The organism is Cyclonatronum sp. (assembly GCF_022565315.1).
In the GTDB taxonomy this organism is placed as follows: domain Bacteria; phylum Bacteroidota; class Rhodothermia; order Balneolales; family Cyclonatronaceae; genus Cyclonatronum.
Window position 1 is genome coordinate 57,672 of sequence record NZ_JAIUMX010000002.1, and the last position, 57,671, is coordinate 115,342.

48 protein-coding genes and 1 tRNA gene (2 of these 49 cut by a window edge) are annotated in these 57,671 nt (G+C 50.8%); 29 read left to right on the top strand and 20 right to left on the bottom strand.

All coding sequences use genetic code 11. The features are described 5' to 3' along the window. Together LAT75_RS00840 and LAT75_RS00845 are read right to left on the bottom strand one after the other, a co-directional pair. On the bottom strand, positions 1 to 690 hold the 5' portion of the coding sequence (locus LAT75_RS00840; RefSeq protein WP_291480716.1) for a glucose-1-phosphate adenylyltransferase. Its footprint begins 579 nt before the window's first position; 690 of the gene's 1,269 nt are visible here — the first part of the coding sequence; the start codon lies at positions 688 to 690; its stop codon lies beyond the left edge, outside the window. 30 nt (positions 691 to 720) lie between these two features. After that, positions 721 to 2,157 (bottom strand): glycogen/starch synthase, encoded by a 1,437-nt coding sequence (locus LAT75_RS00845; RefSeq protein WP_291480717.1) that lies wholly within the window; start codon positions 2,155 to 2,157, stop codon positions 721 to 723. 343 nt (positions 2,158 to 2,500) lie between these two features. Between LAT75_RS00845 and LAT75_RS00850 the strand changes: the two genes are divergently transcribed. Both LAT75_RS00850 and LAT75_RS00855 read left to right on the top strand, forming a co-directional pair. Next, positions 2,501 to 3,421 carry an ABC transporter ATP-binding protein gene (locus LAT75_RS00850; RefSeq protein ID WP_291480718.1) on the top strand — a complete coding sequence of 307 codons (921 nt, stop codon included), beginning with the start codon at positions 2,501 to 2,503 and terminating at the stop codon, positions 3,419 to 3,421. Between the two features lie 15 nt (positions 3,422 to 3,436). Then, complete coding sequence (locus tag LAT75_RS00855; RefSeq protein WP_291480719.1) at positions 3,437 to 4,741, top strand: ABC transporter permease; 1,305 nt, start codon at positions 3,437 to 3,439, stop codon at positions 4,739 to 4,741. A gap of 620 nt (positions 4,742 to 5,361) precedes the next feature. Here the strand turns inward: LAT75_RS00855 and LAT75_RS00860 are convergent. Both LAT75_RS00860 and hisN read right to left on the bottom strand, forming a co-directional pair. Then, the gene (locus LAT75_RS00860; protein WP_291480720.1) at positions 5,362 to 7,680 is read right to left on the bottom strand and encodes a HEAT repeat domain-containing protein; all 2,319 of its coding nucleotides are present in this window, start codon (positions 7,678 to 7,680) and stop codon (positions 5,362 to 5,364) included. Between the two features lie 8 nt (positions 7,681 to 7,688). Next, positions 7,689 to 8,465 carry a histidinol-phosphatase gene (hisN, locus tag LAT75_RS00865; RefSeq protein ID WP_291480721.1) on the bottom strand — a complete coding sequence of 259 codons (777 nt, stop codon included), beginning with the start codon at positions 8,463 to 8,465 and terminating at the stop codon, positions 7,689 to 7,691. Between the two features lie 385 nt (positions 8,466 to 8,850). Here hisN and LAT75_RS00870 point away from each other — a divergent pair, with 385 nt between their 5' ends. The 7 genes from LAT75_RS00870 to LAT75_RS00900 all read left to right on the top strand — a co-directional run bounded on the left by LAT75_RS00870 (position 8,851) and on the right by LAT75_RS00900 (position 15,997). Next, the gene (locus tag LAT75_RS00870; protein WP_291480722.1) at positions 8,851 to 9,375 is read left to right on the top strand and encodes a hypothetical protein; all 525 of its coding nucleotides are present in this window, start codon (positions 8,851 to 8,853) and stop codon (positions 9,373 to 9,375) included. A 322-nt stretch (positions 9,376 to 9,697) separates the two neighbouring features. Next, positions 9,698 to 11,521, top strand: a complete 1,824-nt coding sequence (gene secD / locus LAT75_RS00875) for a protein translocase subunit SecD (protein WP_291480723.1) — start codon at positions 9,698 to 9,700, stop codon at positions 11,519 to 11,521. A 50-nt stretch (positions 11,522 to 11,571) separates the two neighbouring features. Next, positions 11,572 to 12,480: a protein translocase subunit SecF gene (secF, locus tag LAT75_RS00880; protein ID WP_291480724.1), complete on the top strand. Its 909-nt coding sequence runs from the start codon at positions 11,572 to 11,574 to the stop codon at positions 12,478 to 12,480. A gap of 32 nt (positions 12,481 to 12,512) precedes the next feature. Beyond that, positions 12,513 to 12,854 carry an STAS domain-containing protein gene (locus tag LAT75_RS00885; RefSeq protein ID WP_291480725.1) on the top strand — a complete coding sequence of 114 codons (342 nt, stop codon included), beginning with the start codon at positions 12,513 to 12,515 and terminating at the stop codon, positions 12,852 to 12,854. 217 nt (positions 12,855 to 13,071) lie between these two features. Beyond that, positions 13,072 to 14,349 carry an adenylosuccinate synthase gene (locus LAT75_RS00890; protein ID WP_291480726.1) on the top strand — a complete coding sequence of 426 codons (1,278 nt, stop codon included), beginning with the start codon at positions 13,072 to 13,074 and terminating at the stop codon, positions 14,347 to 14,349. Between the two features lie 21 nt (positions 14,350 to 14,370). Further along, positions 14,371 to 15,507, top strand: coding sequence for a RuBisCO large subunit C-terminal-like domain-containing protein (locus tag LAT75_RS00895; RefSeq protein ID WP_291480727.1), 1,137 nt, complete (start codon positions 14,371 to 14,373; stop codon positions 15,505 to 15,507). 28 nt (positions 15,508 to 15,535) lie between these two features. Continuing rightward, a complete protein-coding gene (locus tag LAT75_RS00900; protein WP_291480728.1) occupies positions 15,536 to 15,997 on the top strand; it encodes a cupin domain-containing protein in 462 nt (153 codons plus the stop codon). On the opposite strand, the gene LAT75_RS00905 is transcribed toward LAT75_RS00900, so the two are convergent. Beyond that, positions 15,994 to 17,985, bottom strand: coding sequence for an AAA domain-containing protein (locus LAT75_RS00905; protein ID WP_291480729.1), 1,992 nt, complete (start codon positions 17,983 to 17,985; stop codon positions 15,994 to 15,996). The genes LAT75_RS00900 and LAT75_RS00905 overlap by 4 nt on opposite strands. 47 nt (positions 17,986 to 18,032) lie before the next feature. Next, complete coding sequence (locus LAT75_RS00910; RefSeq protein ID WP_291480730.1) at positions 18,033 to 21,158, bottom strand: AsmA-like C-terminal region-containing protein; 3,126 nt, start codon at positions 21,156 to 21,158, stop codon at positions 18,033 to 18,035. Between the two features lie 269 nt (positions 21,159 to 21,427). Between LAT75_RS00910 and LAT75_RS00915 the strand changes: the two genes are divergently transcribed. Both LAT75_RS00915 and LAT75_RS00920 read left to right on the top strand, forming a co-directional pair. Next, positions 21,428 to 21,640, top strand: a complete 213-nt coding sequence (locus tag LAT75_RS00915; protein WP_291480731.1) for a hypothetical protein — start codon at positions 21,428 to 21,430, stop codon at positions 21,638 to 21,640. Beyond that, complete coding sequence (locus LAT75_RS00920) at positions 21,630 to 21,959, top strand: type II toxin-antitoxin system RelE/ParE family toxin (protein WP_291480732.1); 330 nt, start codon at positions 21,630 to 21,632, stop codon at positions 21,957 to 21,959. Before LAT75_RS00915 ends, LAT75_RS00920 begins: the two co-directional genes overlap by 11 nt. A 125-nt stretch (positions 21,960 to 22,084) precedes the next feature. Here the strand turns inward: LAT75_RS00920 and LAT75_RS00925 are convergent, their stop codons facing one another. Further along, entirely contained in the window at positions 22,085 to 23,770 is a 1,686-nt protein-coding gene (locus LAT75_RS00925; protein ID WP_291480733.1) for a TlpA disulfide reductase family protein, read from the bottom strand. Between the two features lie 70 nt (positions 23,771 to 23,840). Here LAT75_RS00925 and LAT75_RS00930 point away from each other — a divergent pair, with 70 nt between their 5' ends. Further along, the gene (locus LAT75_RS00930) at positions 23,841 to 24,203 is read left to right on the top strand and encodes a hypothetical protein (protein ID WP_291480734.1); all 363 of its coding nucleotides are present in this window, start codon (positions 23,841 to 23,843) and stop codon (positions 24,201 to 24,203) included. 177 nt (positions 24,204 to 24,380) lie between these two features. Beyond that, positions 24,381 to 24,524 (top strand): hypothetical protein, encoded by a 144-nt coding sequence (locus LAT75_RS00935; protein ID WP_291480735.1) that lies wholly within the window; start codon positions 24,381 to 24,383, stop codon positions 24,522 to 24,524. A gap of 45 nt (positions 24,525 to 24,569) precedes the next feature. On the opposite strand, the gene LAT75_RS00940 is transcribed toward LAT75_RS00935, so the two are convergent. From LAT75_RS00940 to argB, 5 genes are all read right to left on the bottom strand, one after another. After that, positions 24,570 to 25,460 carry a GntR family transcriptional regulator gene (locus LAT75_RS00940; RefSeq protein WP_291480736.1) on the bottom strand — a complete coding sequence of 297 codons (891 nt, stop codon included), beginning with the start codon at positions 25,458 to 25,460 and terminating at the stop codon, positions 24,570 to 24,572. 491 nt (positions 25,461 to 25,951) lie between these two features. After that, the gene (argJ, locus tag LAT75_RS00945) at positions 25,952 to 27,154 is read right to left on the bottom strand and encodes a bifunctional glutamate N-acetyltransferase/amino-acid acetyltransferase ArgJ (RefSeq protein ID WP_291480737.1); all 1,203 of its coding nucleotides are present in this window, start codon (positions 27,152 to 27,154) and stop codon (positions 25,952 to 25,954) included. Between the two features lie 9 nt (positions 27,155 to 27,163). Then, the gene (gene argC / locus LAT75_RS00950) at positions 27,164 to 28,207 is read right to left on the bottom strand and encodes an N-acetyl-gamma-glutamyl-phosphate reductase (RefSeq protein ID WP_291480738.1); all 1,044 of its coding nucleotides are present in this window, start codon (positions 28,205 to 28,207) and stop codon (positions 27,164 to 27,166) included. Between the two features lie 63 nt (positions 28,208 to 28,270). After that, on the bottom strand, positions 28,271 to 29,491 hold the full coding sequence (locus tag LAT75_RS00955; RefSeq protein ID WP_291480739.1) for an aspartate aminotransferase family protein: 1,221 nt from the start codon (positions 29,489 to 29,491) through the stop codon (positions 28,271 to 28,273). Between the two features lie 9 nt (positions 29,492 to 29,500). Then, positions 29,501 to 30,322: an acetylglutamate kinase gene (argB, locus tag LAT75_RS00960; protein ID WP_291480740.1), complete on the bottom strand. Its 822-nt coding sequence runs from the start codon at positions 30,320 to 30,322 to the stop codon at positions 29,501 to 29,503. Between the two features lie 457 nt (positions 30,323 to 30,779). Between argB and LAT75_RS00965 the strand changes: the two genes are divergently transcribed. The 4 genes from LAT75_RS00965 to serA all read left to right on the top strand — a co-directional run bounded on the left by LAT75_RS00965 (position 30,780) and on the right by serA (position 34,855). Then, positions 30,780 to 30,852, top strand: a tRNA-Gly gene (locus tag LAT75_RS00965). A gap of 135 nt (positions 30,853 to 30,987) precedes the next feature. Then, entirely contained in the window at positions 30,988 to 32,487 is a 1,500-nt protein-coding gene (purF, locus tag LAT75_RS00970; protein ID WP_291480741.1) for an amidophosphoribosyltransferase, read from the top strand. 21 nt (positions 32,488 to 32,508) lie between these two features. Then, positions 32,509 to 33,159, top strand: coding sequence for a ribosome biogenesis GTP-binding protein YihA/YsxC (gene yihA / locus LAT75_RS00975; RefSeq protein ID WP_291480742.1), 651 nt, complete (start codon positions 32,509 to 32,511; stop codon positions 33,157 to 33,159). 103 nt (positions 33,160 to 33,262) lie between these two features. Next, on the top strand, positions 33,263 to 34,855 hold the full coding sequence (gene serA / locus LAT75_RS00980) for a phosphoglycerate dehydrogenase (protein WP_291480743.1): 1,593 nt from the start codon (positions 33,263 to 33,265) through the stop codon (positions 34,853 to 34,855). Between the two features lie 203 nt (positions 34,856 to 35,058). Here the strand turns inward: serA and LAT75_RS00985 are convergent, their stop codons facing one another. Further along, positions 35,059 to 36,333 carry an outer membrane beta-barrel protein gene (locus LAT75_RS00985; RefSeq protein ID WP_291480744.1) on the bottom strand — a complete coding sequence of 425 codons (1,275 nt, stop codon included), beginning with the start codon at positions 36,331 to 36,333 and terminating at the stop codon, positions 35,059 to 35,061. 124 nt (positions 36,334 to 36,457) lie between these two features. Between LAT75_RS00985 and LAT75_RS00990 the strand changes: the two genes are divergently transcribed. Both LAT75_RS00990 and LAT75_RS00995 read left to right on the top strand, forming a co-directional pair. Continuing rightward, positions 36,458 to 37,837, top strand: a complete 1,380-nt coding sequence (locus LAT75_RS00990; protein WP_291480745.1) for an aldehyde dehydrogenase family protein — start codon at positions 36,458 to 36,460, stop codon at positions 37,835 to 37,837. Between the two features lie 60 nt (positions 37,838 to 37,897). Then, complete coding sequence (locus tag LAT75_RS00995) at positions 37,898 to 38,461, top strand: hypothetical protein (protein ID WP_291480746.1); 564 nt, start codon at positions 37,898 to 37,900, stop codon at positions 38,459 to 38,461. Between the two features lie 61 nt (positions 38,462 to 38,522). Here the strand turns inward: LAT75_RS00995 and LAT75_RS01000 are convergent, their stop codons facing one another. From LAT75_RS01000 to greA, 7 genes are all read right to left on the bottom strand, one after another. Then, positions 38,523 to 39,578 carry an NAD-dependent epimerase gene (locus tag LAT75_RS01000; protein ID WP_291480747.1) on the bottom strand — a complete coding sequence of 352 codons (1,056 nt, stop codon included), beginning with the start codon at positions 39,576 to 39,578 and terminating at the stop codon, positions 38,523 to 38,525. Positions 39,579 to 39,607: 29 nt separating this feature from the next. Further along, positions 39,608 to 41,383, bottom strand: a complete 1,776-nt coding sequence (locus LAT75_RS01005; protein ID WP_291480748.1) for a nucleoside-diphosphate sugar epimerase/dehydratase — start codon at positions 41,381 to 41,383, stop codon at positions 39,608 to 39,610. A 374-nt stretch (positions 41,384 to 41,757) separates the two neighbouring features. After that, positions 41,758 to 43,038 carry a hypothetical protein gene (locus tag LAT75_RS01010; RefSeq protein ID WP_291480749.1) on the bottom strand — a complete coding sequence of 427 codons (1,281 nt, stop codon included), beginning with the start codon at positions 43,036 to 43,038 and terminating at the stop codon, positions 41,758 to 41,760. A 43-nt stretch (positions 43,039 to 43,081) separates the two neighbouring features. Then, positions 43,082 to 43,558 carry an NUDIX domain-containing protein gene (locus tag LAT75_RS01015; protein WP_291480750.1) on the bottom strand — a complete coding sequence of 159 codons (477 nt, stop codon included), beginning with the start codon at positions 43,556 to 43,558 and terminating at the stop codon, positions 43,082 to 43,084. 11 nt (positions 43,559 to 43,569) lie between these two features. Then, entirely contained in the window at positions 43,570 to 44,016 is a 447-nt protein-coding gene (locus LAT75_RS01020; RefSeq protein WP_291480751.1) for an SxtJ family membrane protein, read from the bottom strand. Next, positions 44,009 to 45,814 (bottom strand): carbamoyltransferase, encoded by a 1,806-nt coding sequence (locus LAT75_RS01025; RefSeq protein ID WP_291480752.1) that lies wholly within the window; start codon positions 45,812 to 45,814, stop codon positions 44,009 to 44,011. The genes LAT75_RS01020 and LAT75_RS01025 overlap by 8 nt, the downstream gene beginning before the upstream one ends. Positions 45,815 to 45,943: 129 nt before the next feature. Continuing rightward, the gene (gene greA, locus LAT75_RS01030) at positions 45,944 to 46,426 is read right to left on the bottom strand and encodes a transcription elongation factor GreA (protein ID WP_363320495.1); all 483 of its coding nucleotides are present in this window, start codon (positions 46,424 to 46,426) and stop codon (positions 45,944 to 45,946) included. A 267-nt stretch (positions 46,427 to 46,693) separates the two neighbouring features. Between greA and LAT75_RS01035 the strand changes: the two genes are divergently transcribed. From LAT75_RS01035 to guaA, 10 genes are all read left to right on the top strand, one after another. Next, positions 46,694 to 47,233, top strand: a complete 540-nt coding sequence (locus LAT75_RS01035; protein WP_291480754.1) for a TrmH family RNA methyltransferase — start codon at positions 46,694 to 46,696, stop codon at positions 47,231 to 47,233. Then, complete coding sequence (locus tag LAT75_RS01040; protein WP_291480755.1) at positions 47,230 to 47,538, top strand: hypothetical protein; 309 nt, start codon at positions 47,230 to 47,232, stop codon at positions 47,536 to 47,538. Before LAT75_RS01035 ends, LAT75_RS01040 begins: the two co-directional genes overlap by 4 nt. A gap of 35 nt (positions 47,539 to 47,573) precedes the next feature. Then, positions 47,574 to 49,619: a methionine--tRNA ligase gene (metG, locus tag LAT75_RS01045; protein ID WP_291480756.1), complete on the top strand. Its 2,046-nt coding sequence runs from the start codon at positions 47,574 to 47,576 to the stop codon at positions 49,617 to 49,619. Then, entirely contained in the window at positions 49,607 to 51,697 is a 2,091-nt protein-coding gene (locus LAT75_RS01050) for an alpha-amylase family glycosyl hydrolase (protein WP_291480757.1), read from the top strand. The genes metG and LAT75_RS01050 overlap by 13 nt, the downstream gene beginning before the upstream one ends. Positions 51,698 to 51,840: 143 nt before the next feature. Then, positions 51,841 to 53,202 (top strand): sodium-dependent transporter, encoded by a 1,362-nt coding sequence (locus LAT75_RS01055; protein ID WP_291480758.1) that lies wholly within the window; start codon positions 51,841 to 51,843, stop codon positions 53,200 to 53,202. 205 nt (positions 53,203 to 53,407) lie between these two features. After that, complete coding sequence (gene efp, locus LAT75_RS01060) at positions 53,408 to 53,980, top strand: elongation factor P (RefSeq protein WP_291480759.1); 573 nt, start codon at positions 53,408 to 53,410, stop codon at positions 53,978 to 53,980. Between the two features lie 23 nt (positions 53,981 to 54,003). Next, positions 54,004 to 54,489: an acetyl-CoA carboxylase biotin carboxyl carrier protein gene (gene accB, locus LAT75_RS01065; protein ID WP_291480760.1), complete on the top strand. Its 486-nt coding sequence runs from the start codon at positions 54,004 to 54,006 to the stop codon at positions 54,487 to 54,489. Positions 54,490 to 54,496: 7 nt separating this feature from the next. Further along, positions 54,497 to 55,846 (top strand): acetyl-CoA carboxylase biotin carboxylase subunit, encoded by a 1,350-nt coding sequence (gene accC, locus LAT75_RS01070; RefSeq protein ID WP_291480761.1) that lies wholly within the window; start codon positions 54,497 to 54,499, stop codon positions 55,844 to 55,846. Positions 55,847 to 55,858: 12 nt separating this feature from the next. Further along, complete coding sequence (gene gcvH, locus LAT75_RS01075) at positions 55,859 to 56,239, top strand: glycine cleavage system protein GcvH (RefSeq protein ID WP_291480762.1); 381 nt, start codon at positions 55,859 to 55,861, stop codon at positions 56,237 to 56,239. Positions 56,240 to 56,374: 135 nt separating this feature from the next. Beyond that, positions 56,375 to 57,671, top strand: partial view of a glutamine-hydrolyzing GMP synthase gene (guaA, locus tag LAT75_RS01080; RefSeq protein ID WP_291480763.1) — the 5' portion only. It continues 254 nt past the right edge of the window; only the first 1,297 of its 1,551 coding nucleotides appear in the window; the start codon lies at positions 56,375 to 56,377; its stop codon lies beyond the right edge, outside the window.

The following is a 57,671-nucleotide window of genomic DNA, read 5'->3' on the forward strand; positions in this document are numbered from 1 at the left end:
ACCGAAATCTTTGGCTTCAGGCTGCTCATCAAAAAGCTCCTTCATTACCGAGCGGTTGAAGATATAAATACCCATTGATGCCAGATAAACCTTGCCCTCATTGCGCAATTCATCCGAAACTTCAGAACTCCAATCGCCGAGTTCCTCTTTCGAAGGCTTCTCCACAAATGAATCAATAGAACCATTTTCTGCTACTTTCATGATGCCAAAACCGGTTGCATCATCGGCATTAACCGGAATTGTTGCGATGGAAACCTCTGCTCCCGAAGCTTTATGCGCCGCAAGCATGGTCTTAAAATCCATCTGATACAACTGATCGCCCGAGAGAATCATCATGTACTCAAAATCATGATTATCCATGTGATGTATCGACTGCCGCACCGCATCCGCAGTACCCTGAAACCAGTTTTGGCTGGTGATCGTCTGCTCGGCTGCAAGCACATCCACAAAACCCGGATTGAAGGGGTCGAAGCTGTAAGTATTTTTGATGTGCCGGTTCAGGGATGCTGAATTAAACTGCGTTAGCACATATATTTTCCGAATGTTATTATTCAGGCAGTTTGAAATCGGGATATCCACCAGGCGGTATTTGCCTCCAATGGGCACAGCCGGCTTCGAACGGCTTCTCGTGAGCGGATACAGCCGCGAACCCTGTCCGCCGCCTAAAATTACTGCAAGTACATTTTCCATAGTTCTGAAAGGGTTAGATGATTGATAGTTTCAGTTAATAAGCTCTTTGTAGAGATCCAGGTAGGTCTGTGCGGAACGGTTCCAGGTATAATCCAGGCCCATAATTTTCTTTCGGTTGGCTTTAAACGCTTTTTGATCTTCAAATAAATCAGTTGCCCGGTACAGAGCATGGATCGCGTCTTCGAGGGTAAAATGGCGGAAACGGATGCCGTAGCCGCCTTCCTCCCCGATATCACGAACCGAATCTTTCAGCCCGCCTACTTCCCGCACAATGGGGATGGTTCCGTAGCGCATGGCGTACATCTGGTTCAGTCCGCAGGGTTCAACCCGCGAAGGCATGAAGATGAAATCCGAACCCGCATAGATGCGGCGCGACAAGGTTTCATTATACTGTATGGATGAATCAAAAAAGCCGGTGTACTCAGCTGACATCATGCGCAGGCGCTCCTGCAGCCAGTGGTCGCCGGTTCCGAGCACAACAAAGGATGCGCGGCCGCCCTGCTCAATAAATTCTGAGATTACGGACGGCAGAAGATCAGCCCCTTTTTCTTTAACAAGCCTGCCGATAAATGCAATCAGCGGGTAGTTTGTATTCAGGTTGAAGTAATCACAGATCAGGCGCTTGCTCTTGTCCTTGCCGCTTTCAACCGTTCTGGCATTGTAGTGATACTCGAGCATATGGTCGGTTTTCGGGTTCCAGACCTCATCATCAATCCCGTTAATGATTCCCGTACACTTGCCCCTCTCTGCCCTTAGCAAGCCTTCAAGGCCACCGGCAGAGTCCTGAAGCTCATCCATATAAGTCTGAGAAACCGTAGTAACTTTCCAGGCTTTCCGGATGCCCGCTGATAGCGAATTAAAACGTCCGCCCCAGTCCAGAAAACCACGCTGACCCGGTTTTACCGAGGGGATAAGGTCCGCCTTGCCCATATCATAATTGCCGTGATACTCGCCGTTATGTATAGTTACAATGGTCGGGATTTTTTCCATGCCCGTAAAGGTGTCCGTAGCGGTAATTAAAAACGGAACCAGTGCGGTATGATGGTCGTGGCAGTGCAGCACATCCGGATAGGTAGAAAAGGTGCGAATCCACTCCAAAGCTGCAAGCTGAAAACTCAGATAGCGCTCAAACTCATCCCAAAAACCATAGCCTGAATCTGCATCCACATAAATGCCTTTGCGGTCGAGGCGGCCCGGTACATGCACCAGATACAGCGGGAACCCCAGCTCATCGCCCTCTACCTTATGGATTTCAAAATGAAACATCTGATTTCCCATCCACGTACTCGCCGCGTGCACAACCTGAATATTACGCTCATTTATCCACTCATTGTTGTATCTCGGCATCACCACCCATGCATCGGCCCCCAGGGCCTTCTGATATTTAGGCAGCGAACCTACCACATCTGCAAGCCCGCCGGTCTTGGCCACCGGATAACACTCAAAACTTAAATGTATTATGTTCATAAACTATTTTCTAACTATATATAAGGACTGATAAACGGCTTATAAGCGCCGTTCAAGGCGTGTTATTTTGCTTGTAGTATAAAGCTAAGCAACCTAATTATGAAATAGATTGTCTTATTTCATTTTAACATAATCAATTATGCTTTCCCCTTGCAGCGGCAAGGGTTAACTTCACGGCCGTTAGTCAGATTAAATGAACCCTACCGGTACAGCGTTCGTAAGCTGCCCGCCTATTCACCAGGCCTTCATTTTGAACAAAACAGCTTTTAATGAACTTTAAAGCCAGTTTGCTCAAGCATTCAACCCCAACGCCTCATTCATCACAACCCACATACAATCCCACATGTCAATTATTCAGGTCCAGCAGATTGTAAAACGTTACGGCTCTTTCACTGCCGTTGATGGCGTAAGCTTCAACGTTGAGAAAGGGCGTATTTTCGGGGTGCTCGGCCCCAACGGTGCCGGCAAAACCACCACCATCCGGATGATCAATTTCATCACCATACCCGACAGCGGGCAGGTGCTCATCAACGGGAAGCCGGCCAGCGCCGAAAGCCAGAAGCTGATCGGCTATCTGCCTGAAGAGCGCGGCCTCTACAAAAAAATGAAGGTCGGCGATCAGCTGCTCTACCTCGCCCGCCTGAAGGGCATGAGCGACCGCGACGCCCGCAAATCCCTCACGTACTGGCTCGAGCGTTTTAAAGCTACCGACTGGCTCAAAAAGCAGCTGGGCGAGCTCTCCAAAGGGCAGCAGCAGAAAATTCAGTTTATCTCCACCATCGCCCACGATCCGGAAATCTGCATCTTCGATGAGCCCTTCAGCGGGCTCGACCCCATCAACGCAGAACTGCTGCGCGAGGTCATTCTGGAGCTTAACCAGAAAGGCAAAACCATCCTCTTTGCCACCCACCGCATGGAACAGGTCGAGCAGATGTGCGACGATATCTGCCTGTTCAACGAAGGCAAGCTGCTGCTCACCGGCTCCCTTGCCGATGTTAAACGCTCTTTCGGCAACAATACCGTAAAGCTCTCCTTCATGGGCGACGGCGGCTTCATCGACCATCTCGAAAACGTGCGCATCAACAACCGCTCGGCCAACTTCGCCGAAATCCGCCTGCTCCACGGCACCACCGAGCAGGACGTCCTCCAGAACGCGGTAAAGCACGTACAGCTCACCCACTTCGAGTTCGTGCAGCCCAGCCTCAACGAGATTTTCATCTCTACCGTAAGCAACGCCACCGCCAACGCCACCTCAAAAGCCTAACCCCAACCGGCCTCCATGATTGACTTCAGCAAATTCCTGATCATTTTCAAACGCGAGTACATCACCCGCGTAACCAGCAAAGCCTACATCCTCACCACGCTGCTGGCGCCGCTCATCTTCCTGGCGTTTTTCATCATCCCCGTACTTGTGGTGCTGCTCACCCCCGACACGCAGCGCAGCGTAGCCATTGTTGATGAAACCGGCACCATCGCCCCCCGCATGATCGAAACCGATCCCGATAAATACCTCCACCTGCCCGAGCTCACCCTCGAAGAAGTGCGCGAGCGCGTAACCGACGGCCGCCTGCACGGCTTCGTTGTGGTAGATGAAGACGTAATCGCCGGCACCCGCACCGCCGAGCTCATCTATGCCGGCACTGGCGGGGTAGCCTTCATTACCGAAGTGCGCTCTGCCCTGCGCAACGCCATACGCGACGAAAAACTCGACCGGGCCGAAGTAAGCCCGGAAGTACGGCAAATCATGAACGAGCGCATCGCCCTCAGTACCCGCGTACTCACCGAAACCGGCGACGAAGAGCAGGATACCAGCGCCCTGTTCGTGGTAGGCCTGCTGCTCGGCTTTGTGATGTACATCTCCATGTTCGTGTACGGCGGCATCGTGATGCGCGGCGTAATCGAAGAAAAAACCAGCCGCATTGTAGAAGTCATCGTCTCCTCGGTGCGCCCCTTCGAGCTGCTCATGGGCAAAGTAATCGGCGTCGGTGCCCTGGCCGTAACGCAGTTCGTATTCTGGGCACTGGCCATCGGCGGCATTTCGCTGGCAGCAACGCCCATCATGCTGTACTTCTTCGGCAGCCGCGCCACCGAAGCCGCTGGCGGCGACACCGCAGCAGCCGTTCAGGCCATCGAAAGCGAGCTGCCCTTTACCATGCCCGAGATCGGCATCGGCCTCATAATCGGCTTCCTGGGCTTCTTCATCCTGGGCTACCTCATGTACAGCGCCCTCTTCGCCGCCGTAGGTTCCGCGCTCGAGTCAGAAACCGAAAACCAGCAGCTCACCACCGTAGTATCGCTGCCCATCATCATCCCGATACTGTTCATCAGCCCGGTATCCTCCGATCCGGATTCCACCCTGGCGCTCGTGCTGTCGCTCATCCCGCTGTTCAGCCCCATCATCATGCCCGTGCGCATGGCCGTGATGTCGGTGCCCGCCTGGGAAATCGGCCTCAGCTTCGTACTCATGACCCTCACCTTCCTCGGGCTCATCTGGCTGAGTGCCCGCATCTACCGCGTCGGCATCCTCATGTACGGCAAAAGCGCGAGTTTCAAAGAGCTCGCCAAATGGGTGCGCTACAGCTAAACCCAAAGGCCGTAAAACCGCGGGATTTTTTTTATCGGGTGAAAAGGAAAGTGCCGCGGTACAGCCGCCCGCCGTGGCCGGCTGCAGGCCACGGGGCATCCCTTAACTGCGGGGCGGATGGCACCCGCCTCATAAGCCTCACACCCTCCCTACAGGAAAAAAAGGCGCTTTCGGAAACCGGCTGCCGTGCCCAACACGGCTGCTGCTCCGAAAGCGCCTTTTTTGATGCGAAAAGCTCAGAAGGCCGCCGCACGAAACCCCACAAAATTACCGGGCAGCCTGACTCTTTTTGGGGTCCGGCTCACAAAAATCCAGAGACGATTTGATGTTCAAAATTGCTGAACTGCCTCCCAAAGGGGCGATCCCGATGGGGTCGGGGGTTTGGGAGCATTTTCAGAGGCTATAGGTATATCCCTTCATCGGGCGCGGGGATTGAGAGAACTCCCGGCAACAACTACCTATCGGGCTTTTGCCGGCAACCAGCAGAAAGCCCCAACTCCCGTGCATGGTAAGAGCCGGAGCCGGCGCAGCACAAAGCGGCCGCGCAGCTTTTACATCATAAGTCAGGCAATCTCACGCGCAGACCCAGGCAACAGAAGCACTAAATTGATTGCAGGCTGCTAAAACGCTTCGAGCACTACCCGGATTCGCGGATCGCGCTCTACGGCAAACCGTTGCTCGAGCAGATTGTTCATCTGCGCATCGTCGAGGGCACCGATGTAACGAAGCGCAAGCAGCCGCATGCGGGGGTCGGTATCAGCAATCAGAAGGGGCACAAGTTCCTGCAGCTCAGGGGCCCGGTTGTTCCGCGCCAAAGCACTCAGGGCCGTTGCCCGCATCTGATAGGGGAAAGACTCCATCAGCACAATTTCATAGCTCGTATCAACAGCTACCATACGATCAGAGAGTTCAAACAATTCTTCAACTACGGCAGCGCGAATTCCGGCCGGACCGCTGCCGCCGAGCAACGAGCTTGCCAGCTCGGTAAACTGCTCTTCTGAAGCCACCTCACGGAAAATCCGCACAGCGCGCACTGCGGCTTCTGAGTACTGTGCGCTCTGCGCCAACCTTCCTGCAGCCGAGACCACTGCCGGGTTACCGGGATAATTCCGCAGGGCATTGAGGGCTGCGAGGAGCTCCTCCCCTTCTGCCGTAGAAACCAAATCCAGGAATAGCTGCTGTGTGCCGGCTGCTCCGCGCACAATATCACCAATTGCTCCGATAAGTGCTACCCGAACAGCTGCTGAGCTTTCAGCGCGAAGCAAATCACGAACGGCCAGCTGAATATCGGGATCTTCCCGGAATCGTGGCAGGTTTTGCGCAGCTGCCACCCGCTGAGCAACAGACGGACTGTTTCTGAGCTGATGCAGCCACATGCTGAGATCTTTCATCTCCCTAAACAGAAAATCGGGTGCACCGTCGCCTGCAATCACATTTTGTGGCCGGGATTCAGCGGGCAGCACAAACTCCCCTCCTGCACGGAAAACGGTGAGGGTATCGCGGCGGAGCTCGCCACCGCGGAAAAACAGCTCAAGCGGCACGCGGATGCTGTCTTTCTGCACCGGCCCCTGCGGATCAACCGTAACTGAAATGCCGCGCTCGGCACTGTAGCCAAAAACAAGCTGTACCGGCAAGGGAGCATGTTCTTCGGGTACCGCCCGAAGCTGTTCGAAATCGGTTTCTGGCAGGGTTCTGCCTGAAGCCCGGTACCAAACGCGCTGAAAATCATGCCAGTTACCTACCGGATCTTCTCTGCGCAGCTGATTCCGCATCTGATCCTGTAAAATAAACTCTGAAAAGCCGTCCAGCTCATTAAGTGCCTGCTGCCAATAATGGAAATGCTGTACCAGCAAATGATCCCAATAGCTGAAATTATCGGTTTCAGGCCATGCCTGAACGTTTGCATGCGGGGCATCAGGTTCGAGCTGCTGCATTAGGGCCGCCTGATGCAGCAGATGCACGCCTGCACCCGCTACAGTTTCGGGTCTCAGTAAAGCGCCAAACCACTGTGCTGTCACAATTCGGTCGATCTGCACCTTAATAGGGGAAATAGCTGCTGAAACAATCCCTACTGAAGCCGCCGACAAACGAGGCTCCCACAAATGGTCTTCGAGCAAAACAAGCGTGAGCCCTTCAAAGGGGTACTCTACACGTAGTTTGCGGGTAAGGGCACTCAGGCTGCTGATGGTTTCACGCATCAGTTCTTCCCGAACCTGCTGAGAACCCGTGCGGGCTTCGCCATATACCCTGATGCCCGTAAGGCCCAGCAGATTTTCCACGTACTCAAGGTTTCCGGCAAAGAACACAAGATCGGTAGAAGGAACAGGCACCTCTGAGCGCCAGATAACCTGTTTCCGCCTCCCGTCGGCCGACCTGGAACGGAAGTAATAGCCGTTTGATACCACCTGCATTTCTTCAGGCACTTCAATCATCATACGTGTTGTGAAGGCCACCCGCGGATGCTCAAAAACCGGAATCCACTCGGCGCGCCGGTTTGGGGCAAGGCTGGTAAACAGGGTTCCGGCTGCCGTACGAAGTAACGCCTGCGGCTGTTCGGCCCGGTAAAAGATAATCAGCTCGAAAGGCCGGGTTGGTTCCGCAAGGTAGTCAGCCGGATTAAGGGTGATGCGGTCATTTTCATAGACAAAGGCCGCTTCCTGATCGTTAATGAGTACTGCGTCAATTTTAAGGCCGGCTGCATGAAGCGTGAGTGCTTCAGCGAAAGCATGCCGGGCATAAACCGTGTACGAAGCTGAACCACTCAGAGAACGCTCGGCCTCATCAAGGCTGAGAGCAGCTTCAAGATGGGAAAAATGATAATCAAGCACCGGATGCTCTTCGTAATCCAGAAAACCCGCCTGCCCCTTAACACCAGTGGGGATTACAGACAACAGCAAAAAGAACAATAAAAAAGGACTGGCCTTTTGTGCGAAATTCATAAGAATTTTTATTGATGGTTTTTAAAAATATGAAGCAGTTCGTTTTTCAGAGCGGGTGCGCAGGAGAATCCGTTTCCGCCGTCGATGCGGGCTGTACCGCTTAGATCGGTAAACGAACCCCCTGCCTGCTCTATTACAGGAAGCAAGGCCGCGGCATCCCAAAGGTTCAGCACCGGATCCATCATTATATCAGCGCGGCCGGTTGCAACCATTAAATGGCCGTATGCATCCCCATAAGTGCGGTGCGTGCCTACCTGATCGAGCAGGTGTTCGAATGAATTACGGTAACCGTAGGTGCGGAAATACTGAACATCGGAGGTCATCATCGATGCTTTACTCAAATCAGTGCAGTTTCTCACCTTAGTTGTTACCCCGTTGAGGTGTGCAGGTATCCCTTCAGCTCCGGCAACAAGTTCTTCCATAAATGGTGCATGAATGACCCCGACAGTCGGTTTACCGCCAATTGTTATGCCAATAAGATTGGTGTACAGGGGGATGCCGTGGATAAAGCCTACCGTACCATCAATAGGGTCGAGAATCCATTTTATTTCAGCATCCGGCTGATGCGTACCAAATTCTTCGCCGATAATACCATGTTCGGGAAACGTTTCCATGATGAACGCGCGCATGGCCTGCTCTGCCTCACGGTCTGCTATGGTAACCGGCGAATCATCATCTTTACTGATTACCTCTACATTTTTGCGAAAATATTTGAGCGTAACTTCACCTGCTATTTTAGCAGCCTTTATTGCAGCCTCATGTAATGAATCAACGATATAGCTCATCAAAACCTGTTTTTTAACTCCTGAATAGAAAAAAGACGGAACAGTGCTCATTGCAAACAAAGTGTTCAGCCTTATAAAATACCTAACTTACACGACTTATACCTTCATCACACTTTATATTCAGGCCAAAATTAAACCCACTTAATTAAAAGCGCTTTTTTACCCACTTCAACTTAAAAATAAAAGCCAATTAAACCCATAGTCATTAAAAATTATTGATTTGTGCCTGCAAATGATTAGTTTAGGTGAAGTTCATGATTATTTAAAGTTTTCGTGAACCTCTTATTGATATAACAGTCGAATCAAATAGAAAGGCACGTTCCCGGACCGGAGCGTGCCTTATTTTTTTGTTGTTGCATGGCCCAAGGCTTGCTATCTTTGCCGAATGCAAAAATTCTTCGGTATAAAACTCAGGCTTTCTGTTGTACTACTGGTACTGGGAGGCTTTATGCTTACCCATCTGCCGCAGCATCAGGCAGTAAAAGAGTACAACTCTTTCAGCAACTGGGTGATGCAGCACCTGAGTGAGAGAACATCGGATGCCGGAGCCGATACCCTTCGCAGTGAAAGCCTGCGAACCCTGCTCAACGAAATGATGTCCGGAAAATCGGGCACCGCCAGGGAAAAGCCTTCTCAGGAAGACCGCACGCGGATGATTCCTTTTTTATATCTGGCCTGGTCTCAGCATCACGACGCAAGCGATATGGCCGGCACCTTTTCAAATGACCGGCTGAGCTTTCAGCTTATTTTCAAGCATCATGCCGCAGTGCTTAGCGGCATACTTTTTAGTGCTTCAGGCCACGAAACCCATCCCCGTTTGCGGGCCTGTACCCTTCAGCTCCGCATTGCCGGGTTTCTGCCTTTTTCTATGCGTGCCCTCATAAGCGGGCAATTCGTAAACGCACCATAGCCCTCCTTTTGCCTCACTGCGGCCCCCAATCGGGTACTTTTTCAAAAAACCGCCGCACAGTAGCAGTTCCGAAGCAGTTCAGGCAGATGCTTCTAAATCTTGAGCACCTACTCTCCGCGAAAAGATCGTTTGACTGAACGTACAGTTCCGCAACCCTCTGATTCGGGACCTCCGTTAGTCCGCACAACTGCTGCCAATTCACCTCATTTACACCAAACCAAAAAAGCGGGTTCTCCGCGCCTGCCGGTTTTCAGCGGATTCAGACCCACTGTGAACAACCGGCCGGGTTTTCAACTAAACCACCAATAACCTTCCTATATCCATGAAACAAACAAGCTCTACCAAGATTTTATTTATTCTTGGCTTCCTTGTTCTAACAGGGTACTATCTTCAGTTCAGTGTTCGCCACTGGCTGGAAGAGCGCCATATCAACTCCCTTTCACCGGAAGAGCAGGTTGAATACCGCTTTGCAAATGCAGAACGGCTTACCAACCTCCGTACAAACGCCCTCAGCTTTGGTCTTGACCTTCAGGGTGGGATGTATGTAACCCTCGAGCTGGCTACCGGTCAGCTGATAGGGGAGCTTGCCCGTGAGCAGCGTGACGACTTGTTCGATGAAGTTCTGCAGGCTGCAACCCAGCGTTCGCAGGAAACCAACATCGATATTGTTGCTGAGTTCATAAATGAGTTTGAGCGTCGTGACCCTGGAGCCCGCCTCAGCCGTTACTTCCACATGAACACCGACGAGCTCACCCGCGCTTCTACCAACGACGAAGTCCGCACTTACCTCGAAGCACAGCGCAACCGCGCCGTTGACCGCGCTGTTGAGATTATCCGCAACCGGATTGACCGATTTGGTGTTACTGAGCCCTCTATCGTTCGTTCAGGTGCCAACCGGGTTGTTGTAGAGCTTCCGGGTGTTGATGATGATCAGGACCGTGTACGAAACCTGCTCCGTGGTACAGCCAGGCTTGAGTTCCGTACCATGGCCAACCCCAACGAACTTCGCAGCACCTTCGAACGTGTGGTTCAGATACTCACTGAAACAGAAGTTATTGAGGATGAAGACGGCGAGAGCCAAACCATCACCCGTAACCCGCTGGGCAACCTGCTGCTTGATATCGGCGGGCCTGATGTACGATTCGGCTATGCTACCGCTCAGGATACAGCCGCAATCAACGCACTGCTTGCCCGTGAGGCCGTTCAGCGCGTAATACCGGCTAACATTCAGCTGATGTGGGGAGCCCGCTCCGAGAATATCGGTACCGGCACTCCGATGCTGCCGCTGCTTGGTGTTCGCTCACAGGTTGAGCTTACCGGTGATGTAATCACCGATGCGCGCCCCGCATTCGACCCTACAACCAACGCTCCGGAAGTTTCCATGAGCATGAACCGTGAGGGTGCGCGTACCTGGAGCATGATTACCGCAGCCAATATCGGCCGGCCGGTAGCCATCATCCTTGACGGCATGGTGTACAGCTATCCGACCGTACGCACACAGATTGCTGACGGCCGTTCATCCATCAGCGGTCTCGGCGGCCTTGCCGAAGCGGAAGATTTGGTTAACATTCTGCTTTCCGGTGCGCTTCCTGCTCCACTGGAGATCATCGAAGAACGCACCGTTGGTGCTACGCTGGGTGAAGCTTCCATCCGTGCAGGCTTCAATTCAGCACTGTTCGGCCTTATGTTGGTTGCCATTTTCATGATCATGTACTACCGTACTGCCGGCGGTATTGCGAACATCGCCCTGATTCTGAACATCGTATTCATCCTCGGTATTCTCTCAGCCTTTCAGGCTACGCTAACCCTGCCCGGTATCGCTGGTATCGTACTTACCATCGGTATGGCGGTAGATGCCAACGTACTGATCTTCGACCGTATCCGTGAAGAGCAGCGTGCCGGAAAATCTCTGATTGCTTCCATTGAGAGCGGTTATGCAAACGCCATGAGCGCGATTCTCGATGCCAACATCACAACATTCCTGACCGCTGTAATTCTGTTCAGCTTCGGGATGGGGCCGATCAAAGGCTTCGCCGTAACCCTTATGGCGGGTATTGTAGCCTCCCTGTTCAGTGCCATTGTGATCACCCGCGTAGTTGTAGACTGGCTGGCTCGCGGCAAAGGTAATGCCATGAGTTTCGGTTAAGCCCGGCACTCCTCATTCATTAATCAAGCAATCAGAAATTCATACACATTATGAGAGTATTTGAAGACCCAAAATTTGAACTTATCCATAACCGTAAGATCGGATACATTATCTCGTCGGTTTTGGTAATCCTTTCCATAGGTGCCATCCTGGTGAAAGGCCTGCAGTTCGGTATCGACTTTCGCGGCGGTACTGAAATTGTTGTAGCTTTTGAAGGCAGCTCTCCCGCTGTTGAAGAAATCCGCAACATACTCACCGATCCGCTCGGCAGCGCACCTGAGGTAAGAACATTCGGCGCGGACATTAACATTCGTACCGATGTTGACCTGAGCAGCAATGAAATTCAGCGCATCATTGTGGAATCTTTGGCAGTAAGCTTTCCGGGTAACACCGCTGAAATCATCAAAACGGACCTTGTAGGACCCCGTTTTGCAGAAGATCTGAGAAATGCCGCGCTTCAGTCTGTATTGTTTGCGCTGGCTATTATCTTTATTTATATCCTCATCCGGTTCAAAAAATGGTACTACTCAGCCGGGGCAGTTGCTGCACTCGCGCACGACGTTATCATCACGCTTGGTTTATTCACCCTGCTTTACGACGTAGTGCCGTTCAGCCTCGACATCAACCAGGCCATCATTGCTGCTTTCCTCACCATTGTTGGGTATTCGCTTAACGATACGGTAGTTGTATTTGACCGTATCCGGGAGAATTCCCTCATCTTTAAAACAGAGGCGTACGATAATATGGTGAACAGAAGTGTAAACAATACGCTGAGCCGAACATTCGTAACTTCTGTTACGACCTTGATTGCTGTAAGTATTTTGTTTTTCTTTGGAGGAGAGGTGCTTAAAGGATTATCTTTCGCCTTGATTTTAGGGGTAATTCTTGGTACATATAGTTCGATCTTTATCGCAAGCGGCCTTGTTGTCGATCTTCAGCTAAAAAAGGCTAACTCCTAACATCATCCAACATACACTTTTAGAGGTAAACCATGAGTTTTAATCTTTCCGAGCGCTACAACTGCAGCGTAATAGAGTTTAAAGGCAATGTTATGGGTGGCCCAGATGCCACCAAGCTCAATGAAACCCTGCACGAGCTGATCGATAAGGGTCATAAAAATGTGGTCGTTGACCTAAAAAAAGTAGCTTTTATGAACTCTTCAGGTCTTGGGATGCTCATCGGTGGTCTTACCACTATGCGCAACGCAGGCGGAGATCTTCGTATAGCCAACGCAACTAATAAAATCGAAAGCCTGCTGATTGTTACAAAACTGATCACGGTTTTCAAGCATTTTAAATCAGTTGACCTGGCGGTTGAATCCTACGCTGAGTAGACAGGTTTGAGCTGTATTTAACTTTCAAAAAAGACCGGACCACGCTGGTCCGGTCTTTTTTATGGTAAACTGAAATACAATGATTTTTATGCTGCTGCCCTTTACGGGGTCGTTTTTTACTCCTTGATTTTATTAAGGTGTGCCTCGGTACACCTTTTTTTGTGGGTTTAAGCTCCGCAGTTGTTTACTGTACACTTCATTTAGTTTAATTCATATAATGGCTGTTCGTGTAATTATTGGCGCTCAATGGGGCGACGAAGGAAAAGGAAAAATTGTAGACCTGCTTGGGGAATCAACCAATTGGGTAGTAAGGTATCAGGGCGGGGCCAATGCCGGCCACACCATTAAGTTTGACGGAAAAACCTCTGTGCTTCATCTTATCCCGTCCGGGATATTTCACTCAGGCACCTGCTGCGTTATTGGCAACGGGGTAGTTATTGACCCTGCCAAACTGCTCGAAGAAATCCGTATGGTGCGTGAAAAAGGTGCTGTGCCTGAGAAGCAGCTCAAAATCAGCGCATCGGCGCACGTTATCCTGCCCTACCACAAGCAGATGGATATCGCCCGTGAAAAATCGAAGGGTGATGCGGCCATCGGTACAACCGGGCGCGGTATCGGGCCTGCTTACGTGCACAAAACAGCACGCACCGGCCTGAGAATGATGGATCTGCTCGACCCTGAGTCGCTCAAGTTCAAGCTGGGCTTCCTGCTCGAAGAAATCAACATTCAGCTCAAGTACCTGTATCAGCTTCCGGAGCTGAGCACAGGGCCGCTGCTCGAAGAGCTCACCTCATGGGGTGAAGAGCTTCGCCCCTACATCTGCGATACCTCTCACGAGCTGCACATGGCTTACGAGCGGGGCGAAGAAATCCTGCTTGAAGGCGCACAGGGCGCCCTGCTTGACATCGATCACGGCACTTATCCCTTTGTAACCTCTTCTTCACCCACTTCCGGCGGCGCCTGTACCGGCACCGGCCTGCCCCCTACTGCCATCAGCAAGGTGATGGGCATCACCAAGGCGTACTGCACCCGCGTAGGCAACGGCCCTTTCCCGACCGAGCTGCACGATGCCGAAGGTGAAAAAATCAGGCACATCGGCCGCGAATTCGGTGCCACTACCGGCCGGCCGCGCCGCTGCGGCTGGCTCGATCTCGTAGCCCTCAAATACGCAACCCGCATCAACGGCATCAACGAACTGGCCGTAACCAAGCTCGATGTGCTCAACACAATGGATGTGGTCAAAGTCTGTACTTCCTACAAAATCGGCGACGAAGAAACCACAATATTTCCCAAAAACGCCGTTTTGCTGAGCAAGGTAAAACCGGTGTACAAAAGCTTTGAAGGATGGAAGCAATCCGTAGCCGACTGCAGCAGCCGCGACACCCTGCCGGCTCAGGCTAAGGCGCTGATTGATTTTATTGAAGCTGAAATTGGTGTTCCTGTAAAAATAGTCTCCACAGGGCCCGACCGCTCTGAAACACTGGTCGCACTATAACGACGAATTTTTCCCCTATCCATGATCATTTCCGAAAACCGGTTTACGGTTCACTATTTGATTCGGGCCGTCTCAGAATCTGAGGCGGCTCTTTTTTGCAGACGCATAGCCTACGAACAAAGCGTGGAACTTCCTGATGATGTGCTCAGCGATGAAATCCGCGGGCATATTGTCGGGCAGCTCACCAAACTTGAAAACGACCCACAGGACGGCACCTGGCGTGCCTCCATCAGCTATGCGGTTGATTCTGTGGGAGATGAGGTCTCACAGTTTCTGAATGTGCTGTTCGGCAACATGTCGCTTTACCCCGGCGCGCTGGTGGTGGGCTGCAAATGGGACGATATACCCGCACATATTCTGCCCGGCCCCAAAGCAGGGCTCACTGGCGTAAGGAAACAACTGGGTATCAGCAGCCGTCGGGCACTCAGCTGTACTGCCCTCAAACCCATCGGTCTGGAAACCCGGGAGCTGGCCCATTTCTGCTACAGCTTCGCACTCGGTGGCATAGATATCATCAAGGATGATCACGGACTCGCCAATCAGGCGACCTCACCCTTCGCAGACCGCCTTGCGGCCTGTACCGATGCCGTAAAACGGGCTGCGGACAAAACCGGCCATCTTGCGGCTTACTTCCCGAACATCACAGCCGACGGCTCCGAGACCCTGCGCCGCTACGAGCAGGCTTACGAAGCCGGAGCGGGCGGCGTGCTGCTTATGCCGCATTTGTGCGGCCCTTCCACCATGACCGAAATCGCGAAGAGCGGCATCCCCTTACCGGTGATGGCACACCCGGCTTTCTCCGGGGCTTATGTGCTGAACGGGCAACAGGGCTTCACACCTGAATTTCTTTATGGCACGCTATGGCGTAAACTTGGCGCTGATTTTGTAATCTATCCCAATGCCGGCGGACGCTTTTCCTTTTCCGAGGCGGCCTGCCGTGCCATCAACGAAAACTGCCGGCGGCCGCTTGGCAGCATCGCGGCCGCCATCCCAACCCCCGGCGGCGGTGTTCAGCGCGACACCCTCCCTGCCCTGCTCGCCGGCTACGGCCCCGACACCTGCTTCCTTATCGGCGGCAGCCTGTATCAGCACCCGCGCGGCATCGAATACGCAAGCCGGGAGCTCACCGAACTTTTACATGAGGGACCGGCATCCTGACTCTTTATTGCCAATTATTGAATTCAAAATGAAGAAAAATTCCAAGATTATCCGCAGAACTGAAGACGGCTGGCAAGGCGTTGCGTCCAAAACTTACAAAACGAGCGGAACCAATTTTAAGGACATCACCCGGTTTTCCCTGCTGGGCGAAGGCGAAAATGAACACGAGCTTAACATGCAGACGCGCGTGTTTCGGGTTGAAGCGGGCGGCTATTCATCCCTCGAATACCACCGGCATCCGCACTCGGTCATGATTATCGAAGGCAGCGGCTCTATGATTTTGGGTGATGAGGTTCATGCCCTAAGCACCTTCGATGTGGTGTACATCAGCCCGGAAACCCTCCATCAGTTCCATGCCGATGCCGGCGAGCCCCTTGCCTTCATCTGCATTGTGGACCGCTACCGCGACCGGCCTGCGGTTCCAGACCATTCCGCACTGGATGATTGGCTTGGCAAAGATACCGAAGCGCGCAAAAAAGCGCGGCTCTAAGCTTTTTTATTGCCGGATATTTTATTCTGCCGGAGCTTCAATAGCAAATTCCCCAAAAACTTCCCTTTATACACGCGGTGGATGTGATCCATATCGGCAAGCACCACCATGTGTTTTTTAGCCCTTGAAAAGGCCACGTTGAGCAGGCGCGGCACGCTGAGTCCGTTCTTGGTTTCATCAAACGGCCGCACGGAAAAATGCCGGCGCGGCTGCGTTTCCCCGGCACCGCTCATCACCAGATCAAATAAAATCGCTTCTTTCTCCCGCCCCTGAAAGGTGTGAATGGTGCCCACTTCCACCCCGCTGAAATTCGTACTGTAGAGCTCGCGGCGGTAATCCCACACCACGCTCCGGAACGGCACAATGATACCGATTTGCGAAGGGTGCAGCTGCTCATTAATCACGAGCCGCTTCACCAGCTCCATCACCAGATTGCGGTGCACTTCATTCACGGGCCGGAAGCCGTACTCCGATTTCGGCGTGTCAATCCACGGTCCGTAGCGCATGGTATTAACCAGATGCACGCTTACGTCGCTCTTGGAGGCCTGCGCATCCCGCAGGCTCAGCTGCTGTGAGGGGGCATGCAGGATGGCGTCGGCTTTGCCCGATTTCAGGCGGCCGTCGTAGAACACCTCGCTGATGACCTCCGCGAGATCGTCCTCAAGCCGGTACTGCGTATCAAAAAAGCAGGTGATGCCGGGGTTTTCATCCTTCCACACAAACAGCTGTTCCATGCTGTCGGCCTCTGAAGCCATGGTGTACACATCCTTCTCAAGAAAATCGCGGTGCGTGTGGTTGTTCGTTGTAGCGATGGGCGGCAGCTGCATGGGGTCGCCGGCGAAAACGATGTGCTCCTTGCTGCGCGAGGCCAGCACCAAAATGTAGGGGATGCTCGCCATCGAAGCCTCATCAATCACAACGGCGTCGAAATTCAGGGAAGGCAGGATGTCGGAGGTGCAGACCCGCGCCAGGGTTGTGGCAACGAGCTTCTTGCGGACAAGCTCGCGGTAGCGCAGCTGCTCGAGCTCGGTCGCTACGGCTTCGCTTGCGTCTTCGTTATCGGTTTCATCGAGATGCAGGGTGAGCATTTCGTACTCGTTCTGCAGTTTGGCGGGCATTTTCCGGCCGCTCTTTTCGAGCTTGGTCCGCATCTCTTCGAGCATTTTGAGCCTGATTTGCTGGCTGGAATCGAGCGTTTTGCCGATTATTTCACGGCGCCGGGCGTCGAGCTGCTCATCGAAGCTAAGCTGTGCGAGCAGGTCGTTTTCGAGTGCGGCCTCTCCGAAACGGGTAATGCGGTCGGGCTCTACCTGCAGCTGAAGCTGCTGAAGTGCCTGCATTACGCTGAGCAGGCCCACATCAACGGCGCGGTTGGTGTTGGAGGCAAACAGCACTTTCTTGCCCGCTTTAATGTAGTTGGCCACCACAAACCCCAGGGTAGCGGTCTTGCCGGTACCCGGCGGACCCCAAACGTAGGTTACGCGGTTGCTCATGGCTTTTTGGATGGCCTCCTGCTGCGCCTGATTCCGGTAGCCGTCGTGCAGAATCTGCGCGGTCTTATCCCCTGCTTCGGGAATATCCCCAAAAATTTCGGTGAGGCGCTCAAGCTGTGCCGAATCGCCGGAGTCCGACAAATATTCGAGCTGCTCGAGCGTCCGCTGCAGCACGAAGTCGTTCACCCATTCCACTTCACCCTGAATGAAGGGCTCCTCCGGGCGCTTGTCGAAGCGGACAATAATGTGCTTCTCCTCTATGCGGACAACCTCCCCGCTTATGGGCGGATCGGCAGAAATGAGGGAGAGTTCATCCACATGCTCGAAAGAAGGATTGCTGCTGTCGAAGCGGTAGGTGTAGTCTTCCTCATCTTCCATAAACTCAGGCGCGGTGAGCACATCCCGCCGGGGATGCTGCTGCACCGCGCTGATTTCGTCTTTTATCGCCTCAATCGCCTCTTTGAGAAGCTTCCGGACTTTCTTTGTTCCGCTCATTTATTTTTTTGCTCTGAGGTTACACATCTCCGGAAACCTCTGCAAGATTAATTTCCAAACAGATTGCGAAGGGTGTTGCGAACGGCATCGCCGGCGGCATCGCGCAGAAAATCGGCAACGGAGCGGGTAATTTCCTCGGTATCGGGCCGCACCTGCGGCGATTCGGTAGTGCCGCGAATCAGCAGCGGAACCGGAATGTTGCCGTCTTCGCGGGTGAGGGCGCGCACGCCGTCGCGGGTAATAACCGGCTCAAGTACCTGACCGAAGCGGCCGGGCAGCACCACAACCGTACTGTAGCGAAGCGCTCCGGTTTCGAGATGCTGCGTGCCGTTGAGCTCAACACCTATATCGGCCGAGGTGAGGTTGAGGTCACGCAGGGTCATCACACTGTTTTCGATGGTGAAGCTCGAGTTGAGGTCATCGAGGCGAAGGTCGCGAAGCTCCGGCGAACGGAGCAGGTCAGCCACCTGAATCTGCGTGGGATGATTGCGCATCCGCGTGCGCTCCATCGAAAAACTACCGTTTGAGCGCATGCTCGGGATTACGGGATCGAGGAACACATCCATCTCCGTGAAATATTCGATGGTCGTGCTGAAGGTTCCGGAGAAGTATTCGTGAAGGTCTTCCATACCGGCTGGCTTCACTTCACGGAAGAAGTCTTCGGCGGTAAGCCCCAGCAGGGCGCCGTTAAAGGTGATTTTGGTGTTTTCCGGATCAGGCACTTCCCAGATCAGGTTTCCGTTGGCGCTGCCGCCGAAAACCTGCGCCACGGCATCCAAAATGCGGATTTCCGTATCGGTGCTGTTCACCCGGCCCGCAATACTGCGGATGGGAACGCCGAGAAAAATGAGCTCACCGATCTCCACATCCATGTTCATCACAAGGCGCGGCAGGTGTATGGGGAAAGGCTCGGGTTCCGCATCGGGAGGAAGCGGCTCCCACTCGTAAATCTCATCCACATGAAGCAGGTTGGATCTGAAGGTCGCGTTGAGCGTTGCCAGCTCAGGGGTGCTGTCGTCGATGAGGCGCATGTAGTTACGCAGCTCGCCGGTGAAGTTGAAATCGGAGGAGCCCATCATCATTTCAAAACGGCGCAGCTCTACGTGTTCCTGACTGAAAACCATGTTGGCGTTCGAGATGCTGACCGGCTGCGGCAGGGAATCGCCGGCTACGCTGAAATCGGTGAGGCGGAACAGACCGTTGAAGCGGAGGTCTTCGGGCGTCATTGGCGGACCGGTAACGCGCAGGTCCACATTCGCACGGCCGGCAATCTCGCTGATATACGGCTGAAGGTCCGCAAACTCGGGCAGCTCGCCCAGGTTAAACTCCCCGGCTACGGTGAGATTCACGCGCGGCGCATCGGTGAGGTAATCGTTGATATCGCCGTTGGCCGTAAAGTTATTGGTACCCGTGCGCACGGTACTGCTGGCAATGCGGATGCGCTCACGGGTGATGCTCGCTTCGAAGCCGATGGTGTCGAGCGGCTTCGGCAGCAGGTGATAATGAACGGAACCCTCGCGCAGGCTCAGGTTTCCGTTAACGGACGCATTTTCGATATCGGCAAGCAGCCCTGAAGCGGTGCCGTCGAAGCGGAAAATGCCCCGAAGCCGCAGGGTGTCTTCATCTATCGGGTAAAAACGGGGGATGCTGCCGAGGTCAGCGAAAATGCTGGCATTGAAATCGAAGCGGGTGCGGTCTTCGTTGAGGGGCTCGCGGATGGTGCCGCTGGCGCTGAGGGTATTTTCGGCAGCCCGCGCCGCGAAGGATTCAATGGTGACGAGCTGCTGCGTAGCGGTGAGCACGACGTTGATGTCACGCACCGGCTCATCCAGCTCCATGTAGCGCACAAGGCCGTTTTCGAGGCGCAGGGCAGCGTTGAAGCGGGCATTTTCGGCATCCGCGAGGAGTCCGCTTGCAGTGCCGTTGAGGGTCATTTTCCCTTCGAGCTCGAACTCATCAACCGGATAAAAATTCCGGATGGTTGCAAGGTCGAGGTCAAGATCGAAGGCGAGATCAAAGTCGGCGCTGTCTTCCAGCGGATTGTTGATGAAGCCGCTGGCCGAAAGCGAATTGATATCCGCAATAGCCGAAAAGCGCTCGATCACGACGCGCTCGTTGCGGGCTTCGATGCGGATGTTGATCTCCTCGATGGCCGAAGCAACGCCGGGGTAACGGATGAAGCCGTCATCAACGCCGATCACAATTTCGAAATCGGGGATGAGGTCCTCACCGAGCCGGCCGTTAACCTGACCGCTGAGCACGAGCGAGCCGCGGGTTTCGACGCCCTGAAGGTCTTCTTTGAAGGCATCGGGCACAAGTTCGAGCAGGGCACCGAAGTCATCTGAGGAAGAGCTGAAGGCGAGCTCGAGCAGCATGGCCTCTGAAGTGTAATCGGCAATGACGCCTTCGAGGTCGAGGTCGAGCCCGCGGATGTTGAGGCGGCCTGACTCGATGGTGACGCGCTCGCCGGCAAGGTCGAGCACCGAGCGCTGACTCAGGCTGAAGGGCAGATTGGTGAGCAGGCGGTCGCCTCCGAAAACGACGCTCAGCCCGGCAACACGGGCATCGACATCAGTGGTGATAAACTCGCCCAGGCTGATGGCAATTTCGGCTTCGAGGCCGCTCAGGCGCACATCGGTCTGCTCGTTGAAATCCTGAAAAACGATCTCTGCGCCACGGATGCGCATGGCTTCGAGGTCGATTTGGGCCGTTGAGGCTTCGGCCTGCGGCTGGTCTTCTGCGGTCTCAAACTGAGCCAGCAGGCTGTCGAGGTTGGTGGTACCATCCTCAAAAACGATATAGCGCAGCAGCGGATCGTTGATATCGAGGCGGGAAACGCTCAGGTTTCCGGAGAGCAGCGGGAAGAGGTCAACGACCAGCACCAGCTCCTGAACCCTGGCGATGGAGGCGTGTTCGGCACTGTCGCTGCCGAGCATGGCGGGCGATTCCGTATCGGGCAGGTCAAAGCCCTGAATCACGAGTCCGAAACTGGGAAAGGTGCGGAACAGCGTGTACGACATCCGCTCGACCTGCACTTCGCGGCCGGTCATTTCATTTATGGTGGGAAGGATGAGCTCTTTAAGGCGCTCATCGGTGAGGTAGAAGCTCAGCGCAATTAAAAAAACGGCAATCAGTGCTATCACTGCGCCGAATATTTTCAGGAATAGTTTCATGGGAGGGTTGCCTGATGAGATTTTTGGGGCGTAGATTGTAACTGTGCAAAATACGCATTTTAACGCACATTTGGGGGATGTGGTCTGAGGGGAATCAGGCGGGATGGGGGGATAAAACCGGGAAAACGTTTTGTTTAATCACTCGCTACAGCGAACCCTTTTTGATAGTTAACACCGGATTAATTGATCGGTTAGTTAAACTGCATCTTTGCTCCCTTTCCAGCTTTACGTTAAATTGACAATCATATCCATTAAAGCTGAGCATCATTATGAAACAGATCACACTCAAGGTTGATGAAAACAGATTCGCCTTTTTTTTAGAACTCGTAGGAAGTCTCGATTTTGTAGAAATTGAGGACGGTTCAGGCGACACGAAAGAAGAAATAACAGCCAACCTTTCACAGGCAATGAAGGAATTAAAGGCTTACCAAAAAGGAGAACTAAAGGGAATTCCAGCACAGCAGCTTTTGGATGAAATTTGAAATTATTGCATTGCCTCACTTCAGGCGTGAGCTAAAGAGGCTATCAAAAAAATACCGCTCCTTAAAAGCTGATCTTACAGTTTTGTTTGAAGCTCTTTCAACTAATCCAACTTTAGGGACTCCTTTAGGCAAGGATATATACAAAATCCGCGTCGGTATTTCCTCCAAGGGAAAAGGTAAGAGCGGGGGTGCCCGAATAATTACATATGTGCAGGTGGATCAAACCACGGTGTTGCTTGTTTCTATCTACAGTAAAGGGGATAAAGACACCATATCGGACGATGAAATACGAGAAATTCTTAACCAATCCAATCTGTAAGAATGCACGTGTTAAAAGTTAATCCCTCACAATGCTGAGCAAGGCCCGTTTTTTTGGTTCAATGTTTCTTCACAACAATTTGTACCAGATGGCTATTTTTTTGAAATGAATACTAATACTGACTTTCAACGCAGCTCAAAGCGGTAACGCACCTCCCCTTCCTCATTGGTAAACTGCCCGGGCAGCGGCAGCTCAGCGGGTTCACCATTCACAAAAATCCGCAGTTCCAGGGCTGTTTGTCCGGAGCCAGACATGCGGTCGTGATCAGCCGAAAGCCCGCGCACCCAGTTGCCCTCATGCAGGTACAGCGGGATGCGGCTTCGGAACGGGAGCCCTTCCCCCTGCACCTCAACGCGAAGCTCTTCCGCCTCAGCACCGGCAGATGCCACAAAATCTGCGATCACAGCTTCCGGAATTCCGACCACTACATCTCCTTCCAGCAGACGCTGCGCGCGGATTTCATCGAAGCCGATCTCTGCCGAAAGACGCCGCTCCAGCTGAAAACCCCGAACTGAGGTTTCTGTGATGATGCCTTCATCGTTCAGCAGCATGGTTGTGGGCCAGGCCCTGATGCCGTAAAGCTCGTTGAGGGCATTGGTTTCCGAACCATGACTGATGAGCTGCGGCCAGCCCAGTTCCCATTCCTCCACGAACCGCTCCAGGGTTTCGCGCGTGTCGTTGGCGATGCCGATAAACTGAAACTCATCGCCCAAAAACAAGCGCCAGGCTTCCTTCAGGTAGGGCATTTCGGCTATACAGGGTCCGCACCAGGTCCCCCAAAAATCCAGAAAAACCCACTTGCCCAGCTCCTCATCGAGGGAAATGAGCTCGCCGCTGAGGTCTTCCTGCTCAAACGCCAGCGCACGCATCCCGGCCTGCGTGCCGCGCTGTTCATCATAATCGGGTACGTACCGCAGCACCACTTCGCTGCCGTCAAAAGCCGCCGAAACAAACTGATACGCGTGCTCCCCAAGCTTCAGGAACTGACCCGGCTTAGCAGGCTCTGACCACTCCCCGCCGGCTGACCTCACCTGAAGCATGTCGCTTTCTTCTCCGAACAGTGCGCTCATAAAATGGTTGTGCAGGCCTGCTTCAAAGCTTTCACCGGCTATGGTAAGTTCTCCCTTAAAATGCTCATAGTAGCCGTAAAACAGTACCGGACCTTCAATGCCGGGCATGTTAAATCCGGCCGGGATATTCAGCCGGAGGTTCCGCTGAAGCCGGTGAACGGCTCCCTCACGATACACCTCAAAGTTGACGGGCAGGGCAAGCGGCTGAGATTCCGTATCCTGCATCGAAAAGGCCGGTACCTTAAACATTTCCGCATCTTCGAAAGTGTAAGGTGCCTCGTCGCTGTACATCACAAAGGCGTCGCCGGCTTCATCCACCCAGCTGAGCAGCACGGTGTACAGCCCGAGCGGCTGATCCGTGAGCTGCTCCGGGTTCACACCCCACGAGTTGAGGGCGTTGTGCACAAAAGCCGAATCGAGGGTGCCGGTGATGTACGACTGCCAGGCATGCTGCACAAAGTCGTGTGTTACATAAAGCAGCTGCACCTCTTTCCCGCTGAGGTGCTCCGGCAGGCCTTCGGGCACCGGGTACGATTTTTTCCAGGGGTTTGCATCATCCAGCTGCCGCAATATGCCGGAAAACGGGGTGAAATCGCCGAAACCCTGCGCAAGCTCCATGCTGATCCGTATTTCCTCAGGAGGCTCGGCCACTGCCGCTTCAGCTTTCAAAATAAAAGCGAGGCATACCCAAAAAAGCAGCTTGAGAAAGATGATGCGGGTCAGAGTCGGGAAGGCATTCATGGCAGAAGGATTATGTGGAGAGTAAAACTAAACTGACGCTTAAACTATTGATTTGTATCAGCAGGTTTGAATGAAAAAACAAAAATTTACAAAGCGTGTGTTTAAAGGCAGAGCCTGTTCGCTTTCCTGTGAACCCATCCCAAGTCATTTTGTTCGGCAAAAAAGCAGAGAAATAATTATGATACAATCACTTAAAGATCATCACAAACCCAACATCAGCATGATTCAGGTTCATTCTACCGGCAAATTTATCTTTCCCTGCCTTATAGCAGTGCTACTGCTTCTTGGGCAAAGCTGCGGGATACCGGCTCTGATGCTGATCCTTACATTGACTTCAACTCAAAGCTCCTTCTTCAACTGGAGCTGGAGCCGGATGAGAACCGGCCCGCACCCGGCGATGTTTTCACGGCCACTTTATCCGTCAGAAACCTGAGCGGCAGCCCGATTGCTATGATGACTTCGACGCCTGTTTTCAGCAGCGTGTATGTAAGGTAACAGCATTGTAAGGGTACAGGGAACACTGCTTTACGGACCTGACGTACCGGGATTTTACGAAATCGGTGCAGGCGAAACGCTGGTTCAGCAGTACGAACTAAAAGCCGGAACCCTCGTGTATGATTCAGCAAGCGATACTTACAAAAACAAGCCGCTCTCCAAAGGTCGCTACGTACTGCATCTTGACCCTAACGTTGTTAAGCTGAACAACGAGCTCGTAAATCTTCCGGGTTTTGAACAAGTGTTTGTAGTGCAGTAATTTAAGACCCGGTTCATTCCCTGAAATTCCCTCAATCTCCCCCAGTCAGCCTTCTTCCCACAGTTCGCCGCGAATAAAGGCAGCGCTTCGGGGATTCAGTTCGTAGCTGAGCAGCCTTCGTTTGCGCTCCGGCAGGGCGGCTTCAGCCACGCGGGCACAGCCGGGCGTGTAGAATACAAGATCGGCTTTGTAGGCCGCCCCGGGCAGGCTGCGCTTCTCAAGCTTATAAGCGTCGGGCTTTACTTCGGCCCTGAGTATCTGACTCAGCTCTTCTTCCAAAAAGGGCAGGCTTTCAGCTTCCATAGCAAGCAATACGACCGACTGCAGGCCAGCCCGCTCGGCTACGGAAAGCATCAGATCATAGGAAAGTCCGAACACGATGGGGATGATGCGGGCATCGTCGCTCTCACTTGCAAAGCCGTGGTAATAGCGCAGTGGCACCAAAATGGCGTCGAAGTTTACCCGCCCCGAAATGTCGCCGGCGGTTATGGGTGCTGATTTCACCCCAACCACCTGTTTAATGCAGCCGGCAAGCATCTGCGCCAGTTCAACAGTCGGCCCCGCCGTTGCACAGGCCTGAATACGCTCGGGCCAGTCCACAAAATTGAGCTGTTCCTGAAACAGGGTTTCGATTTCTTCTTCATCAAGCCCGTAGCCGATCAGCTCTTCGAGCAGCTGACGGAATTTCTCGGCGCCTTTTTCCAGGCGCTCGGATTTATCGAGCAGTGTACGCGGACTCGAAACCACATAGCCCCGCTGATTGCTTTCCAGCAGGCCTTCCTCGGCCAGCAGCTGATAGGCCTTGCGCACCGTGTGGAAGCTGGCTTCGAGCTGCTTGCCCAGCACGCGTGTTGAAGGCAGCACTTCCCCGACCTGAAATTGCCGGGTGGCGATCAGAAGCCGGATACGATCAGCGATGTGTTTGTAAGATTTCATCTGCCTGTTGTGGTATTAGAGGAAACAAACCCATCACAAGGGTTCGGGTGAGGAGCTTGTGTATTTATAGTAAGAATTACTGCTCAACTTCAAGACAGTGACATGAAAAAACGCAGTATTTCCGGTTGAGGAAATATATTTCTTATCCGTGGATTATACACTTCTCCTTAAGTACACCTGAATTGTACAGACACAGGCTAAACATGAAATTCGATACCTGATTGACTTCAGCCCGGTAGCGCCCGACATCCAAAAAGCAGGGGCTGCTCCGCCGATTTGGGATGTCGGAGCAGGCACGAAAGACCGTGATGCTCACGGAGTTTCCCCCAAATAAACGGAGGCTGAAGCGCAATGCATGCTGATTCAGGTATGTTCCGCCGGTTAGGTTACACTTGTGTGTTCTTGCCCGGTTGGATTAAGCGCGTAACCCAAAGGGAGGAGTTCTGCTTTATTCAGTACAGCTGAGTTGTACTGAATTCGTGACGGGCAGCCTAAGTTGTGTACTCTGCGTTGATGCGCACGTACTCGTAGCTCAGGTCGCAGCCCCAGCCGGTGGCTTCGGCATCTCCCTGATTGAAATCGAGGGTGATGCGCAGTTCGGTTGAGCGCATCATACGTTTAAGTTCACCGAGATTCACACGAAGCGGCTGACCGCCTTCCAGGATTTTCATTTCCACACCGGAACTGATGTACAGGTCGGTTTTATCGGGGTCGAAGTTAACGCCTGCCCGGCCGGCTGCGGCGACAATGCGGCCCCAGTTGGGGTCGCGGCCAAACATCGCGGTTTTCACCAGGGCAGAATCGGAAACCGTGCGGATAATTTGCCGGGCCTGCTCCCGCTCCGGTAGCCCCTTCACCCGGTATTCGATCAGTTTGGAGGCCCCTTCGCCGTCGGAGACAATCATTCGGGCGAGGTGTTCGCAAAGTTCGTGCAGTTTGCTTTTGAAGAGGTCGTAATCCGGTCCTTTTTCGGTGATTTCAGGATTTCCGGCGGCACCGTTGGAAAGAATCGCGACCATATCGTTGGTCGAGGTATCGCCATCCACCGTAATCATGTTGAAGGTGTCATCCACCACTTCGGCCAGCATTTCCTGCAGCAGGGCGGGTTTTATGGCGGCATCGCACATGATGAAGCCGAGCATGGTGCCCATGTTGGGATGAATCATGCCGGAGCCTTTGGCTACAGCGCCCATGTTGATCTGCGTTTCACCCAGGTAAAAACTCACGAAGCCTTCCTTGGGGAAGGTATCGGTCGTGAGGATGGCGCTCGCAAGCAGCGACCCGGCGACTTTGCGGCTGGTTAATTTTCCGGCATTTTCACGGATTCCTGCCACAATTTTTTCGGTGGGAAGCTCGCGCCCGATTACCCCGGTTGAGGCAACCAGAATCTGCTCTCTGGGGATCCGCAGCTCTTCGGATACCGCAGCTACCATAGCCTGTGCCCCGAGATACCCCTGCTGACCCGTGCAGGCGTTTGCGTTGCCCGAGTTGATTACAATGGCCTGAATTTTTCCGCCTTTGATGTGTTCGCGGCAAATTTTGATGGGTTCGGCTACAACCACATTCCGCGTAAAAACCGCGGCGGCTGAAGCAGGCTCATCCGAAACGATGAGTCCGAGGTCCCGGCGCTTGCTTTTTACACCGGTGTGCGCTCCCCAATATCGGAAGCCGCGAACGTTGGTTATGTTTTCCATAGGTGTAGGTCAGGGACAAACCGGACTGCCCGTGAGGCCGGCTGTCTCCTCCAAATCGTTGATTAAATTCATGTTCTGCACGGCCTGCCCGGCGGCACCTTTCATCAGGTTATCAATCGCACTGATGGTAATAATGCGGTTCGTGCGGGCATCATAGCTTGCGTAAATATCACAAAAATTCGAGGCCCGAACAAAGCGTAACTGCGGCGATTGCGGCCTCATGCGGATAAAATATTCGCCTCCGTAGGCTTTTTCGTACACTTCGCTCAGGGTTGCGGCATCAACCGGCTTCACCGCGGTGCTGTAGGTCGCGGTAAGGATGCCGCGGTTGACCGGCAAAAGGTGGGGGGTGAACTGCGCCCGTACTTCGCTGCCGGCGAAGGCTCCGACGCTGAGTTCGATTTCCGGGGTGTGCCGGTGTGTACTGATGCCGTAGGCACTGAAATTGTCGTAGGCGTGCGGGAAATGGGTGTTGTCTTTGGGGCTCACGCCGGCTCCGGTAATGCCGGACTTCGCATCAATCACGACAGAACGGGCATCGATGAGGCCTTCCTTCACCAGCGGGGCCAGCGGCAGAATGGCGGAGGTGGGGTAGCAGCCGGGGTTGGCGATCAGGCGGGCATTGCGGATTTGCTCCCGAAAAAGCTCGGGCAGGCCATAGGCTGCGTCTTTCACCAGTGACGGAATCACGTGTTTGGTATCGTACCACTGCTCGTACACCGAAACGTCGGAAAGGCGGAAGTCGCCCGAGAGATCCACTACTTTGCACGGCAGCGGATGGTGCTTTTGCATGAAGGTCATCGATACCCGGTGCGGCAGGGCCAGAAAAAGGGTGTCGAGTTCGGCAAGGTTGATGTCATCCAGCGGCTTGAGCTGAATGGCGGTGAGGCCGGCCAGCTGCGGATGAATGTCGTGCAGCCAGGCGCCGGCATTTCGCTCTGAAGTTACGGCTACCAGCTCTGCATTCGGGTGCTCAAGCAGCAGCCGCACGAGTTCAGCGCCGGTGTAGCCGGTAGCGCCGGCAATGGCGACTTTAATTTTTTTGGTGCTCATGGGGTTGGGGTGTAGGGTGATGGGTTCTGTGGCCTGAGCCGGGTTTCGGGTATGAGCCGAAGCTCAGCTTTGCTCTGCCACAGCTTTCTCAGCCTGCACCCTGCGCTCTTCGGCAATGGACTCCACCATCACATCTACTACGGTATCAAGTTCGTCCCGGCTGATGTTGAGTGCCGGTACGAGGCGCACCACGTTGGTGGCCGTAACGTTGGCGATCACGCCTTTTTCGAGCATGCGAAGCGCAACGCCGGCGCCCTCAAAGCTGAGCTGCACGCCGGTCATCAGGCCCATGCCGCGCACCTCGCTGATGCCCGGTTCGCCGGGCATTTCCATGCGGATGCGCTCCCGCAGCCATTGGCCATTTTCATGTGCCATTCTGAGCATGTGCTCATCAAAAATGGCATCGATCGTTGCGAGACCAGCACTACAGGCCAGCGGGTTACCACCAAAAGTAGTGCCGTGCTTGCCGTACTCGATTACGTTGGCCACATCTTCGGTTGCGATAAATGCACCAATCGGAAATCCGCCGCCCAGGCCTTTGGCCATGCAGACCACATCGGGCACGATGCCGTAATGCTCGTACGCAAAAAACTTACCGGTCCGACCGATACCGCACTGAATCTCATCAAAAATGAGCAGCACCTTATACTCGTAGCAAAGGGCGCTCAGCTTATTGATGAACTCCTTGTTTGCGACATGAATACCGCCTTCCCCCTGAATGGGTTCAAGAAATACGGCCACGGTTTCGTCGTTAATCACAGCTTCAGCCGCCGAAATATCGTTGAACGGAATTTGGGTGAAGCCCGGCAGCATGGGCTCGAATCCCTGCTGATACTTGGGCTGACCCATCGCAAGGGCGCCAAGCGTACGGCCGTGAAAAGCCCCGTTAAAAGAGATGATGTCGCCCTTTTTGCCCATTTTATTGGCGTACCGTTTGGCCAGTTTGAGGGCGCCTTCGATGGCTTCAGTGCCGCTGTTGCAGAAAAAGACGCGGTCGTGATTGCTCAGCCCTACCAGCTTTTCGGCGAGCTTTACCTGTTGCGGGGTTGTAAAGAAATTTGAGGTGTGAATGAGTTGCGCTGCCTGCAGCTGAATGGCTTCAACTACAGCCGGGTGGCAGTGCCCCACATTATTAACCGCAATTCCGGCGAGGGCATCGATATAGGATTTGTTTTCGGTATCCCAAACGCGGGAGCCTTCTCCCTTCACCAGGGTTACCGGATACCGCTTGTAAGTTTTGAAATGAACTTCGTTATCAATCGCGTGATGTGATTTTGCAGACATAAATTAAAATCAGGTTAAGGTGATGCGTGTGCCGGAAGCAGCCCCGCCCTGCAGCCGGGCGGCAAACTGAGCGGGTTTGGTACCGTTGATGATGTGGGCTTCACCGGCACCGTTTTCCAGTGCAAATATAACAGATTCGAGCTTGGGCAGCATGCCGCCGCTCGCTTTGGTTGCGCAAAATTTCTTCAGCTCCCCTAAGGAAATAGCGTCGATGCGGGATGCCGGATCGGGCCAGTTTTCATAGAGGCCGTCCACATCGGTCAGGCTGATGTAAGCCTTTGCCCGCAATGCCGCAGCCACCGCGCCGGCCATTGCATCGGCATTGATGTTGTAGTCGAGGCCGTCATCCCCCTGCGCAACCGGCGACAGTACCGGAAGGTAATTTGCCCCAAGCAGGGCCTGTACAAGAGCGGGATCGAACCGGATGATGTCGCCAACCTGCCCCAAATCGGTTTCGGTGCGGGAGCCGTCGGCAGAGGCAGCAAGGTGGTAACGACGCTTCACTTCGGCCATGCGGCCGTCTTTCGCAGACAGGCCGACCGCACGCACTCCTTGGTTGTTGAGCTGGCTTACAAGGCTGCCGTTAACTTCGCCTCGCAGGGCAAGCTGCACGTAATACATGGCTTCAGCGGTCGTTTTCCGATGGCCGCCAATAAACTCACTCTCCACCTTTCCCAGGCTGAGCAGCTTCTTGATTTCAGGTCCGCCGCCGTGTACAAGCACCATCTTTTCACCTTTATTATGAAGGCGGGCTACCTCAGCCAGCAACTCTTCCCTGATTCCGGCATCAGTCATAGCATTGCCGCCATATTTTATGACGTAAATATTCATATCAGCGCGCTCATTATCAAATTGAAAGTACCGCTAAACCAGTATGTTACTATTTATTATAGCCTTATATTTTAATTAGGCATCTTTTCAAGGTACTGTTTATCATACTCAGATGCGATTTTTTTTAGATTGCTTTACAGGCTGATGCATTCTGAATCAAGTGTAAGTTCATATCTCTCTCAAACTGTGTGTTTGTCGGCGCTCCAGGGATTTTGGGCTTTTGGTTTACATTTCAGAAATACAACAGCCGCTCATTTTCCCGGCTGTGGCTATAGAAATCCATCTGGTACAAACCGGATTAGCAATCAGTCTGTCTCTTTTCTGAACTATTTCAACTTTCTTAAAATCAGGATTTTAGGAATCCGGAAGAAGCGATTTGGCCTCATTCAAAAAAAATCGGAAAAGATATTGCGCAGAGGGCTGAAAGGTGCTTATATTTAAGCCTATCAAAAAGTAAGCGAGAATAGCTCAGCTGGTAGAGCACAACCTTGCCAAGGTTGGGGTCGCGGGTTCGAGTCCCGTTTCTCGCTCATACAAAAGCGAATCTGCACTAAAGCAGGTTCGCTTTTTTTTTGCCTTCAAATCCCTGACTTCAAAAAGAATGGCGTTTCTATTATCCGTATATTTAAGGCTTGCAACTTTCATCCCGAACCCAACAAGCTGATATGTCGGATAAACCACACGATTACTGCGGAATTTTCGGTATTTATAACCATCCGGAAGCCGCTGTAATGGCCTACTACGGCCTGCATGCGCTTCAGCACAGAGGGCAGGAATCAGCAGGAATTGTCAGCTCTGTATTTGATGAAGCCCGCGGGCAAAACATCATGCCGATGCACAAAGATTTCGGCCTGGTACTAAATGTGTTTGAAGACAAACGCATCTTCACAGATAAACTCAAAGGGTGTAAGGCGATAGGGCATAACCGCTACTCCACGTCGGGTTCATCCAATAATCCGGCGAATATTCAGCCATTTAGGGTGCATTACCGAAAAGGTAACCTGGCACTTGCGCATAACGGTAACCTCACCAATGCGCCATCCCTGCGGCAGCGCTTCATAAATGAAGGGATACTTTTCCAAAGCACTTCCGATACCGAGCTGATTCTGCATCTGATTTCGCACAGCCTCAAAACCGGTCAGTTCGAGCAGATCATGGATGCCCTGAGACAGATTGAAGGTGCCTACTGCCTGGTTATCCAGACCGATGACGCGCTTATTGCCGTTCGTGACCCCAACGGATTTCGTCCGCTGGCCCTCGGCAGGCTTGGCGACAGCTTTGTGGTAGCAAGCGAAACCTGTGCTTTTGATATTATCGGGGCCGAATACATCCGAGATATCGAGCCCGGTGAAGTGCTTGTAATCGACGACAACGCAACTTCCTCGGGTGAGCCGGCCTCCTACACCTTACCACGGAAACCCGGCACCGATACAGCCGGCTGTGTTTTTGAGTACGTTTACTTTTCCCGGCCCGACAGCCGGATCTTCGGCGAAAATGTGGATAAGGTGAGGCGGCAGATCGGCAAACACCTTGCCCGGGAGCACCGCATTCCGGATATCGTAAAGTCAACTTCCGACAAAAAGCCCATCGTAATATCTGTACCCGACAGCAGCAACACTGCCGCCCTCGGCTACGCGGGTGAAAGCCGCAAACTCGGATATGACTGCAAATTCGAAATTGGCCTGATCCGCAACCACTATGTAGGCCGTACCTTTATTGCGCCGGGACAGGAGTCACGTCAGTTCAAGGTCCGTACAAAATTCAACCCTGTCCGTGGTGTGATTGAAGACCGCATCGTATTGATTGTGGATGATTCCATCGTAAGGGGCACTACAAGCCGCATGCTGATCGATATGATCCGGAAGTGCAACCCGAAGGAAATTCACTTTCTTGTGAGCTCACCGCCCATCATTGAGCCTTGTTTTTACGGGATGGATTTTCCGAGTCCGGAAGAACTGATTGCCAACAAATTTGACCGGAACATCGACCGGATTGCAGCAGAACTCGGTGTTGACAGCCTCCATTATCTATCCCCGAAAGGCCTCATTGAAGCCGTTAAGGAAGCAAACGAAGGCAACCTCAATTATTGCAGCGCCTGTTTTACGGGCCGGTACCCGGTTCCGGTAGAAACCCAAATGGGGAAAGAAGCCAACGAGCTGGTTTAGAAACCGCTCCCAAAAACCACTATGAGTCAATTCAGCAAAGACACGCCAGCAGAGCAAACGGGAAAAACACCCTTCATCAAACAGGCTGAATTCGTGCTGTCTGCACCGAAAATCAGCTTTTGTCCCGACGACAAGCTGCCGGAGTTTTGCCTTGCCGGTCGTTCTAATGTGGGGAAATCATCCATCGTTAACGCGCTCACCAACCAAAACAAACTGGCCAAAACGAGTAACGTGCCCGGCAAAACCCGTGAAATGAATTATTTCCGGATGAACAACAGCTGGTACCTTGTGGATCTGCCCGGTTACGGTTATGCCAAGGTTTCCAAGAAAGAGCAGACCCGATGGAGCAAGGCCATGACCGAATACCTGGTTAAGCGTGAAGAGCTGCGGCTGGTGCTCATCATCCTTGATATCAGGCACAAGCCGCACGATTCCGATCTGGAATTTATGTACTGGCTGGCCGATAACGGCATCCCGTTTGCAAATGTCTTTAATAAAAAGGACAAAATCGGCAAGACACAGGCACAGGAAGCGCTGGCCGCGCTGTACCGGCTGCATCAGGAAATCAACATTGAAGTACCCGTAGTGAGCATTTCAGCCGAAAAAAAAGATGGTCTGAATGAACTCGAAACGCTGTTTGCGGATTTCATGGATGAATCTGAAGCCGGTTAGCCCTTCTCACTGATTGCCGTGCGCACAGCTTTCTGAATTATTTTTAACCAAAACCGGCGCAGCGACAGCCGGAAGATAAATCATTACACCAACAAGCCAAGCTATGAGTGAAAAACTGAAAGTACTATTACTCGATAATATTGACCCCGTAAGCGCTGAAATTCTGGCGGAACGCGGAATTAAGGGTGAGCTTTATTCAAAGCTTACCCCTGAAGAACTTAAAACCCACATTAAAGATGCCGTCGGCATTGTAGTTCGCAGTGCCACACAGGTTGACGAAGCCCTCCTCGCCAAAGCACCGAACCTTAAAGTAGTTGGCCGGGCCGGTGTAGGTGTTGATAATATTGATATCGATGCTGCTACCCGTCGGGGCGTACTGGTGATGAATACCCCTGACGGCAATACGATTTCAACAGCTGAACACACCTGCGGCCTGATTTTGTCACTGGTGCGCAACATCCCGAATGCGGTAGCATCGTTAAAGGCCGGCCGCTGGGACCGCAAGAAATACCTTGGCACAGAAGTGCACGGAAAAACGCTGGGTGTAGTAGGGCTGGGCAAGATCGGTTCCGGTGTAGCACAGCGCATGCTATCCTTTGGGATGCACGTAGTTGGTTTCGACCCTTACATGACCAACGAGCGAGCGCGTGAGCTGGGAATCAAACTCGTTGATATGGATGAGTTGTTTGCAAGCTCAGACATTATTACGGTGCATACTCCGCTTACCGAAAAAACACGCAACCTTATATCGAAAGAGCAGTCATCAAAACTCAAGAAAGGTGTAAAGCTGGTTAACTGCGCGCGCGGCGGTATTTTTAATGAAGCTGACCTGCTTGACATGCTAAATGACGGCACTGTTTCAGAACTTGCGCTTGATGTGTACAGCAGCGAACCGCCAACAGAAGATATGCGCGCCCTGCTGGAGCACCCTCATGTGGTTTGTACGCCTCACCTTGGGGCTTCAACTGAAGAAGCTCAGGAGAAAGTTGCGGTGCAGATTGCTCATCAACTGGCTGATGCACTCGAACTTAAGGATTTTAAAGGCAGCATCAACGGAAAGTCAATCGCATTATCTACGAATGCTGAACTTCAGCCTTACCTTAAACTCGCTGAGCAGATGGGCCGCTTCTGCATTCAGCTTGCAGGCTGGAATGTGAAAGAGCTTACCATAGAATACACCGGAAAGTGCGGCAGCCATGCTGAAGTCCTCACGGACGCTTTTCTGGCCGGCTACCTTCACCAAATTGATGAAGCCCCTGTAAACCTCATTAACGCCCGTTATCTGGCAGACGGCAAGGGGATCAGGATTCGCGAAATAAAAGAGAGCTCGTCAGGTACCTTCTCAGAACTGATGACGGTGCATATTGGCGGAGCAGAAGCCTTCAGCCGCGTATCAGGTGCTGTGTTTGGAGATACGGATTTCCGGGTCGTGGGCATTAACAGCCTGCAGATCGAAGTTCAGCTGCACGGCAATCTCATTATTTATAAAAACGTGGATAAGCCGGGTATGCTTGCTGCGGTTAGTTCAAAACTTGCACAGGAAGACATCAATATCGCCTCCCTGAGCCTTGGCAGAAATCCCGCTAACATGCGCGCTGTAACAGCCATCGCAATTGACAAACCTGCAGATAAACAAACGCTCGAAGATATTGCCGCCATTGACGGCGTCGAGTATCTTACATCCTTATCGCTCTAAGACTCAAACCAATTCAAAAAAAAAGCACTTCGGGATTACCGGAGTGCTTTTTTGTTTGCCGTGTTCAGCTGTGTTAATTATTCAAAGCTCTTTAGAAGGGCTGAATCGGATATAGTATAGAAAGATTTTTAAAAACTAAAGCCCTCCTGTAATCTCAGGAGGGCTTAAAAGCTCGGATATGCTTGTGTTAATTTGAAGAAACCTTAGTTTGTTCTTCTGATGTCCTGGTATTGTGAGCTGAGGTGAGCCGGGCGCGGGAATGTGACAACGAATGCATCACTGAAGGTACCTTGCGCAGTTCTAAGCACGTTGGCTGTTTCAGGGAAACGGTTGAAAACACCTACACGCACTTCGTAGAACTGACGTCTCTGTGTTATGAGAACCATCTGAGCCGGGTTATCAACAACACCCTGCAACTGAGAAATCATGGTTTGCCTTACGCGCTGAGCCTGCTCGAGTGTCAGACCAGCAAAGACCTGAACATAATGCCCATCAGCAAGAACCTGTGTAAGACCACGCTCATCAACAGTCATGGTTGTGCGTGTATCACGCTCTCTTTCACGGTCACGCATGGTTTGCTCCATTTCAGCAAATTTTCTCTCAAGCTCTCCGATACGGCCTTCATGATTGTCGGCACGACCTTCAAGAGCTGACGTTCTGGCTTCAATACCGCTCATATCTTCACCTTGTGCTGCAAGCTGACGCTCAAGGTCGTCCATGCGGGTATGAAGTGCCATCAAACGGTTAAAATCATCTTCATAGAGATCCATTGGGGCAGGTCTCCATGACATGTGGAGTGCCTCACGCTGGCCAAAGTGGAAACGAAGACCTCCGAACAAAGAACCATAGGTAACTGTTTTTTTATCGATGTTAGGATTGGTTCTGAGAGTATTGGCAACAACGTTATCTGGTGTGATGCGGAAATCGTACTGCGCAAATAAATCGATTCCGTTAGAAACACGGAAATTAAATCCGGCACCGGCTAAAGCTACAAGCTGAAACCCGGTATCAGAAAAAGTCATGTTAGATTGCGTGTTTACGCGTTCGTAGTCAAAATAATACAAGCCTGCACCAAGTGTAATGTATGGAGCTACATTTGGCGAGATTCTGTTTAAACCCAGAATATGATTCAGGTTGTAGTTAGTTCTGAAAGAAAAGTCCAGAACTGTGCTTTCGTATTCATTTAATGCTGCCGAACCATTTTCAAACTGCATATATTGAGTTAGGAATTCGAAACTAAATGCAGGTGTAAGTGCATACATTAAACTGGCGCCGAATAAAGCTTTATTTTGGTTGTCAACTTCGACACTACCAATAGGGCCAAGCCGGAATACATCATTTGTCAACGTAGTTCCGCCGAACACTGAGATTGAAAGCCGTCTTTCTTCGTCATGATTTTGAGCACTTACGTCGCCGGCTGTAAATCCGGCGATCAAAAATGAAGCCAAAACAGAAATGATAAGTATTTTTGATTTCATAGTAATATATAGTTTAGTTTACGAGCTTTGGATACCCATAAATATACTTTATTCGTGAAGCAATTGAAAATTTAGCTGCAAGTTATTTTTATCAGCGAAGCCACTTTTTTATTCTTCTATCAACATGAAAATACAAACGTTAGCTCCCCCTTTAATCGTTCCGAAACGACTCACTGTTCTAAAAGCACTGCAGAGTGCTGTTATAAATGCAAAAACAGCGATATGTGAGGGCTTGTATCAGGACCTTGGCAAACCGCCTGAAGAAGCTGAAGTTACTGAAATTATACCGGTTATATCTGAACTTAGGCATATCCGCAAACATCTGAAAGAGTGGAGCAGCCCAAAGCCCGTAAACCGAACTTTGCTTCATTTCACAGCCAAAGCTTATGTACACTATCAGCCAAAAGGGCGTGTCCTGATATTGTCACCCTGGAACTACCCCTTTAATCTTGTAATGAGCCCGCTGGCTTCTGCTATTGGCGCCGGCAACCAGGTTGTCATTAAACCTTCGGAGTTTACACCAAATACAAACAAGGTTATCCGCCATATTTTGGAAGAGTGTCTTCCTGAAGGTTTGTGCACCTTAAAGGAAGGAGACGCCCGTTTTGCTGCCGGCTTAACCTCTGAGCCCTGGGATCACATCTTCTTCACAGGCAGCCCCGCAATCGGGAAAAAAGTAATGAAAGCTGCTGCTGAAAACCTGGTTCCGGTTACGCTTGAACTTGGCGGCAAATCACCCTGCATCGTTACCCGCCACGCAGATGTAGAAAAAGCAGCAAGGCGCATTGCCTGGGGCAAATATATTAATTGCGGACAAACCTGTATAGCTCCTGATTACGTGATGGTTCATGAAAACATACGTGTTCGTTTTCATGAGTTGCTTGAACAGGAAATAAAAAAACGTTTCCCGCTCGCCTGTGAAGGTAAACCCACAGATACTGGATACGGAAAACTGATCCACCGGCATCATTTTAACCGATTGCAGGCCCTGCTACAAGATGCGCTATCACAAAACGGAAAGCTACTGTTCCCTCAATACTCTGACGAAAACGAGCTTTTTTTCGGTCCAGCCGTACTCGAAATGAACAAGGAGGCCAATCAGGCACTGGTAATGCAGGATGAAATTTTCGGGCCGGTCTTACCTGTGCTTAGCTACAGTGATGATGATGAAATTTTTGATCAGCTTTCACGCAATCCAAAACCGCTTGCCGCCTACATCTTTTCAGCCAATAACAAAGAAATCCGTTTTTGGCGTGATCGTATTCGTACCGGAGGTTTTGTTGCCAACGACATCCTCAGTCATTTTGCTCACAATAACCTGCCGTTTGGCGGAAATGGGAGCAGCGGACACGGACGCTCACACGGTTTTTTCGGATTCAGAGAGTTTTCTAATGAAATGGCAGTAATGGAAAGCGGGCCGGGCCCCTCAGGTGCGGAACTTGTAGGCGCACCTTACACCGATTTGAAGCGGAAAATTATTGATGCAGCCCTTAAATTAGTCTGATGCATATATCAAAAAAATGTTATGTTTTTATCTGAATTGAATAACAAAACCAAAGCAGTATTGTCATTTTCAATACTGCTTTTTCTGTTCACTTTCCCCGTAAAATTATCTGCACAGAGTTTACTAAAAGCTGAGCCTTACATATCGGCTATTGCTGATACCCTTGAATCAATAGTTCCGCAATCAACAGCCCCTTCGCTGCCTGTAAGCGACTCCAACAGGATTTTGCGGGAAATCACCGAACTTGGTACACTGCTTGAAGGCAGGCTTACACGTACTGAAGATTTATTAGTTGACCGTGTTGGAGCTGTTGATCAGCGGCTCACAGGCGTTGAAAACCGAACCAACGAAACCTATCTGAGCATCAGCAGTTTTGAACAGCAGTTTTGGTACATTATTCTGGCACTGCTGTTTTTGTCGCTTGTAACAGTGCTTTCTATCCTGATACTCACTTTTAAATTTATTGAGCCCATGAAGAAAGAAAATAAAATGCTCAATGACAGCTTCATTAGATTGCAAACTGAAATACCAAAAAACAGCGACAATATCCATCAGGCTCTTAAAGATCTCGCAAAAGACGACCCATACATTGCTCAGATCCTTAAGAAAAATAATCTGCTATAAACAAAACAGGCGTACTGATTTATAATCCGTACGCCTGTTTATATTTATAGGGTACAGCGAACTACAAACTAACTTTGTAATAATCTTTGTACCACTCAATGAAGTTTTTAATACCCTGCTCAACGGTAATTTTAGGCCTGTAATCCGTATAATCGAACAAAGCTTCAACATCAGCCCAGGTTTTGGGAACATCTCCGGGCTGAATATCCATCATATTCTTTTTGGCTTCTTTTCCGAGATTTTTTTCAATTTCGCGAATAAAATCCATCAGCTTTACAGGATTGCTGTTTCCTATATTAAAAATCTGATAGGGTGCAAAGCTTGTTGCGGGGTCCGGCTTGTCGCCCGACCAGGTACTGCTAGCAACCGGTGGCTTAGGCACAAGCCTGCGGATACTTTCAACAATATCATCAACATAGGTGAAATCACGCATCATTTCGCCGTGGTTAAATACGTCGATAGGCTTATCTTCAGTGATGGCCTTGGTAAACAGAAAAAGCGCCATATCAGGGCGCCCCCACGGACCGTAAACAGTGAAAAAACGAAGCCCGGTTGAAGGTATATTGAAAAGATTCGCGTAAGTATGTGCCATCAGTTCATTAGCCTTTTTGGATGTGGCATACAAACTCACGGGGTGATCAACATTGTGATTTACAGAAAACGGCATTTTTGTATTCGCCCCGTAAACTGAGCTTGATGAAGCATAAATCAAATGCTTTACGGGATAATGACGACATCCTTCGAGAATATTCAGAAAACCGGTTATGTTGGCATCAATGTATGTATGCGGGTTAATAAGGCTGTATCTCACGCCAGCCTGAGCCGCAAGGTTTATAACAACATCAAATCTTTCTTTTTTGAAAAGCTCAAGTATCCCGTCTTTGTTTTCAAGACCAAGCTTTACAAAGCGATACCCGGGTAAGCTGCTCTCCACCGGCTCTCCGTCACGGATTTCTTCAATATTTATGCCTGTTTCCCGGAGTCTGTTATATTTAAGATTTATATCATAATAATCGTTGATATTATCTATACCTATAACTTCATGTCCGTCCTGCAGAAGCAGTTTAACAAGGTGGAAACCGATAAAACCGGCTGTACCGGTTATCATAACTTTCATAATAGTTTTTTTAGATTACGATTTTACTTTTAATTGACTTTTCCCTCTCCATTGAGCTTATAGCCCGAATAGTTAGGAATCATTTCATAAAAACATTTGCGGATAGTGGTTCCGTCGCCGGCCAATGCTGCCTCGTGTAAACGAACAAGCATCTCTTCCAGATTATCTATACCCACCTTGCTTTTTCTGGAAACCATAATTTTCTTGTATTTGGAACTCTCCGTTCCCTCTTCTGCAGTAAGCAGCTCTTCAAAAAGCTTCTCGCCGGGGCGCATACCCGTGTATTCAATCTGTATATCCTTCCCCGGTATCAAGCCTGAGAGTTGAATCAGATCCCGTGCAAGATCTGATATTTTAACCGGTTTGCCCATATCAAGCACATAAACGGCTCCGTTATTTTCCATTCCTCCGGCCTGCAGAACAAGCTGGGAAGCTTCCGGTATTGTCATGAAGTAACGGTTCATTTCAGGATGCGTTACGGTTACAGGACCGCCGTTCTGAATCTGATCCTTAAATATCGGGATAACGCTGCCACGGCTGCCAAGCACATTTCCGAAGCGAACTGATACAAATACCTGATTTTTACCTGCTTTCGTTGCTCCCCATTCCACAACATACTCTGCTGCACGCTTCGAAGCACCCATTACTGAAGTCGGGTTTACGGCTTTATCGGTTGATACATTAACGAAGCGCTCAACTTTCCATTCATGGGCAAGTTCGACCAGGTTTTTTGTGCCGAAGATGTTGTTGAATACCGCTTGTTCCGGGTTATCCTCCATGAGCGGTACATGCTTGTGCGCAGCTGCATGAAAAAGAATTTCCGGCTTATGACGCTCAAAAATGCGTGCCAGTGATTCCTTATCACGCACATCAGTGATGTAGGCGAAATACTCAATATTTTTATACTGACGGTTAAGCTCAAGCTGAAGCTGATAAATACTGTTTTCACCCCTGCCTACAAGCAGAATTCTGGCCGGGGAAAAGTTACAAACCTGCCGCACAATTTCGGAACCTATTGACCCGCCAGCCCCGGTTACAAGCACCGTTTTGCCGGTTAGGTAGCTTGATATTTCGTCGGTATTCAGGTTGATGGGATCGCGCTGAAGCAAATCTTCTACATCTACTTCCCGAATCTGTGAAACCGATACACTCATGTTTGCAAGATCGGCCAGCCTGGGCAGAATCCTGTGTTTAACCTTTAGCTGAATGGTTTTTTTCAGGATTTCACGAACAGCATCCGGATTTGAAGGGATTGCAATGAGCACAATATCTACATTCTGCGATTTTACTACTTCACCGATATCCTGCGTAGTACCGAAAACTTTTAAACCTACAAATGTCTGCCGAAGCTTGGCGGGGTCGTCATCCAGAAAACCAACAGGTGCCATGTTGGCATCTGCGTCTTTTCGAAGTTCTTTTGCCATCGTTGTACCGGCACTTCCCGCACCAACAATCAAAACCCGTTTATTTTTTTTGGTGTTGTTTGGGTTAACTAAGTGAGCATTTTCGGTAATCACGCGTGCAAGCATCCGAAATGCGCCAAGTGCAATAATCGAAAGTACCATATCAATCAGCACAACTCCGAAAGGTACTGCAAACACCGAAACTGACCTCATATACAAAACGGCTGCGAGTGTAATTGCTGCTGAGAAGAGGGTGATCAGAATTACCTGAAACAAATCGAACACAGAAACATTGTGCCAGGATTGTTTATAGATTTTAATTACCAAAAGGGATACAAGCTTCGAAACAGATGCTATAGCCGTATAAACAAACAACAGCTCCCAGGCGTCAATATGCCCCATTCTTACAAATACCGCGAGAGGAGCACACAATAGGAAAATTAAATAGTCAAGTCCGATTTTTATAAAGTACCGTTTCCTGCTGCTCACAAGCAGATCTGCTTTGAGATTTTCTATTTTAAATAATTCTGTAAGGTTTTTTTTCATGTAGGAGGTCTATATGAAACTTAGGTGACGCCGTAAATTGTACAGCGTTACAAATTAAGAAATTTTGGGAAGCTTAGCGGAAACAATTTCAGCAGTTTCAGACATTACTTTACCCAATACGAAGCTGTCTGTATATGCAGTAAACCCTGCGCACCTGCGGTATTGATATCCGTCTGTGATTTCAGTAAACCTGTGTTACGTACCTGATCTTGCTGTCACGTTTTTTTGTTTTAAAAGCCGATTACTGCTCCAAAACTGACTATCCCCCGCAGTTTCAGGGGGTCTTCACCCGGTTCAGGGGAGGAAAGCCAAACGGGCAGATCACAGCGAAGTACAAAGCCTCTTGGCCGGCCAAGCTGATCGGGAATGTTGAGTGATAATGCAAAACCGGCGCCTGCATCAGCGAGATTTTCGGTTCTGTCATCCGAATAACGGGCTCCGCTGAATACATCCGTAAAAAGATACGAACGCAGCCTCAGGAAATCTCCCAATATCGGGATGCTCTCAAAGATGCGGTCAATCGGGTTGGGATAGTCGATTTCAGCGTTTATTGCAGTATAAGCTTCATAAAATACCGGCGTTCCGTTTCTGGCATTACGCGCATCGCGGCCTGCATACCCTCTGATGTTGGCTGCATTTCCGGTGAGCTGAAAAGCACCCGATTCCATCCAGGGTACCGGTATGGTTCCTTTGGCCCGGAAAAACCCGGAGTTCATCCAGCTGAATGCTGTTGCCTGAGAAGCGAGGTACCGTTGCTCGGGTGGCACCTCACCAGCTGCATACCCTCCGGAAACCCGGAGCCGGATGTTAAACTGCCTGCTGAGCGCTATGCTTTTCCTGACCTCGGCCTGAAGACTGCTGAATAAATCCTCCCCGTCAGCCAGGCCTGTGAATGCGGAAGCTCTGTAGTAAAGAAAACCTGCTTCTGTAGCCTGCTGCCGCTGCGCACTCATCGCGAGATGGGGGGTCCAGCCATCCTGCCAGAGCGCCGGAAACACCAGGTATTCATCATCAAAATGCCGATAAACACCGCCAAAAGCTGCGAATTGCGTGAATTCATCTTCGTTAAAACCCGGCTGCCAGCGTTTGTCGAAACCAAGGCCATGCCGGTGAAACCCTGCACGAATGCTGCTTAGCAGGCTGTAGCTCCCCTCGCTGTTGAAATCAGAAATCGATGCTATCGGATTGGTGTACTTAATATAATAGGAAACCGGGGTATCAGGCAGCCATGTACCCAGCCAAAGACCGGTATCGAGGCGGTGCGGGCCGTCATCAAATGTTCCGGGAACCTGCCCCCTCATCCTTACGCCGAGCCGGATGCCATCCACGTCGTTATACCAAAAATCAGGTGCAAAACGCAGTTCGTAAGGTTTTTCGGTGAACGATTGTGCGTAGCTGCGGCTGTTTCCACCAAGCAGAAGCACAACGGTAAGAATTGCTGCTGCGAGATAACAAAAAAACATCTGTGTGCGGGAGGCCGGGCGGAAAGAAAAATCCGTATGCTGCTTCATAGTGCTGTATTGTAAAACCGGTGAATATCACCGTGCCGTCGGTTCAAGGTCGTGATAAAATCCATTCGTTGGGTAAAGAATCCTGATGAAGAAGGATACGCTCAATAAGCCGTATTAACCGCTGCTGTTCCGGCCAGGCGGTCAGCTTTGCGGCTTCTGCGGCTGTAAACCAGCCATAACTGTCGTGCTCATGGTTTAATACCGGTTTAGCTTCAGTTTTGCAGCTGCATGCAAAAACCGGTATATGATGCAGCATATTTCGCTCAAAATCAAAAAAAGAATTGACTGAAGGTACACACCAGAACAGTTCGGCATCAAGTGAAGTTTCTTCCTTAAACTCCCGCTGCGCCGCCGCTGCTGCGGTCTCCCCTGCCATAACCTTGCCGCCAATCATCCGCCATTGCCCCTCATAAAGCGTGCCCTTTGCCCGGCGGAACATCATAAAATGAACGGCGCCGCAACTCATCCGGTAAGGATACACGTCGATAAGTGAGGGTGCGGTGAAGCGGGTGTCTGGCATACGGTATTCGCTTAGTACTGCTTCTCGTAAGATTGTGGCTCCCGTATGATCGGCTTCCGGTCAACCCAGTAACTTTCCATTCGGTCATCTGCATTCATTGAAAGCGGATCACCGTTTCTGAACTGACGGTAAAGGCCAATGGGTGTCATCACCAGAAAGTAAACCAGGCTAATGGTGATTTTGGTCGTAAATAAAGCCATGAGCAGGGCAAGCAGCATCCAGGTTTTGTAAACCCCGCGCATGGCATTTGGTTTAAGCATAGAAAAAACAAACAGCAGTAAACCGATAACGGAAAAAATGACTGCTGCATTGGTCACACTCCAGCCAGCAAACCAGCTGAGCACCAGCGGGATGAGTATTCCGGGCACGAAAAGCATCACCCAGCCAAAACCGCGTATTTTTTTGCGGCTCACCTCAATTTCGCTGAGCAGACCGCCGATAAACGATGGCTTAGTCAAGTACAAATTCCTCCTTCCAGTCGTCAGTTTCGGGTAGTTTTTCCTGATCTTTTTTGAGGAAAACAAGGGAACCCATCACAAGCCGGTCCATTTTGGTGCGCATAAAGCAGCGCCAGGCGTCTTCAGGGGTGCAAACGATGGGTTCGCCGCGCACATTAAAACTGGTATTGATTACAACCGGACACCCTGTTTTTCCCCAAAAAGAGCTAATAAGGGCGTGATAGCGCGGGTTCCATCGGCCGTTAACGGTCTGTATTCGGGCTGAGTTATCTACATGCGTAACTGCCGGGATATCCGAACGCAGCTCATAAAGTTTGTCGAAACCACGGGTTTCAGGTGCGGTTTTACGAAGGTGATTGGCAGCCACACCGGCAACGAGCAGCATATACGGGCTTTCCGTTTCGAGTTCAAACCAATCGGAAACCTGCTCCTGCAGCACGCTTGGCGCAAAGGGGCGAAAGCTTTCCCGGTACTTAATTTTCAGGTTCAGGGTTTTCTGCATCACTTCTGAACGCGGGTCTCCCAGAATGGAGCGGTTGCCGAGTGCCCGGGGCCCGAATTCCATCCTTCCCTGAAACCAACCTACAACTTCTCCGCAAGCCAGGGCTTCTGCTGTTGATTCAATGAGGTCCCGCTCCGGCATACGTCGGTATTTGCAGCCGTTTGCCTCGGCAAACATGCTGATTTCCTCATCAGAAAAAGCCGGACCAAGGTAGCTTCCCTGCATGGCATCTCCGGCCGGGGTGGGCCGCTGCTGTGCATAATAATGATAGTGTGCAACATAGGCAGCGCCAATAGCACCGCCGGCATCACCGGCAGCCGGCTGAATCCAGATGTCGTCAACTATTCCTGAGCGAAGCAATTTGCCGTTGCCCACACAATTAAGCGCAACCCCGCCTGCAAGGCAGAGGTTGCGGCTTCCGGAAAGTTCAACGGTATGTTTGGCCATTCGCAGCATAATTTCTTCGGTTACCACCTGTACAGAAGCGGCAAGATCCATTTCCCGCTTCCCTATTGCGGTTTCCGGCTTGCGGGCCGGTCCGCCGAACAGCTTTGCAAACTTTCGCGAGGTCATTTTGAGCCCGGCGCCATAATCAAAATAGGCCATATTCAGGCGAAAGGAGCCGTCGGGCCGCAAATCTATCAGCTCATCGTAAATCTGCTGCGCGTAAACAGGCTCGCCATAAGGTGCCAGGCCCATGAGTTTGTATTCGCCGGAATTTACCCGAAAACCTGTGAAGTAGGTGAAAGCGGAGTACAGCAGGCCGAGTGAATGCGGGAAGTTAAGTTCCTTCAGAAGCTTTACCCGGTTGCCTTCACCGCTGCCGATCGAGCTTGTTGCCCATTCACCCACGCCATCCATGGTGAGTACGCCGGCTTTGGTAAACGGTGAGGGGAAAAAGGCAGAAGCCGCATGCGACTCATGGTGCTCCGGAAACAAAAGCTTCCCCTCATAGCCAAGTTCCGTACGGATGCGATCGGAAATCCAGAGTTTTTCGCGTATCCAAAGCGGCAGGGATTTCCATGCGCTTAAAATACCACGGGGTACAAAGGCAAGGTAGGTTTCGAGAATACGCTCAAATTTAAGAAACGGTTTGTCGTAAAAAGCGATGGCATCTACCTCGTTTAGGGTGATGCGCGCCTCCCTCAAACAATACTTAATGGCATTTCGCGGAAATCCGGGGTCGTGTTTCCGCCGGGAAAAACGCTCTTCCTGTGCAGCTGCAATCAGCTCACCGTCGCGCAGTATAGCCGCAGCTGAATCATGATAATAACAGGAGATGCCGAGGATAATCATGAGATTAAATCAGTCCGTTTTTTTAAGGAAGCTGCCGGCACCCATGCGCGAAGCTCAGTGCAGCAGGCAGCAGGCCGTATTTCAGGATCAGCGCTAAGAACGGTTTCAGAAACCTGCCCGTAACGGATTTTAATTGTTCCGTTCGATAGAAAGGATTTCAAGTTCGAGCATGCCCGCCGGTACCTTCACCGTAACCACATCGCCCACTTCTTTACCGAGCAGCCCTTTTCCGATTGGCGAATCAACCGAAATTCTTCCGGTGTTGAAGTCTGCTTCCTGCGGAGACACCAGGGTATAGGTGTTTTTCTTGTTACTTTTTTTGTTAAGGATGCTCACCGTTGAAAGCACATACACCTTGGAAGCATCAATATTTCGCTCGTCTATCACGCGGGCGTTGGCGAGAGCGTGCTCAAGCTCCGCAATTTTCTTTTCGAGCAGCCCCTGCGCTTCTTTTGCGGCATCATATTCCGCATTCTCGCTCAGATCGCCTTTCGAGCGGGCTTCCTCAATATCGGAAGCTACCTGCCTGCGACCTTCTGTTTTGAGGGTACGCAGCTCGTCTTTTAATTTCTGAAAGCCTTCTTTTGATAAATGATTTACTTTCACAACTATGCCAAATAATTTATTGAGTAGATTGTTTTTACTTGATTTACTGTCGATACAAGCGGATTAGTGAGTGCACTAAAAAAACCACCCTGTCCTGTTTATGCGGAGGGCAGGGTGGTTTTTACAGAGCTGAAGCATGTGTACCTGAATCAGCTTTTCTGTTAACGACAGATAATAAAAAAATATCGGGCAACACAACAGCATGCCATTGTGAGACCCGACAGTTTTAAATATACGCTTTTTTTTGATATCAATTGGGTTTAACATTATACGATGAACCGCTATAAAAAAAGAACAACTCGCGAGATCCTCGCAGAAAACCTTGGCCGCACCCCTCCGGCTCAGCTCAGAAACGCTGCGGTATGGCTGCATAACATCCGCAGCATGTACAATGTGGGGGCAGCATTCCGCAGCTGCGACGCTTTCGGCTGCGGGCACCTTTATCTGTCGGGCTACACTCCGGTGCCCCCTCGGCCTGAAATCTCCAAGACGGCTCTTGGAGCTGATGAAACTGTGAGCTGGAGCTTTATCAAGGAACCGCTTGATTTTCTGACTACGGCAAAACAGGCTGGCAGCCACTTAGTTGGTATTGAACAAACAAAAGATTCCGGTATGCTAACCGATTTCAGGGCGGCACCCGGGCAGAAAGTCATTTTCTTTTTCGGCAACGAAGTTACCGGACTTGATGACGCGCTGCTCCCCCTTATGGATCAGTGCCTTGAAATCCCGCAATTTGGCCATAAGCATTCCCTCAATGTTTCTGTAACCATTGGTACCGTACTGTATCACATGCTTTTATCTTCAATAAAATGAAACCCTTGCAAGCCTGCCCGACGAGAGGCGGTTCAGGTTCTGATACCGATGGCCTGTTTGTTCTTTGGCAGAATTGGGTGTATTTTGTGCACTTGCCTTTCCTTATAATGGCCTGTTATTTACAAAATATTTTAACGCCTGCTTTGGACTTTACGCGACAACCATTTACCGGCAGAAACAACACTTTTCAGCCTGAGAGGATGCCAGGGTACAGCATCCCTTATTCTTTTGCAGAAGGAACGCCCCTTCATACCGTGCCTGCTTTTTTGATAAAGCAAGTGCAATCAAAGCTGCACGCACCCTAAACCCAGCCTTTCAGCCATTTCCCATTACACAATATATGTCAAAAAGAGTACTTGTTACCGCTGCACTGCCTTATGCAAACGGCCCGCTTCACCTGGGCCATATTGCGGGCGCCTATCTCCCCTCCGACCTTTACTGCCGCTACAAACGCCTTGCGGGCGATGAAGTTCTGTTCATCTGCGGCTCCGACGAACATGGTGTACCCATCACCATAGCAGCTGACAAAGAAGGCGTTTCCCCACAGGAAATTGTGGATCGCTACCACGGTATCAACAAAAAAGCGTTTGAAGATTTCGGCATCTCTTTCGATTACTACGGTCGTACAAGTTCGGCTACACACCGCGAAATTTCACAAAAGTTCTTCCGTACCCTTCACGAAAAGGGTGTCTTCATTAAGAAAACCGAGCAGCAGTATTATGATGTGAAAGCTGGTATGTTCCTGGCAGACCGCTACATAAAGGGCACCTGCCCCAAATGCGGGTATGAAGAAGCCTACGGCGATCAGTGCGAAAAGTGCGGTACTGCTCTTTCTCCAACCGAGCTGATTAACCCCAAGAGCATGCTTAGCGGCGAACAGCCCGAGATGCGGGAAACCGAGCACTGGTACATCCCCCTCGGAAATTATGAAAACTGGCTTAAGGAGTGGATCGGTAGTAAAACCGACTGGAAGCCCAACGTACTCGGGCAGTGTAACAGCTGGCTTGATGCCGGCCTGGGCGACCGCGCCGTAACCCGCGATCTCAAATGGGGCGTACCGGTTCCGCTCGAAGGGGCTGAAGGGAAAGTACTTTATGTTTGGTTTGATGCGCCCATCGGTTATATCTCCGCTTCGGTTGAGTGGGCGGCACAAATAGGAGACCCGGAAGGATGGAAGCTGTTCTGGCAGGATGATGAAACCGAGCTGGTGCACTTCATCGGAAAAGACAACATCGTTTTTCACTGCATTATTTTCCCGGTGATGCTTAAAACGCACGGAAAGTATGTGGTTCCCCAAAACGTGCCGGCCAACGAATACCTCAACCTTGAAGGCGGCAAGCTCAGCACCTCCCGCGGCTGGGCTGTATGGCTGCACGAGTACCTCGAAGCTTTCGAGCCCGACCTGCTGCGCTATGCTCTTGCCGCAACAATGCCCGAAACCAAAGATGCTGACTTTCAGTGGAAGGATTTCCAAAACCGCGTTAATAACGATCTGGCTGATGTTTTCGGCAACTTTGTTTTCCGCACATTTTCGTTCATAGGCCGCTTTTTTGACGGTAAAATGCCGCCGCTGCTGAACCCCTCCGAACAGGACCTTGCCATGCTGGAGGAAATCAAACAAAGCGGTGCCCGTATTGCAAAGGCTTACGAAAGTTTTAAGTTTAAGGAAGCAGCACTGCACACGATCAATCTTGCGCGGGCAGGCAACAAATACTTCACTGAAACAGAACCCTGGCACACCCGGAAAAGCAACATTGAAGCCTGCGGCAATACCCTGCACGTGAGCGCACAAATTGTGGCCGCGCTCTCCGTTTACTTTGAGCCCATACTGCCGGCTGCCTGCAAAAAACTCAAATCGGCCCTAAACATCACCTTCAACGGTATGCTGCTGTGGGAAGAAGTGAAACCCGACATGATAAGCGTAGGTCAGGAAATCACACCAATGGAGATTCTCTTTAAAAAAATTGAAGATGATGCCATTCAAAGTCAGGTTGCGCTGCTTGAAGCCAAGGCCGCAGCTAAAGCTGGTACCACAGTGAAGGAAGTTAGCTATGAAACCGAAAAGAAAGGCATCGCCTTCGGTGACTTCGAAAAACTCGACCTCCGCGCTGCTGAAATTCTGGCAGCCGAAAAGGTGCCCAAATCCAAAAAGCTACTCAAAATCAAAATAAACCTGGGCTATGAACAGCGCACCATTGTAAGCGGCATTGCTGAGTACTTCCAGCCCGAAGACATTATCGGCAAGCGTGTTGCCGTTGTAGCAAACCTCATCCCCCGTAAAATTATGGGTATTGAAAGCAAAGGAATGATTCTTATGGCACATGATGCAACCGACGGGCTCCGGTTTGTGGAAACAAAAGCCGGACCGGGCTCATGTATAAATTAGAAGCAGACTCCCGACACAGCGACATGCGCACCAGCAGTTCAGCAGAGGCACACGAACAGCTCCCGCTTTTACTAAAAGCACCTTACCGGCCCCGGCTGGGTTGTTATCCTACACGCACACACACCGAATTCCGGCTTTTTTGCCCGCGCGCCAAAGCCGTATATGTAGAAATTTTCGAAAGCTACGAACAGGAAAAAGGTACGCGCTATGCGATGAACCCCAACGGAAATGACATCTGGCAGATCACACTTGAGGGTAATTTTTTCGGCAAACTCTACGGTTACCGCATTCAGCCGCCATCTCAGGAATACTTCTACCGCTCGCGCGACACAAATTTCCTGATTGCAGATCCTTACAGCAAAGCAGTTGTTACCCGCAATCATTACCTGCAGCACCCCCGCACCCTTATCACGCAGGATGAGGCCTTTGATTGGGAAAACGATACTTTCGTATGCCCTGACGACATCCGTGACCTGGTAATTTATGAAGCCCACATCAAAGACCTTACCAGCCATGAAAGTGCGGATACCCAATGGCCCGGCACCTACAAAGGCTTTGCGGACCCCAACGCACGCGGCGGCATTAACCACCTCAAAAAAATGGGTGTTAACGCAGTTGAGCTGCTACCGCTGCACAAATTTGCCTATTTCGAGCCGCCTCACAACGAACCCATAGCCGACGGCATCATCAATACCTGGAATGTGTACGGCCGTAACTACTGGGGCTACATGACCTCCTTCTTTTTTGCCCCGGAAACCATTTTTGCGACAGACGGCAGTACCGAACCGGGGGCTGTTGTGGGCCGCACTCAAAAAGCCGCAAGAGAACTTAAAGAACTCGTTAAGGCACTGCACAAAAACGGCATTACCGTAATTCTGGACGTCGTTTTTAACCACGTTTCGCAGTACGACCTCAACCCGTTTAAACTGATCGACAAATCGTACTACTTCCGCCTTACGGAAGAGGGGCACTACCTCTCACACAGCGGCTGCGGCAATGATTTCAAAACAGAGGCACCCATGGCCCGGCAGCTGATTGTTGACTCGATTTTATACTGGATGAAAGAGTACCACATCGACGGCTTCCGGTTTGACCTCGCCAACCTCATCGACCGCGAAACCCTTCAGCTTATACGTCAGGAAGCCGAAAAAATAAACCCCAATGTAGTGCTGATTGCAGAACCCTGGGGCGGAGGTTACGACCCTGTAGGCTTTTCGAACATCGGCTGGCCATCTTGGAACGATCAAATCCGGAACGGAGTGAAAGGCTCTGACCCACAGAACAGCAAGGGATTTATCTTCGGGCACTGGCACTGGGAAAGTTCGCGGGAAGGGCTCGAAAATTTCCTTTCAGGTACCCTGCTGGGGCACAGCAACGGCAGGTACCACAGCAGCGAACACTGTGTGAACTACCTTGAATCGCACGACGGCTATACTTTGGGGGATTTCATCCGCATAGGTCTTGACCCTTCCAAAGCGGCTAAAAAACACAAACGCAACGAAATTACCCCCCTTAACCCAGCTGAACTTCGGACCGCAAAACTCGCTGCACTTTACCTGCTTGCTTCTCAGGGCGTGCCGCTGATACATGCGGGTCAGGAATGGGCAAGAACCAAGGTTGTAGAACCTGTACCGGGCATCAAAGACGGCTATGCGGGCCATCTCGACCATAACAGCTACGAAAAAGACAACGAAACCAACTACCTCGACTTTAATCACGCCAGGGTAAACAGAGAGCTGGTTTCATATTACAAAGGGCTGATCAGCCTGCGGCTAAAATCACCGGCACTCAGGAAATCGAAACCCGACGCGCTGATATTCTGGAACTATCACGACAGTCTTCACATCACCCTGCAAATTAAAGGTGAAGGCAGCGGCGACCCCTACGATTACATCGTCACCCTAAACGGAAACCCCCACGGCATGCACCGCATCCCGCTGCCACAGGGCGCCTGGGAAGTAGTGGTCTCCCCTGATATGGCTCATCACGAAGGCTTCGATGTAGCAGCCGAATATCTGAGTGTTGAATCAGGTTCCGGATACATCCTGCGCAAGAAGCGAACAGGCGAAAATAAATAAATTTATACAGGCTTTGATTTTTCTGCTTTTTTCAGCTTTTTTGGTAGCTTGCTTTCAGCAGCCCTGATATGCCTCTTGTTACTGAGGGATTTGCCGGGCTCTTGTGTGAAAACTAACTACTACTGAATCTAACTGAACAAACCTTGGCAACTATACAAACTTCCGGAAGAGGAACCTGGAACAGCAAACTGGGCTTTATCCTGGCTGCTGCCGGCTCCGCTGTTGGGCTTGGCAATATTTGGGGCTACCCTACACAGGTAGCAGATAACGGCGGGGCTGCATTTATTCTCGTTTATCTGATCTGCTGTTTTCTCATTGGCCTGCCCGTAATGATTGCTGAACTCACCATTGGCCGGCACACGCGTAAAAACCCTGTCGGGGCGTTTAAAAAGCTCGATAAGAGCGGATTCGGCGCCATCATCGGTTATTGGGGCGTTTTGTGCGGGGTGATGATTTTATCGTTCTACCTGGTTGTTTCCGGCTGGACACTGGCCTACGTTTTTGAAGAAATATTCAAATTTGCCGGTAATACCGGACTGGCCGGTTTTTTTGGTGATCTGACCAACGGGCCCAAGAACGCGATTTTCACCATCGTTTTCATGCTTTTCACCGTCGGGATCATTAACGGAGGGGTGAGTAACGGTATCGAACGTGCTACAAAAATACTGATGCCCTTCCTGCTGCTCATACTCATCTTAATGGCAGCCTACGTAATGACTCTGGAAGGCAGTGCCGAGGGTGTACGCCGCTACCTGCTGCCCGATTTCAGCCTCATCAGTCTTGACCTTACACTCTCTGCTCTTGGTCAGGCTTTCTTCTCCCTTTCCCTTGGTATGGGCGCGCTAATTACGTATGGCTCTTACCTCAAAAAAAATCAGAATATTGTGGAATCGGCAGTTCTTGTAACTGTTTTCGACATATTTATAGCCCTAATCGCAGGTCTGCTGATCATTCCTGCAATGTATGTTGCACTTAATCAGGGCATTCAGATTTTTGGAGACGACGGCAGCCTGCTTTCTTCTGCAACTCTTGTATTCACAGTGCTTCCGGAGCTATTTCAAAACATAGGCGGGTATTTCGGGCTTTTTATTTCAGTTTCCTTCTTTCTGCTGCTTGGTCTCGCTGCGCTCACATCAGCAATTTCGCTGCTGGAAGTGCCCGTAGCCTATGTGATTGATGAGCACAATGTTTCCCGCAAAAAAGCATCACTGCTCGTAGGTGCCGTTGTGCTGTTCTTTGGTATCATCATCTCCTTTGATATCGGGCTGATTGATGTTTTCGTAGCCATCTTTAATGAAATCGGCCTGCCACTGGGCGGACTAATGACCTGCCTTTTCCTTACCTGGATCTGGAAAACAGGTAACGCTATTGCCGAAATCGAAAACGGGTTCCCCGGGGCCGCCAACTCCAGGCGTCTTAAGGTTTGGGCCTTTTTCATCAGCTACATCTGTCCGGTACTTATCGGTATTGTGTTCGTAACTACCATCCTAAATATGATTAGGTGAGTTAGGCAAAAGAATGGTAAATTTAAAGGATACCTGATATTTACTTATATCAGACAGGCCTATTCAGGAAATACCATAATTTTATTGGGCTTAGCTAACGGGCACTTAGCCTTGCTTCCCAAACCTGAATCAGGAAAGACGATAGTTTAAAACGTCAGCCCTGAACAAGACCTGCTCTATAACTCCAACAATTTATATTTTATTTATGCCAAAAGTATCAACCGCTGATTTCAAAAACGGCATGACCATAATCGTGAATGATCAGCTCTACACCATTATTGAGTTTCAGCACGTGAAACCGGGCAAAGGCCCGGCATTTGTCCGCACCAAACTCAAGGGGGTTGAAACCGCAAAAATCATTGACAAAACATTCCGTTCCGGTGAAACCATGGAATCAGTGAGGATTGAGCGGCACCCGTATCAGTTCTTATATTTTGACGGCAGTTTATATCATTTCATGCACACACAAAGCTTCGAACAGGTAGCACTTGTGCCGGAAATAGTTGACCGGCCGGATTTCATGAAGGAAAGTCAGGAAGTAACGATCTGCATCAATGCCGAAGCCGGCAAAATTTTATTTACCGAAATGGCTGATCACGTCGTACTTAAGGTAGCCCAAACCGATCCTGGTGTAAAAGGAGATACGGCACAGGGAGGCTCCAAACCTGCTACACTTGAAACGGGTGCTGTAGTTCAGGTACCTCTGTTTATAAATGAAGGCGACCTGCTCAAAGTTGATACCCGTACCCGGTCTTATCTCGAAAGAGCAAAAAACTAACCATAAAAAAACGGACTCTTCTCATGGATTTAACAGTAATTGAAAAGCTCCTGAAGCTTATATCTGAAAGTGAACTCAACGAAGTTTCTATTGAGGAAGGCAACCTCAAGGTAAAAGTTAAAAAATATGCCGACCCTGTACCTGCACCTGTTGAGCAGGTTTATTATGCAGCACCGGCTGCGGGAGCTGCACCCGCTGCTGCTCCCGCACCGGCTGCAACGGCACCCGTTGCAGCTGACAAATCAGCTGAGGCATCTGCAGCAGGTAAAGGCGAAACCATCAAATCGCCTATTGTTGGTACCTTTTATGCGGCCCCTTCACCTCAGGACCCCGACTTTGTTAAAGCCGGTGATGTGGTGAAGAAAGGCGATGTGCTTTGCATTGTTGAAGCCATGAAAATCATGAATGAAATTGAAAGTGAGGTTTCCGGCAAAATCGTAAAAGTGCTCGTTTCCAACGCTCAGCCCGTAGAGTTCGATCAGCCGTTGTTCATTATCGAACCCAACTAAACTGCCGATGTTTAAAAAAATTCTTATTGCGAACCGGGGTGAAATTGCGCTTCGTGTAATTCGTACCTGCAAGGAAATGGGCATCAAAACTGTGGCCGTCTATTCCACAGCTGATGCTAACAGCCTTCATGTTCGTTTTGCTGATGAAGCCGTTTGCATCGGACCGCCAACTTCAAAAGACAGCTATCTGAAAATTCAGCGCATTATTGCTGCTGCTGCAATCACCAATGCCGAAGCCATACATCCGGGCTACGGCTTTCTTGCTGAAAATGCTGAGTTTTCAAGAATCTGCGAAGAGCATAATATCAAATTTATCGGGCCTTCCCCTGATATGATCACCGCTATGGGCGACAAATCGACCGCCAAGGCCAACATGATTAAATTTGGTGTTCCCGTTGTGCCAGGCAGTGACGGTAATATTTCTGACCTTAAAACCGCTGAAGCCATTGCTAAAGAAATCGGTTACCCGGTTATAATAAAGGCAACAGCAGGCGGTGGCGGCCGCGGCATGCGTATCGTGCTCGAACCCTCTGATTTTAAACGCAATTTTGATTCAGCACGTCAGGAAGCCGGTAGTGCGTTCGGCAATCCTGAAGTCTATATTGAAAAATATATTGAAGCCCCAAGGCACGTTGAAATTCAGGTACTCGGCGACCGGCACGGATACATCACCCACCTTGGTGAGCGCGATTGCTCGCTGCAGCGGCGCCATCAAAAAATCATGGAAGAATCCCCCTCTCCGGTTATGGAACCATGGCTCCGCGAGAAAATGGGTGATGCAGCCGTTAGAGCGGCCGAAACTGTAAATTATGAAGGTGCCGGCACAGTCGAATTTTTGGTCGACAAAAACCTGGATTTCTACTTCATGGAAATGAATACCCGTATTCAGGTTGAACACCCGGTAACGGAGGAAGTAACCAACGCTGACCTGATCAAAAATCAGATTGAGGTTGCATACGGCCTGCCACTTGCACACAAACCGCTCAAAATGCGCGGCCATGCTATTGAATGCCGTATCAATGCCGAAGACCCCGAGTTTAATTTCCGACCCTCAGCCGGCAAAATAACAACCTTCCACCTGCCCGGCGGGCACAGTGTTCGTGTTGATACCCACGCCTACTCGGGCTATGTTGTGCCCCCTTACTACGACTCCATGATTGCCAAGTTAATCGTAAGTGCCCCAACACGGCTGGAAGCGATCGCCCGCATGAAACGTGCCCTGGAAGAGTTTGTGGTTGAAGGGATCAAAACAACCATTCCGTATCACCTTCAGCTTATGGATCATCCTGCATTTTTGCGGGGTGAATTCACCACACACTTTCTGGAAAAAGAATTTAAATTTAATCCAAACCCTTAACAGGATACTCCAATGGGTTACCCGACTGACCTTAAATACACCAAAGAACATGAATGGGTGCGCAATAACGGCGACGGAACTGCAACTGTAGGTATCACCGAATTTGCGCAAAGTGAGCTTGGCGATATCGTTTTCGTTGAACTCAATGATACCGGCGAAACATACGATCAGGATGAGGTTTTTGGTACTATTGAAGCTGTTAAAACCGTATCTGATTTATTCATGCCTGTAAGTGGTGAAGTAGCCGAGCACAACGAAGCTCTGGCTGACAATCCCGAAATCGTTAATGAAGAACCATACGAGGGCGGCTGGCTCATCAAAATCCGCATGTCTGACGAATCTGAGTTAGACGACCTGATGGATGCTGATGCCTATCAGGAAATCATTGCCTGATTCCCTTTCCGGCATTACATGAACAACCAACTTCCGCAATCCTAAAATAACAACAAAACCCCGTATTATACGATGCGGGGTTTTGCTGTTCTGTGAAGGACTGTTACTCACTACCGCCTTACCTGCCCTTACCTGATGATAAGCACCCAACACCCCTGGATTCTGATTCTGGACTTCGGTTCGCAATACACCCAGCTTATTGCCCGTCGCCTGCGGGAAATTAATGTTTACTGTGAAATACATCCCTTTAACGCCGATCTGAGTTCCTTCAATAGCTTTCCTCCAAAAGGCATAGTGCTCTCCGGAGGGCCTATGAGCGTTAACGAGCAGGGAGCACCTCATCTCAATACTCATATTTTTTCATGGAATGTGCCCGTGCTGGGGATCTGCTACGGCTTGCAAATCATCTCACATACTGAGATGCCCGGTAGCGTAGCCCGTTCAGACAAACGTGAATTCGGTAGGGCTGAGTTGCTTATTGACGTACCTTGTAAGCTTTTTGAAGGCCTGCCACAGGCCTCTCAGGTATGGATGAGCCACGGTGATAAGCTCAACGATCTTCCTGAAGAGTTTGAAATTATTGCACATACCGTTAACGCGCCTATCGCAGCGGCGCGGCACAGCAGCAAGCCTGTGTATGGGGTACAATTTCATCCGGAAGTGGTGCACACCGAATTTGGGGCACTCCTGCTCACCAATTTTGCCCGCAATATCTGCGGCCTTGAAGGCGACTGGACACCGGTTTCATTCATTGAAGAAACTATTTCCAACATCCGAAGAATGGTTGGAAGTGACAAGGTAATTTGTGCGCTTTCCGGCGGTGTTGATTCCACCGTTACAGCGCGGTTGATTCACCAGGCTATCGGGGATCAGCTTCTTTGCGTTTTTGTAGATAACGGACTCCTCCGGAAAAACGAATTCGAAGAGGTGCTCGCCATGTACACAGATGTACTGAAACTCCCGGTGCGAGGTGTTAACTGCAAAGCAATGTTTATGGAACGGCTGGAAGGCGTGAGCGATCCGGAAAAGAAACGCAAAATTATCGGCAACACCTTTATAGATGTGTTTGATGCTGAGGTAGCTCATGACAGCAGCTTCACCTGGCTTGCTCAGGGCACACTTTACCCTGATGTAATCGAAAGCGTGAGCTTTAAAGGACCTTCAGCAACCATCAAATCTCATCATAATGTGGGTGGTCTGCCGGAAAAAATGAATCTCAGGCTTCTCGAGCCGATGCGAGAGCTTTTCAAAGATGAAGTTCGTGCTGTAGGCCGTACGCTCGGTATTCCTGAGTCATTTATTAACCGGCACCCTTTCCCGGGTCCCGGCCTGGGCATTCGGGTACTTGGCGCGCTGTCTGAGGAAAAACTCGATCTGCTGCGAGAGGCCGATGCTATTTTCATTCAGGGCCTGCGCGAAGCCGGCCTGTACG

Coding starts and splice junctions, on each gene's coding strand:
- LAT75_RS00870 (WP_291480722.1), top strand. CDS start 8,851: ATGCAAAAATTCTTCGGTATAAAACTCAGGCTTTCTGTTGTACTACTG.
- LAT75_RS01015 (WP_291480750.1), bottom strand. CDS start 43,558: ATGCCAGACACCCGCTTCACCGCACCCTCACTTATCGACGTGTATCCT.
- LAT75_RS00905 (WP_291480729.1), bottom strand. CDS start 17,985: ATGAGCGGAACAAAGAAAGTCCGGAAGCTTCTCAAAGAGGCGATTGAG.
- LAT75_RS01050 (WP_291480757.1), top strand. CDS start 49,607: ATGTATAAATTAGAAGCAGACTCCCGACACAGCGACATGCGCACCAGC.
- LAT75_RS00850 (WP_291480718.1), top strand. CDS start 2,501: ATGTCAATTATTCAGGTCCAGCAGATTGTAAAACGTTACGGCTCTTTC.
- serA (WP_291480743.1), top strand. CDS start 33,263: ATGAGTGAAAAACTGAAAGTACTATTACTCGATAATATTGACCCCGTA.
- secF (WP_291480724.1), top strand. CDS start 11,572: ATGAGAGTATTTGAAGACCCAAAATTTGAACTTATCCATAACCGTAAG.
- LAT75_RS00930 (WP_291480734.1), top strand. CDS start 23,841: ATGAAAAAACAAAAATTTACAAAGCGTGTGTTTAAAGGCAGAGCCTGT.
- LAT75_RS00895 (WP_291480727.1), top strand. CDS start 14,371: ATGATCATTTCCGAAAACCGGTTTACGGTTCACTATTTGATTCGGGCC.
- purF (WP_291480741.1), top strand. CDS start 30,988: ATGTCGGATAAACCACACGATTACTGCGGAATTTTCGGTATTTATAAC.
- LAT75_RS00955 (WP_291480739.1), bottom strand. CDS start 29,491: ATGTCTGCAAAATCACATCACGCGATTGATAACGAAGTTCATTTCAAA.
- LAT75_RS01025 (WP_291480752.1), bottom strand. CDS start 45,814: ATGATTATCCTCGGCATCTCCTGTTATTATCATGATTCAGCTGCGGCT.
- LAT75_RS01000 (WP_291480747.1), bottom strand. CDS start 39,578: ATGAAAGTTATGATAACCGGTACAGCCGGTTTTATCGGTTTCCACCTT.
- argC (WP_291480738.1), bottom strand. CDS start 28,207: ATGAGCACCAAAAAAATTAAAGTCGCCATTGCCGGCGCTACCGGCTAC.
- LAT75_RS00860 (WP_291480720.1), bottom strand. CDS start 7,680: ATGAATTTCGCACAAAAGGCCAGTCCTTTTTTATTGTTCTTTTTGCTG.
- LAT75_RS01040 (WP_291480755.1), top strand. CDS start 47,230: ATGAAACCCTTGCAAGCCTGCCCGACGAGAGGCGGTTCAGGTTCTGAT.
- LAT75_RS00910 (WP_291480730.1), bottom strand. CDS start 21,158: ATGAAACTATTCCTGAAAATATTCGGCGCAGTGATAGCACTGATTGCC.
- accC (WP_291480761.1), top strand. CDS start 54,497: ATGTTTAAAAAAATTCTTATTGCGAACCGGGGTGAAATTGCGCTTCGT.
- LAT75_RS01035 (WP_291480754.1), top strand. CDS start 46,694: ATGAACCGCTATAAAAAAAGAACAACTCGCGAGATCCTCGCAGAAAAC.
- LAT75_RS01010 (WP_291480749.1), bottom strand. CDS start 43,038: ATGAAGCAGCATACGGATTTTTCTTTCCGCCCGGCCTCCCGCACACAG.
- metG (WP_291480756.1), top strand. CDS start 47,574: ATGTCAAAAAGAGTACTTGTTACCGCTGCACTGCCTTATGCAAACGGC.
- LAT75_RS00985 (WP_291480744.1), bottom strand. CDS start 36,333: ATGAAATCAAAAATACTTATCATTTCTGTTTTGGCTTCATTTTTGATC.
- yihA (WP_291480742.1), top strand. CDS start 32,509: ATGAGTCAATTCAGCAAAGACACGCCAGCAGAGCAAACGGGAAAAACA.
- gcvH (WP_291480762.1), top strand. CDS start 55,859: ATGGGTTACCCGACTGACCTTAAATACACCAAAGAACATGAATGGGTG.
- LAT75_RS00885 (WP_291480725.1), top strand. CDS start 12,513: ATGAGTTTTAATCTTTCCGAGCGCTACAACTGCAGCGTAATAGAGTTT.
- accB (WP_291480760.1), top strand. CDS start 54,004: ATGGATTTAACAGTAATTGAAAAGCTCCTGAAGCTTATATCTGAAAGT.
- LAT75_RS00900 (WP_291480728.1), top strand. CDS start 15,536: ATGAAGAAAAATTCCAAGATTATCCGCAGAACTGAAGACGGCTGGCAA.
- LAT75_RS00845 (WP_291480717.1), bottom strand. CDS start 2,157: ATGAACATAATACATTTAAGTTTTGAGTGTTATCCGGTGGCCAAGACC.
- LAT75_RS00920 (WP_291480732.1), top strand. CDS start 21,630: ATGAAATTTGAAATTATTGCATTGCCTCACTTCAGGCGTGAGCTAAAG.
- LAT75_RS00855 (WP_291480719.1), top strand. CDS start 3,437: ATGATTGACTTCAGCAAATTCCTGATCATTTTCAAACGCGAGTACATC.
- LAT75_RS00890 (WP_291480726.1), top strand. CDS start 13,072: ATGGCTGTTCGTGTAATTATTGGCGCTCAATGGGGCGACGAAGGAAAA.
- argB (WP_291480740.1), bottom strand. CDS start 30,322: ATGAATATTTACGTCATAAAATATGGCGGCAATGCTATGACTGATGCC.
- LAT75_RS00940 (WP_291480736.1), bottom strand. CDS start 25,460: ATGAAATCTTACAAACACATCGCTGATCGTATCCGGCTTCTGATCGCC.
- LAT75_RS00990 (WP_291480745.1), top strand. CDS start 36,458: ATGAAAATACAAACGTTAGCTCCCCCTTTAATCGTTCCGAAACGACTC.
- LAT75_RS00925 (WP_291480733.1), bottom strand. CDS start 23,770: ATGAATGCCTTCCCGACTCTGACCCGCATCATCTTTCTCAAGCTGCTT.
- LAT75_RS01005 (WP_291480748.1), bottom strand. CDS start 41,383: ATGGGGCATATTGACGCCTGGGAGCTGTTGTTTGTTTATACGGCTATA.
- LAT75_RS00915 (WP_291480731.1), top strand. CDS start 21,428: ATGAAACAGATCACACTCAAGGTTGATGAAAACAGATTCGCCTTTTTT.
- secD (WP_291480723.1), top strand. CDS start 9,698: ATGAAACAAACAAGCTCTACCAAGATTTTATTTATTCTTGGCTTCCTT.
- argJ (WP_291480737.1), bottom strand. CDS start 27,154: ATGGAAAACATAACCAACGTTCGCGGCTTCCGATATTGGGGAGCGCAC.
- hisN (WP_291480721.1), bottom strand. CDS start 8,465: ATGAGCTATATCGTTGATTCATTACATGAGGCTGCAATAAAGGCTGCT.
- efp (WP_291480759.1), top strand. CDS start 53,408: ATGCCAAAAGTATCAACCGCTGATTTCAAAAACGGCATGACCATAATC.